At 38.2% G+C, this 57,671-nt stretch carries 54 protein-coding genes, 1 tRNA gene, 2 rRNA genes and 3 pseudogenes; 33 read left to right on the top strand and 27 right to left on the bottom strand.

Annotation, left to right across the window (positions count from 1 at the left end; genetic code table 11):
• Positions 1 to 240 precede the first annotated feature (240 nt).
• From rplM to GG9_RS01885, 4 genes are all read left to right on the top strand, one after another.
• Positions 241 to 669 carry a 50S ribosomal protein L13 gene (gene rplM / locus GG9_RS01870; RefSeq protein WP_005631592.1) on the top strand — a complete coding sequence of 143 codons (429 nt, stop codon included), beginning with the start codon at positions 241 to 243 and terminating at the stop codon, positions 667 to 669.
• Positions 670 to 685: 16 nt separating this feature from the next.
• The gene (gene rpsI, locus GG9_RS01875; RefSeq protein ID WP_005631594.1) at positions 686 to 1,078 is read left to right on the top strand and encodes a 30S ribosomal protein S9; all 393 of its coding nucleotides are present in this window, start codon (positions 686 to 688) and stop codon (positions 1,076 to 1,078) included.
• 173 nt (positions 1,079 to 1,251) lie between these two features.
• The gene (gene sspA, locus GG9_RS01880; RefSeq protein WP_005631597.1) at positions 1,252 to 1,890 is read left to right on the top strand and encodes a stringent starvation protein SspA; all 639 of its coding nucleotides are present in this window, start codon (positions 1,252 to 1,254) and stop codon (positions 1,888 to 1,890) included.
• A complete protein-coding gene (locus GG9_RS01885) occupies positions 1,890 to 2,342 on the top strand; it encodes a ClpXP protease specificity-enhancing factor (protein WP_005631599.1) in 453 nt (150 codons plus the stop codon). Before sspA ends, GG9_RS01885 begins: the two co-directional genes overlap by 1 nt.
• A 35-nt stretch (positions 2,343 to 2,377) precedes the next feature.
• Here the strand turns inward: GG9_RS01885 and dxs are convergent, their stop codons facing one another.
• From dxs to xseB, 3 genes are read right to left on the bottom strand one after another with little or no spacing between them, the layout of a single operon-like run.
• Positions 2,378 to 4,255: a 1-deoxy-D-xylulose-5-phosphate synthase gene (gene dxs / locus GG9_RS01890; RefSeq protein WP_005632304.1), complete on the bottom strand. Its 1,878-nt coding sequence runs from the start codon at positions 4,253 to 4,255 to the stop codon at positions 2,378 to 2,380.
• A gap of 54 nt (positions 4,256 to 4,309) precedes the next feature.
• Positions 4,310 to 5,200, bottom strand: a complete 891-nt coding sequence (gene ispA, locus GG9_RS01895; protein WP_005631604.1) for a (2E,6E)-farnesyl diphosphate synthase — start codon at positions 5,198 to 5,200, stop codon at positions 4,310 to 4,312.
• Positions 5,200 to 5,439, bottom strand: coding sequence for an exodeoxyribonuclease VII small subunit (gene xseB / locus GG9_RS01900; protein WP_005628882.1), 240 nt, complete (start codon positions 5,437 to 5,439; stop codon positions 5,200 to 5,202). The genes ispA and xseB overlap by 1 nt, the downstream gene beginning before the upstream one ends.
• Before the next feature lie 159 nt (positions 5,440 to 5,598).
• Here xseB and thiI point away from each other — a divergent pair, with 159 nt between their 5' ends.
• The 5 genes from thiI to cspD all read left to right on the top strand — a co-directional run bounded on the left by thiI (position 5,599) and on the right by cspD (position 8,617).
• Positions 5,599 to 7,059, top strand: a complete 1,461-nt coding sequence (gene thiI, locus GG9_RS01905) for a tRNA uracil 4-sulfurtransferase ThiI (RefSeq protein ID WP_005631606.1) — start codon at positions 5,599 to 5,601, stop codon at positions 7,057 to 7,059.
• Between the two features lie 10 nt (positions 7,060 to 7,069).
• Positions 7,070 to 7,390, top strand: coding sequence for a YqcC family protein (locus tag GG9_RS01910; protein WP_005631608.1), 321 nt, complete (start codon positions 7,070 to 7,072; stop codon positions 7,388 to 7,390).
• On the top strand, positions 7,384 to 8,103 hold the full coding sequence (gene truC / locus GG9_RS01915) for a tRNA pseudouridine(65) synthase TruC (RefSeq protein ID WP_005631610.1): 720 nt from the start codon (positions 7,384 to 7,386) through the stop codon (positions 8,101 to 8,103). Before GG9_RS01910 ends, truC begins: the two co-directional genes overlap by 7 nt.
• Positions 8,096 to 8,254, top strand: coding sequence for a YoaH family protein (locus tag GG9_RS01920; protein ID WP_005628875.1), 159 nt, complete (start codon positions 8,096 to 8,098; stop codon positions 8,252 to 8,254). Before truC ends, GG9_RS01920 begins: the two co-directional genes overlap by 8 nt.
• 144 nt (positions 8,255 to 8,398) lie before the next feature.
• Entirely contained in the window at positions 8,399 to 8,617 is a 219-nt protein-coding gene (gene cspD, locus GG9_RS01925; protein ID WP_005628872.1) for a cold shock domain-containing protein CspD, read from the top strand.
• Positions 8,618 to 8,684: 67 nt separating this feature from the next.
• On the opposite strand, the gene matP is transcribed toward cspD, so the two are convergent.
• Positions 8,685 to 9,131, bottom strand: coding sequence for a macrodomain Ter protein MatP (gene matP, locus GG9_RS01930; protein WP_005628871.1), 447 nt, complete (start codon positions 9,129 to 9,131; stop codon positions 8,685 to 8,687).
• Between the two features lie 126 nt (positions 9,132 to 9,257).
• Here matP and GG9_RS01935 point away from each other — a divergent pair, with 126 nt between their 5' ends.
• Both GG9_RS01935 and fabA read left to right on the top strand, forming a co-directional pair.
• Positions 9,258 to 11,033, top strand: coding sequence for an AAA family ATPase (locus GG9_RS01935; RefSeq protein ID WP_005631613.1), 1,776 nt, complete (start codon positions 9,258 to 9,260; stop codon positions 11,031 to 11,033).
• Positions 11,034 to 11,202: 169 nt separating this feature from the next.
• Positions 11,203 to 11,736 carry a bifunctional 3-hydroxydecanoyl-ACP dehydratase/trans-2-decenoyl-ACP isomerase gene (gene fabA, locus GG9_RS01940; protein ID WP_005631615.1) on the top strand — a complete coding sequence of 178 codons (534 nt, stop codon included), beginning with the start codon at positions 11,203 to 11,205 and terminating at the stop codon, positions 11,734 to 11,736.
• A gap of 108 nt (positions 11,737 to 11,844) precedes the next feature.
• Here the strand turns inward: fabA and GG9_RS0108905 are convergent, their stop codons facing one another.
• Entirely contained in the window at positions 11,845 to 12,423 is a 579-nt protein-coding gene (locus GG9_RS0108905; protein WP_032825134.1) for a DUF1439 domain-containing protein, read from the bottom strand.
• Between the two features lie 72 nt (positions 12,424 to 12,495).
• On the opposite strand from GG9_RS0108905, the gene GG9_RS01945 reads away from it, so the two are divergent.
• The 6 genes from GG9_RS01945 (at position 12,496) to infB (ending at position 18,255) form a co-directional block, all read left to right on the top strand.
• Positions 12,496 to 13,212: a BUD32 family EKC/KEOPS complex subunit gene (locus tag GG9_RS01945; protein WP_005631619.1), complete on the top strand. Its 717-nt coding sequence runs from the start codon at positions 12,496 to 12,498 to the stop codon at positions 13,210 to 13,212.
• Between the two features lie 2 nt (positions 13,213 to 13,214).
• Positions 13,215 to 13,352: a hypothetical protein gene (locus GG9_RS01950; protein WP_005631621.1), complete on the top strand. Its 138-nt coding sequence runs from the start codon at positions 13,215 to 13,217 to the stop codon at positions 13,350 to 13,352.
• Positions 13,353 to 13,455: 103 nt separating this feature from the next.
• A tRNA-Met gene (locus GG9_RS0108900) sits at positions 13,456 to 13,532 on the top strand.
• A gap of 217 nt (positions 13,533 to 13,749) precedes the next feature.
• The gene (gene rimP, locus GG9_RS01955) at positions 13,750 to 14,205 is read left to right on the top strand and encodes a ribosome maturation factor RimP (protein ID WP_005631623.1); all 456 of its coding nucleotides are present in this window, start codon (positions 13,750 to 13,752) and stop codon (positions 14,203 to 14,205) included.
• Positions 14,206 to 14,221: 16 nt separating this feature from the next.
• The gene (gene nusA / locus GG9_RS01960; protein WP_005631625.1) at positions 14,222 to 15,709 is read left to right on the top strand and encodes a transcription termination factor NusA; all 1,488 of its coding nucleotides are present in this window, start codon (positions 14,222 to 14,224) and stop codon (positions 15,707 to 15,709) included.
• 11 nt (positions 15,710 to 15,720) lie between these two features.
• Positions 15,721 to 18,255: a translation initiation factor IF-2 gene (gene infB, locus GG9_RS01965; RefSeq protein WP_005631627.1), complete on the top strand. Its 2,535-nt coding sequence runs from the start codon at positions 15,721 to 15,723 to the stop codon at positions 18,253 to 18,255.
• A gap of 54 nt (positions 18,256 to 18,309) precedes the next feature.
• Here the strand turns inward: infB and GG9_RS01970 are convergent, their stop codons facing one another.
• On the bottom strand, positions 18,310 to 19,128 hold the full coding sequence (locus tag GG9_RS01970; protein ID WP_237702628.1) for an IS3 family transposase: 819 nt from the start codon (positions 19,126 to 19,128) through the stop codon (positions 18,310 to 18,312).
• A complete protein-coding gene (locus GG9_RS01975) occupies positions 19,116 to 19,469 on the bottom strand; it encodes a helix-turn-helix domain-containing protein (protein ID WP_005631634.1) in 354 nt (117 codons plus the stop codon). The genes GG9_RS01970 and GG9_RS01975 overlap by 13 nt, the downstream gene beginning before the upstream one ends.
• Positions 19,470 to 19,703: 234 nt before the next feature.
• On the opposite strand from GG9_RS01975, the gene rbfA reads away from it, so the two are divergent.
• From rbfA to pntB, 9 genes are all read left to right on the top strand, one after another.
• Positions 19,704 to 20,090: a 30S ribosome-binding factor RbfA gene (rbfA, locus tag GG9_RS01980; protein ID WP_005631636.1), complete on the top strand. Its 387-nt coding sequence runs from the start codon at positions 19,704 to 19,706 to the stop codon at positions 20,088 to 20,090.
• A complete protein-coding gene (gene truB / locus GG9_RS01985) occupies positions 20,090 to 21,010 on the top strand; it encodes a tRNA pseudouridine(55) synthase TruB (RefSeq protein WP_005632298.1) in 921 nt (306 codons plus the stop codon). The genes rbfA and truB overlap by 1 nt, the downstream gene beginning before the upstream one ends.
• A gap of 89 nt (positions 21,011 to 21,099) precedes the next feature.
• Positions 21,100 to 22,224 (top strand): bifunctional chorismate mutase/prephenate dehydrogenase, encoded by a 1,125-nt coding sequence (gene tyrA / locus GG9_RS01990; RefSeq protein ID WP_005631642.1) that lies wholly within the window; start codon positions 21,100 to 21,102, stop codon positions 22,222 to 22,224.
• Between the two features lie 77 nt (positions 22,225 to 22,301).
• Positions 22,302 to 22,655, top strand: coding sequence for a helix-turn-helix domain-containing protein (locus tag GG9_RS01995; protein ID WP_005631644.1), 354 nt, complete (start codon positions 22,302 to 22,304; stop codon positions 22,653 to 22,655).
• Positions 22,640 to 23,461 (top strand): IS3 family transposase, encoded by an 822-nt coding sequence (locus GG9_RS02000; protein ID WP_141561828.1) that lies wholly within the window; start codon positions 22,640 to 22,642, stop codon positions 23,459 to 23,461. Before GG9_RS01995 ends, GG9_RS02000 begins: the two co-directional genes overlap by 16 nt.
• Positions 23,462 to 23,575: 114 nt before the next feature.
• Positions 23,576 to 25,006: a glycogen synthase GlgA gene (gene glgA, locus GG9_RS02005; protein ID WP_005631647.1), complete on the top strand. Its 1,431-nt coding sequence runs from the start codon at positions 23,576 to 23,578 to the stop codon at positions 25,004 to 25,006.
• 227 nt (positions 25,007 to 25,233) lie between these two features.
• On the top strand, positions 25,234 to 27,699 hold the full coding sequence (locus GG9_RS02010) for a glycogen/starch/alpha-glucan phosphorylase (RefSeq protein WP_005632296.1): 2,466 nt from the start codon (positions 25,234 to 25,236) through the stop codon (positions 27,697 to 27,699).
• Between the two features lie 259 nt (positions 27,700 to 27,958).
• Complete coding sequence (pntA, locus tag GG9_RS02015; protein WP_005631652.1) at positions 27,959 to 29,497, top strand: Re/Si-specific NAD(P)(+) transhydrogenase subunit alpha; 1,539 nt, start codon at positions 27,959 to 27,961, stop codon at positions 29,495 to 29,497.
• Between the two features lie 10 nt (positions 29,498 to 29,507).
• On the top strand, positions 29,508 to 30,932 hold the full coding sequence (pntB, locus tag GG9_RS02020) for a Re/Si-specific NAD(P)(+) transhydrogenase subunit beta (RefSeq protein WP_005631654.1): 1,425 nt from the start codon (positions 29,508 to 29,510) through the stop codon (positions 30,930 to 30,932).
• A 59-nt stretch (positions 30,933 to 30,991) separates the two neighbouring features.
• On the opposite strand, the gene GG9_RS02025 is transcribed toward pntB, so the two are convergent.
• Positions 30,992 to 31,909 carry a LysR family transcriptional regulator gene (locus GG9_RS02025; protein ID WP_005631657.1) on the bottom strand — a complete coding sequence of 306 codons (918 nt, stop codon included), beginning with the start codon at positions 31,907 to 31,909 and terminating at the stop codon, positions 30,992 to 30,994.
• Positions 31,910 to 32,004: 95 nt separating this feature from the next.
• Here GG9_RS02025 and topA point away from each other — a divergent pair, with 95 nt between their 5' ends.
• On the top strand, positions 32,005 to 34,611 hold the full coding sequence (gene topA / locus GG9_RS02030; protein WP_005631659.1) for a type I DNA topoisomerase: 2,607 nt from the start codon (positions 32,005 to 32,007) through the stop codon (positions 34,609 to 34,611).
• 75 nt (positions 34,612 to 34,686) lie between these two features.
• Here the strand turns inward: topA and GG9_RS02035 are convergent, their stop codons facing one another.
• The gene (locus tag GG9_RS02035) at positions 34,687 to 35,271 is read right to left on the bottom strand and encodes an FMN-dependent NADH-azoreductase (RefSeq protein WP_005631661.1); all 585 of its coding nucleotides are present in this window, start codon (positions 35,269 to 35,271) and stop codon (positions 34,687 to 34,689) included.
• Between the two features lie 283 nt (positions 35,272 to 35,554).
• On the opposite strand from GG9_RS02035, the pseudogene thrS reads away from it, so the two are divergent.
• Positions 35,555 to 37,488: pseudogene (gene thrS, locus GG9_RS0108895) on the top strand (threonine--tRNA ligase).
• Positions 37,489 to 37,610: 122 nt separating this feature from the next.
• On the opposite strand, the gene GG9_RS02040 reads toward thrS, so the two are convergent.
• Positions 37,611 to 40,391: a M16 family metallopeptidase gene (locus GG9_RS02040; protein WP_005632291.1), complete on the bottom strand. Its 2,781-nt coding sequence runs from the start codon at positions 40,389 to 40,391 to the stop codon at positions 37,611 to 37,613.
• A 103-nt stretch (positions 40,392 to 40,494) separates the two neighbouring features.
• A pseudogene (locus tag GG9_RS02045) lies at positions 40,495 to 42,201 on the bottom strand (TonB-dependent receptor); the annotation flags it as partial.
• On the opposite strand from GG9_RS02045, the pseudogene rpoD reads away from it, so the two are divergent.
• Positions 42,191 to 43,576, top strand: a pseudogene (gene rpoD / locus GG9_RS0108890) (RNA polymerase sigma factor RpoD); the annotation flags it as partial. The pseudogenes GG9_RS02045 and rpoD sit on opposite strands and share 11 nt — an antisense overlap.
• Positions 43,577 to 43,677: 101 nt before the next feature.
• On the opposite strand, the gene rplI reads toward rpoD, so the two are convergent.
• The 5 genes from rplI to infA all read right to left on the bottom strand — a co-directional run bounded on the left by rplI (position 43,678) and on the right by infA (position 45,493).
• On the bottom strand, positions 43,678 to 44,127 hold the full coding sequence (rplI, locus tag GG9_RS02050) for a 50S ribosomal protein L9 (protein ID WP_005627626.1): 450 nt from the start codon (positions 44,125 to 44,127) through the stop codon (positions 43,678 to 43,680).
• Positions 44,128 to 44,143: 16 nt separating this feature from the next.
• Positions 44,144 to 44,371 carry a 30S ribosomal protein S18 gene (rpsR, locus tag GG9_RS02055; RefSeq protein ID WP_005598105.1) on the bottom strand — a complete coding sequence of 76 codons (228 nt, stop codon included), beginning with the start codon at positions 44,369 to 44,371 and terminating at the stop codon, positions 44,144 to 44,146.
• A 12-nt stretch (positions 44,372 to 44,383) separates the two neighbouring features.
• Entirely contained in the window at positions 44,384 to 44,710 is a 327-nt protein-coding gene (gene priB / locus GG9_RS02060) for a primosomal replication protein N (protein WP_005630861.1), read from the bottom strand.
• On the bottom strand, positions 44,697 to 45,074 hold the full coding sequence (gene rpsF / locus GG9_RS02065; RefSeq protein WP_005627620.1) for a 30S ribosomal protein S6: 378 nt from the start codon (positions 45,072 to 45,074) through the stop codon (positions 44,697 to 44,699). Before rpsF ends, priB begins: the two co-directional genes overlap by 14 nt.
• A gap of 200 nt (positions 45,075 to 45,274) precedes the next feature.
• Positions 45,275 to 45,493: a translation initiation factor IF-1 gene (gene infA / locus GG9_RS02070; protein WP_005627617.1), complete on the bottom strand. Its 219-nt coding sequence runs from the start codon at positions 45,491 to 45,493 to the stop codon at positions 45,275 to 45,277.
• A 205-nt stretch (positions 45,494 to 45,698) separates the two neighbouring features.
• Here infA and rsmA point away from each other — a divergent pair, with 205 nt between their 5' ends.
• From rsmA to GG9_RS02090, 4 genes are all read left to right on the top strand, one after another.
• Positions 45,699 to 46,562: a 16S rRNA (adenine(1518)-N(6)/adenine(1519)-N(6))-dimethyltransferase RsmA gene (gene rsmA / locus GG9_RS02075; protein ID WP_005630864.1), complete on the top strand. Its 864-nt coding sequence runs from the start codon at positions 45,699 to 45,701 to the stop codon at positions 46,560 to 46,562.
• Between the two features lie 15 nt (positions 46,563 to 46,577).
• A complete protein-coding gene (gene apaH, locus GG9_RS02080; RefSeq protein WP_005630867.1) occupies positions 46,578 to 47,405 on the top strand; it encodes a bis(5'-nucleosyl)-tetraphosphatase (symmetrical) ApaH in 828 nt (275 codons plus the stop codon).
• A 9-nt stretch (positions 47,406 to 47,414) separates the two neighbouring features.
• The gene (locus tag GG9_RS02085) at positions 47,415 to 48,038 is read left to right on the top strand and encodes a glucose-6-phosphate 1-dehydrogenase family protein (RefSeq protein WP_005630869.1); all 624 of its coding nucleotides are present in this window, start codon (positions 47,415 to 47,417) and stop codon (positions 48,036 to 48,038) included.
• Positions 48,039 to 48,139: 101 nt separating this feature from the next.
• On the top strand, positions 48,140 to 49,474 hold the full coding sequence (locus tag GG9_RS02090; RefSeq protein ID WP_005630872.1) for an NAD(P)/FAD-dependent oxidoreductase: 1,335 nt from the start codon (positions 48,140 to 48,142) through the stop codon (positions 49,472 to 49,474).
• A gap of 40 nt (positions 49,475 to 49,514) precedes the next feature.
• Here the strand turns inward: GG9_RS02090 and rseB are convergent, their stop codons facing one another.
• From rseB to GG9_RS0108875, 11 genes are all read right to left on the bottom strand, one after another.
• Entirely contained in the window at positions 49,515 to 50,462 is a 948-nt protein-coding gene (rseB, locus tag GG9_RS02095; protein ID WP_005630875.1) for a sigma-E factor regulatory protein RseB, read from the bottom strand.
• Between the two features lie 85 nt (positions 50,463 to 50,547).
• Entirely contained in the window at positions 50,548 to 51,135 is a 588-nt protein-coding gene (locus tag GG9_RS02100) for a sigma-E factor negative regulatory protein (RefSeq protein ID WP_005630878.1), read from the bottom strand.
• A 17-nt stretch (positions 51,136 to 51,152) separates the two neighbouring features.
• Complete coding sequence (rpoE, locus tag GG9_RS02105) at positions 51,153 to 51,731, bottom strand: RNA polymerase sigma factor RpoE (RefSeq protein WP_005630881.1); 579 nt, start codon at positions 51,729 to 51,731, stop codon at positions 51,153 to 51,155.
• Positions 51,732 to 51,839: 108 nt separating this feature from the next.
• Positions 51,840 to 52,097 (bottom strand): FAD assembly factor SdhE, encoded by a 258-nt coding sequence (locus GG9_RS0108885; protein ID WP_005643996.1) that lies wholly within the window; start codon positions 52,095 to 52,097, stop codon positions 51,840 to 51,842.
• 94 nt (positions 52,098 to 52,191) lie between these two features.
• Positions 52,192 to 52,578 carry a large-conductance mechanosensitive channel protein MscL gene (gene mscL, locus GG9_RS02110; protein WP_005630888.1) on the bottom strand — a complete coding sequence of 129 codons (387 nt, stop codon included), beginning with the start codon at positions 52,576 to 52,578 and terminating at the stop codon, positions 52,192 to 52,194.
• Between the two features lie 74 nt (positions 52,579 to 52,652).
• Complete coding sequence (gene trkA / locus GG9_RS02115; protein WP_005630890.1) at positions 52,653 to 54,029, bottom strand: Trk system potassium transporter TrkA; 1,377 nt, start codon at positions 54,027 to 54,029, stop codon at positions 52,653 to 52,655.
• Between the two features lie 12 nt (positions 54,030 to 54,041).
• The gene (rsmB, locus tag GG9_RS02120) at positions 54,042 to 55,397 is read right to left on the bottom strand and encodes a 16S rRNA (cytosine(967)-C(5))-methyltransferase RsmB (RefSeq protein WP_005630893.1); all 1,356 of its coding nucleotides are present in this window, start codon (positions 55,395 to 55,397) and stop codon (positions 54,042 to 54,044) included.
• Positions 55,397 to 56,353 carry a methionyl-tRNA formyltransferase gene (gene fmt / locus GG9_RS02125; protein ID WP_005630896.1) on the bottom strand — a complete coding sequence of 319 codons (957 nt, stop codon included), beginning with the start codon at positions 56,351 to 56,353 and terminating at the stop codon, positions 55,397 to 55,399. Before fmt ends, rsmB begins: the two co-directional genes overlap by 1 nt.
• A gap of 93 nt (positions 56,354 to 56,446) precedes the next feature.
• Complete coding sequence (def, locus tag GG9_RS02130) at positions 56,447 to 56,956, bottom strand: peptide deformylase (RefSeq protein WP_005630900.1); 510 nt, start codon at positions 56,954 to 56,956, stop codon at positions 56,447 to 56,449.
• A 225-nt stretch (positions 56,957 to 57,181) separates the two neighbouring features.
• Positions 57,182 to 57,297, bottom strand: a 5S ribosomal RNA gene (rrf, locus tag GG9_RS0108880).
• 140 nt (positions 57,298 to 57,437) lie between these two features.
• Positions 57,438 to 57,671 (bottom strand): 23S ribosomal RNA (locus tag GG9_RS0108875); the annotation flags it as partial.

The following is a 57,671-nucleotide window of genomic DNA, read 5'->3' as shown; positions in this document are numbered from 1 at the left end:
AATAAATTCATTAAAAACATTAATTTAGTTAATGTAAATAGGTTTCAGCAAAAATACTAAAATATTGCATAAAAAATTAGCATTCATGAAATAAATATGTATAATACACCGACCCTGTAAATGTGCGAATTCCCATCGTACATTATTTTATCGAGATCTCACTCGAAGGGGTGGCGATTAAGATCAATGGTTGTGTTCATAAGAACACTGGGTATCAAACTAATTTTTGGTAATTAATTAATGAAAACTTTTGTAGCAAAACCAGAAACGGTTAAACGCGACTGGTACGTAGTAGATGCGACAGGTAAAACTTTAGGTCGTTTAGCGACTGAATTAGCACGTCGTCTTCGTGGTAAACACAAGGCTGAGTACACTCCACACGTAGATACTGGTGATTACATCATCGTTATCAACGCAGAAAAAGTGGCAGTAACTGGTCGTAAAGAAACAGATAAACTTTACTACTGGCACACTGGCTATGTAGGTGGTATTAAACAAGCGACTTTCAAAGAAATGATCGCTCGCCGTCCTGAAGCAGTGATTGAAATTGCGGTTAAAGGTATGTTGCCAAAAGGTCCATTAGGCCGTGCAATGTTCCGTAAATTAAAAGTGTACGCGGGTGCTGAACACCAACACGCTGCACAACAACCACAAGTATTAGATATTTAATCACGAGGTTTAGAAAATGGCAGAGAATCAAAACTACGGCACAGGTCGCCGCAAAAGCTCTTCAGCTCGTGTATTTATCAAACCGGGCAGTGGTAAAATCACTATCAACCAACGTGAATTAGACGTTTACTTCGGCCGTGAAACTGCGCGCATGGTAGTACGTCAGCCATTAGAATTGGTTGAGTTAACTGATAAATTAGACCTATACATCACTGTTAAAGGTGGTGGTATTTCTGGTCAAGCGGGTGCAATCCGTCACGGTATCACTCGTGCATTGATGGAATACGATGAAACATTACGCCCAGCACTTCGTGCAGCTGGTTTCGTTACTCGTGACGCACGTCGCGTTGAACGTAAAAAAGTGGGTTTACACAAAGCACGTCGTCGTCCACAATACTCAAAACGTTAATTTTTATTTTCGTTTCGAAAAAGAAAAGCAGAGAGAAATCTCTGCTTTTTTGTTATCTAACTTATTGATTATAAAACAATAAAAAAGAATTGTTTGGCAAATGACCTATGCTTTGTGATAGAATACACACCCCTTATAAAATATAGAATATTTTTGGATCTTCGGAGGAATAAATGTCCAGCGCATCAAGTAAACGTTCAGTAATGACCCTTTTTTCAAATAAAGATGATATTTACTGTCATCAGGTAAAAATTGTTTTAGCTGAAAAAGGTGTACTTTATGAGAACGAAGAAGTTGATTTGCAAGCATTACCAGAAGATTTAATGGAATTAAATCCGTATGCTACGGTGCCAACGTTAGTTGATCGTGATCTTGTTTTGTTTAGTTCACGAATTATTATGGAATATCTTGACGAGCGTTTTCCGCATCCACCATTAATGCAAGTGTATCCAATTTCTCGAGCAGAAGATCGTCTTTTAATGTTACGAATTGAACAAGATTGGTATCCAACTCTCAAGAAAGCAGAAAATGGTACAGAAAGTGAAAAAGCTGAAGCGCTCAAACAATTAAAAGAAGAACTTTTAGCGATTACACCAGTTTTCCAGCAAACACCTTATTTCATGAATGAAGAGTTTGGCTTAGTGGATTGTTATGTTGCGCCATTGTTATGGAAATTAAAACATTTAGGCGTGGAATTTACAGGTCCAGGTAGTAAACCGATTAAGGGATATATGGATCGTGTATTTAGTCGAGATTCATTCTTGCAGTCTGTAGGTGAGGCTGCACCAAAAAATTTAATGGATGATAAATAATGGAATACAAAGCTTCCCCTAAGCGCCCTTATTTATTACGCGCTTATTATGATTGGCTAGTAGATAACAGTTTTACGCCTTATTTAGTTGTTGATGCGACTTACTTAGGTGTGAATGTTCCTGTCGAATATGTGAAAGATGGGCAGATTATATTGAACTTGTCTGCTAATGCTACGGGCAATTTACAACTGACAAATGATTTCATCCAGTTTAATGCTCGCTTTAAAGGTGTTTCTCGTGAATTGTATATTCCAATGGGCGCAGCGCTTGCGATCTATGCTCGTGAAAATGGTGATGGCGTGATGTTTGAGCCAGAAGAGGTTTACGATGAACTTAATTCTGAGCCAGATACTGAACAACCAACTAGTTTTTATAAGGCTGTAGATAGCCCTAGAAAACAAGAAGAAAAAAAGAAAACAAAATCAGTTTCCCATTTAAGAATTGTTGATTAAGAAAAAACGCGATGAAGTTATCATCGCGTTTATTTTTATAAATTACCTTGTTTTGCAATAAAGTTGAGAATTTTTTCTTCAATGCCTTTTGTATCCAATCTTAAATCTGCCAATGCTTCTTGCTGTGTCGCTTGTGGAATAAAATAATCTGGCAAGCCAAGTTGTAAAAGTGCGGTTGATTTTCCTGATGAATTTAGTACTTCTGCAACAGCAGATCCCGCTCCACCTTGAATTGCATTTTCTTCTAATGTGACTAAATAATCATGACTTTGAGCAAGCACATCAATCATTTCAATATCAATCGGTTTCACAAAACGCATATCGACAACCGTTGCATTGAGTTTTTCTGCTGGCTCTAAAGCGGATGGTAACAGGGTACCAAAGTTTAAAATCGCAATTTTTTGACCTTCTCGAATTAAACGTGATTTACCGATAGGAAGCATTTCTAAAGGTGTTAGTTCAACACCAATGGCATTTCCGCGAGGATAACGCACTGCCGCTGGTTTCCCGCATTGATAACCTGTATAGAGCATTTGACGGCATTCATTTTCATCACTTGGTGTCATGATGATCATATTTGGAATACAACGCATAAAACTGAGATCAAATGCCCCTTGGTGTGTTGGGCCATCAGCACCTACGATACCCGCTCGATCAATCGCAAATAATACAGGCAGATTTTGAATGGCAACATCGTGAATTAATTGATCGTAAGCACGTTGTAGAAATGTCGAGTAAATCGCAACTACGGGTTTATATCCGCCAATAGCAAGTCCAGTAGCAAACGTGACGGCGTGTTGCTCTGCAATCGCTACATCAAAATATTGTTCTGGAAAACGTTGAGAAAACTCCACCATGCCAGAGCCTTCACGCATTGCTGGTGTGATACCAATAATTTTTGAATCTTTTTCTGCCATTTCGCATAACCAATCACCGAAAATTTTCGAATAAGTTGGCTTAGTATTGTGTTTAGGCAATTCACCACTGATTGGATCAAATTTTGGTACGCCGTGGAAACCAATAGGATCTTTTTCTGCGGGCGCGTATCCTTTACCTTTTTTCGTTTTTATATGTAAGAATTGTGGGCCTTTCAGATTACGCATATTCGTAAGTGTTGCCACTAATTCGTCAATGTTATGTCCATCTACCGGGCCAATATAATTAAAACCGAGTTCTTCAAATAATGTACTTTCTGGTGAGAACATCACCCCTTTCATGTGTTCTTCGGTTTTTTTCATAAAGTTTTTTACAGGTGGAACTTTATCGAGAATTTTTTTACTTCCATCTCGTAATGTGGAGTAGATAGAACCAGAGAAAATACGAGCAAGGTGATTATTCAATGCGCCAACATTTTCTGAAATAGACATTTCATTGTCATTTAAAATAACCAACATATCAGTGTGAACAGAACCTGCGTGATTCAGCGCTTCAAAAGCCATTCCAGCAGTAATTGCGCCATCACCGATTACGCATACCGTTTTTCTACCTGCATTTTCTCGTTCTGCGGCGACAGCAATACCCAATCCAGCACTAATAGAAGTAGATGAGTGGCCAACGCTTAATACGTCAAATTCACTTTCTTCACGCCAAGGGAAAGGATGAATACCGTCTTTTTGGCGAATAGTGGACATTTGATCTCGACGACCCGTTAAAATTTTATGTGGATAAGCTTGATGCCCAACATCCCAAATTAACTGATCAAATGGTGTTTTATACACGTAATGAAGTGCAACGGTTAGCTCTACAGTGCCTAAACCTGATGCTAAATGCCCGCTAGTTTGACTAACAGATTCTAAAAGATAACCGCGTAATTCTTGGCAGAGTTGGGGTAGCTGATCTTTATTTAAAAGACGCAAATCTTCTGGTGAATTAATCAAAGATAATAAGGGGTAATTGTTCATATTGTTAGTCATTTTAAAAACGTTATAATTTTTGACCGCACTTTGTGAGCATTGATGCGGTCGGTATTAACTTTTTCTAGTAATAATGAATTCAGCTAATGCACGAAGTGCGGTTGTATCAAAAGGAATCTTTTCTAATTCAGACAAAGCACTTTGATATAAATCTTGTGCTTTTTGTTTTGCGCCACTTAACCCAAGTAATTTGGGATACGTACTTTTATCTAAATCAAGATCCGCACCGACTTGTTTGCCAATTTCTGCACTATCACCTTCAATATCTAAAATATCATCTTGAACTTGAAAGGCTAAGCCAATGGCTTCCGCATATTGTGTTAAGGATTGTTCTAAAGTTTTGTCGGTAAAATGCGGAGAACAAATAAAACCTAATTTTAATGCAGCAATCAGCAATGCGCCCGTTTTGTTACGATGGATTAATTCTAATTCGCTTAAACTAATTTGTTTATGCTCAGAGATAAGATCTAAACTTTGCCCTAAGCACATTCCTTGTACACCCGCGCCTTGCGCTAAAATTTGAACTAAAGCCAGTTTTTGTTCAGAAGAAATATTTGGCGTTTTAGTTAATATTTCAAAAGCGAAACTTTGCAGCGCATCGCCCGCAAGAATAGCCGTAGCTTCATCAAATTGGATATGGCAAGTAGGGTGCCCACGACGTAGACTGTCATCATCCATTGCGGGTAAATCATCGTGAATTAAGGAATAGGCATGAATGGCTTCAATAGCGGCAGCGGCGTAATCTAAGGTTTGTTTCTCTGCGCCAAGCATTTGACCTGTTGCGTAAACTAAAAAAGGCCTAACCCGTTTACCACCAAGTAATAATGCGTATTTCATCGCCTCAAGCAAAGGCGCATTATGACTTTCAATTCCCTCAAATTGAGCTTCTAAAAAGTGGTTAATACGAGTTTGAACCTGTTGTAATTCTTCAGAAAAGTTACCCATTAAGCATTCCCTTCATAATCATTCAGTGGGGCATCTTCTGTTTTTTGCAATAAGATCTGAATACGTTGTTCTGCTTGTTGTAAACGTTCTTGTCCTAATTTAGCCAATTGCACACCTTGTTCAAATTCTTTTAACGCTTCTTCTAATGGTAGATCGCCATTTTCTAAATGTGTAACAATATTTTCTAACTGCGCTAACGTTGTCTCAAAATCTTGTGAAGATGCGGGTTTACGCGCCATGGAATTATCCTTTTTTCACGGTAAAAATTGCTTGTCATTGTACTGTATTTTACTTGAGTTGTTAAAAAATTATTTCAAGCTAGGACCAGTGGACTTTTCACTATCTTTGCGTAAAATACTCGCCACTTTAAATACCCAAGAAATACCTAAGCTATTTATATGAAATTTATCGTTAAACTTTTTCCTGAAATTATGATTAAGAGCGAAACTGTTCGTAAACGTTTCGCAAAAATTTTAACCTCTAATATTCGCAATATTTTACAGAAATATGATGAAGAAACTGCAGTTGTACGTCACTGGGATTACATTGAAGTGCGGTCAAAAAATGAAGAAAATCGTGAAGAATTAATTGCTTTGTTACAACGTATTCCTGGTATTCATCATTTTTTAGAAGTTGAAGAAAAACCGTTTACCGATTTACATCATATTTTTGAATTGACGCTTGCTGATGTCTCGCAACAACTTCAAGGCAAAACTTTTTGTGTTCGAGTAAAACGTAAGGGGAAACATAAATTTAGTTCGATTGAAGCAGAACGTTATATCGGTGGTGGATTAAATCAACATATTGAAAGCGCAAAAGTGCGGTTGAAAAATCCAGATGTGACTGTTCGTATTGATATTGAAGATGACAAAATGATGTTAGTTAAAGCACGTCACGCTGGTATTGGCGGTTATCCGATTGGGACGCAAGAGGATGTGCTTTCTTTGATTTCTGGGGGATTTGATTCAGGCGTATCGAGTTATATGTTGATTCGTCGTGGTTCCCGAGTTCATTATTGTTTCTTTAATCTTGGCGGCGCAGCCCATGAAATTGGCGTTAAACAAATGGCTTATCATATTTGGCAACGCTATAGCGCTTCACATAAAGTACGCTTTATTGCGATTAACTTTGAAGGGGTTGTCGGTGAGATTTTAGAGAACGTCGATAACGGCCAAATGGGCGTTGTATTAAAACGGATGATGGTGCGTGCCGCAAGTAAAGTCGCTCAACGTTTCAATATTGAAGCGATTGTGACAGGGGAGGCATTAGGGCAAGTTTCTAGCCAAACTTTAACCAATTTACGCTTGATTGATGAAGCTGGTGATGCCTTAGTATTACGTCCGTTAATTACCCATGATAAAGAACAAATTATCGCAATGGCGAAAGAAATTGGTACTGACGATATTGCAAAATCTATGCCGGAATTTTGTGGCGTGATTTCAAAAAATCCTACGATCAAAGCTGTTCGAGAAAAGATTCTAGAAGAAGAAGGGCATTTTAATTTTGAGATTCTTGAAAGTGCGGTACAAAATGCGAAATATTTAGATATTCGCCAGATCGCAGAAGAAACAGAAAAAGAAGTCGTGGAAGTAGAGGCAATTTCTGTATTGGGTGAAAATGAAGTGATTTTGGATATTCGTAGCCCAGAAGAAACGGATGAAAATCCATTTGAATCAGATACACATGAAGTCATTCAAATGCCGTTCTACAAACTTTCCTCTCAATTTGGTAGCCTTGATCAAAGTAAAAATTACGTGTTGTATTGTGAACGTGGTGTAATGAGTAAATTACAAGCCTTATATTTGAAAGAAAATGGTTTCTCAAATGTGCGTGTATTTGCAAAAAAATTCATTAATTAGGACATAAAATATGCGTAATCAAACTAAACAGCATCTTGAACAGCTTCAAATTACCATGCAGCAGCTTAATTTATGGCAAACGATGCCCCCTGCTGCAGAGGCGTTTTTAAGTGAAGAACCTTTTTCAATTGATACGATGTCTGCCGAAGAGTGGCTACAGTGGGTATTTATTCCACGTATGCAGGCATTGTTAGAAAGTGGTTCAACCTTGCCAAATAAAATTGCTATTTCTCCTTATATTGAAGAAGCAATGAAGGAATTTAATGAGTTACAACAATTATTAACTCCTTTAGTTGCTTTAGAAGAACTTCTGAACAAGAAAGAATGTTAGAAATTTTATATCAAGATGAGTTTCTCGTTGCGGTGAATAAGCCTGCAGGCATGTTGGTTCATCGTAGTTGGTTAGATCCTCACGAAACTCAATTTGTGATGCAAACTTTGCGAGATCAAATTGGCCAACATGTATTTCCTATTCATCGTTTAGATCGACCGACATCTGGCGTGTTGTTATTTGCATTGAGCAGTGAAATTGCGAACCTAATGTGTGAACAGTTTGAACAAAAGTGCGTTCAGAAATCTTATTTGGCTGTAGTGCGAGGGTATCTACAGGGAAAAGAGCGGATAGATTATCCACTAAAAATTCAATTGGATAAAATCGCAGATAAATTTTCTCAAGAAGATAAAGAGTCTCAAGAAGCCATTACTGATTATGAAGGATTAAAAATAGTCGAAATGCCTTATCCTGCTGGGCGTTATCAAACGGCGCGTTATTCTTTGGTTAAATTAATCCCTCATACAGGCAGAAAACACCAATTACGTCGCCATATGAAACATATTTTTCACCCAATTTTAGGTGATACGCAATATGGTGATTTGCATCAAAATCGTGCGTTAACCTTGCATCTTGGCTGTTCTCGGTTATTTTTACATTCTAATAGTTTGTCTTTTATTCATCCAATAACGAAAGAGCAAATAACAATTACAGCAGGTTTAGATGAACAATGGCATCAATTAATGAATCAATTTGGGTGGGAAAATGTTTGATATTAACTTAACACACGAACAGCAGCAAAAAGCAGTTGAACAAATTCAAGAACTTATGGCAAAAGGGATTAGTAGTGGAGAAGCGATTCAAATAGTGGCGAAAGCACTACGAGAAATTCATAAAAATGATAAAAAAACTCCAGAAAATTAAATTTTTTGTGATCTACTTATCATTTTTGAATATTGCTCATTGCATAACCGATCAAAATATTTGAATATAACGTCCATACGAGGTGATAAGGCGAGAGTCTTATTGATTTATTGTTTTAGTAGGCGAAGCCTAGAGAGGTCTTTTATGGAAATTGGTGTTGTGAAATGGTTCAATAATGCAAAAGGATTTGGTTTCATTTCCGCAGAAGGCGTGGATGCTGATATTTTTGCACATTATTCAGTGATTGAAATGGACGGTTATCGTTCATTAAAAGCAGGTCAAAAGGTGCAGTTTGAAGTTATCCACGGAGACAAAGGATCTCATGCCACGAAAATAATTCCACTTGTGGATAATCAAGAGTAATGCGAATGCTCTAAATTTTTCTCTATTAGTCCTAACTCAAAAAGACAAGAATTGCAGCTTGTCTTTTTTATTTTAATAAATTCTTTAAACTGGTTTTCATTGCTGCCATTTGGTTTTCAAATTGCGCTTTGCTTTCTCTTTCGTCAATCATATACGTAATTGTTTCCGAAAGTGTCATTTTCATTTTTCTAGAATATTTAGAAAGACGTAGCCAAACCGCATATTCTAAATCAATGGATTTTTTCTTGGTATGTTGTTTTTCACCATTAAAAAAGCGTTTACGGCGTGCACGAATGGCCTGATCGAGCTTAATCGGTAAGGCTGGAGAAAGATGATTCTTAATCCATTCTTCAATTTTTTCCGGATAATTTTGGGATTCTAATAATTCTTGGGCTTTAGCTTCTTGTAAACTTCGTTCTTCATAACGCGTGATATTTTCCCCTTCGCGATGTTTACGAATTAGGTAAATCCATTTCCAATTTGCTTCTTGATTTTCGAGTTTTTGATATTTCATTTTTTATCATTGAGTGACGTGGTAACTGCATTAATATACGTGTTTTTATGCTGATTTTCTAGTGGATTTTCACAAGGCCATTAAATATGCGATAATGTGGTCAATTTTTCTAGAAAGAGACCAGCCGTGAGTTCATTATTTTCTCAACAACAAGCTATTGAGCAATCTTTAAATTGGCAGGCATTACAACCTGATTTGGCAATTCAAGATTTTCCTTTAGAACCAGTGGATTTTTGGGCATTACAACCGAATGCCACACAGGCTATCGATTTATTTTTACGCCATCCAACGCGTTCCTTATTGATGATGAAAGTAGGTGAACCGGTTGAATATGCGGAATTATTACAAAATTTTATATCGAAAAACCATCACAAAGAGCGATCAATTTTCGGTGTGAATTATGTGATAGAGCAAGGCGACTCTTTTTCTTTTCCTCATGTTTATACCGAGCCAGTAAAATCTTTAGATGATAATTTTGCCAGTCAAGGTGAGGCGTTAAGCGCATTGTATTGCGATCAATTCCAGCTTTTCGGCAGTTTTCGGATTCATCCAAGTTCACAAGATATTCAATTAGTGCCAGGATTAGTGCATAAAGCTAATGGCGGTGTTTTGATTTTAAGTGCGGCAACATTGTTATCTCAATTTGATTTATGGGGGCGATTAAAACAAATTCTGCAAACCCAAACTTTTGATTGGTATTCAGCCCATCCATTTAAAAATTTACCTTGTGATATACCAAGCTATGCGCTGAACTTAAAAGTGATTGTACTTGGTAATCGTACCGAATTAGCCACTTTGGCTGAGTTAGAAGAAAACCTTTATTCTTTCGCCGATTATGCTGAAATTGAAAGTTATGTTTCTGTGGCTGAAGTTGAGGAACAAAAAACTTGGGCGGGTTATGTACAACAAATAGCTCAAGAGCAAAATATTGCGCTAGATTTTTCGGCGTTAAATAAACTCTATCAATTATTGGTGCGTGAAAGTGAAGATCGCTTTTTAATTAACGCATCACCTCTCAAATTAAAAGAAATATTACAGGATGCTTCAACTTTTGCTGAAAAAACTGCATTAAGTGCGGAGGATTTTGAGGATGTTTTTCAGCAAAAATTGGCACAATATGGTTTCCTAAAAGAACAAACTTATGCCGATATTTTAAATGAGCAAGTTTATGTCGAAACTCAAGGAGAAATTGTTGGGCAAATTAATGGTCTTTCAGTAATTGAATATCCTGGTACGCCCGTATGTTTCGGCGAACCTTCGCGTATTAGTTGTATTGTACAATTCGGCGATGGGGAAGTGATCGACGTTGAAAGAAAAAATGAACTCGCTGGAAATATTCACGGTAAAGGCATGATGATTGCGCAAGCTTGTCTTTCCAATATATTAGATTTGCCATCGCAATTGCCATTTTCTGCCTCATTAGTGTTTGAACAGTCTTATGGAGAAATTGATGGTGATAGTGCATCTTTGGCAATTTTTTGTGTGTTAGCAAGTGCTTTAGCCGATTTGCCTTTGCCTCAACATATCGCAATTACAGGATCGATTGATCAATTTGGACTTGTTCATTCTGTTGGTGGGGTAAATGATAAGATTGAAGGCTTTTTTACTATTTGCCAACGTCGTGGTTTAACTGGAAAACAAGGTGTCATCATCCCAATGACGACTATTCAGCAACTGAGTTTGTCTGATGAAGTGAAAAGTGCGGTAAAAAATGGTGAATTTTTTATTTATCCTGTAGAAGATATTTATCAAGCTTGCGAATTATTATTTAATCGTGATTTGCTAGATGAAAACAAAGATTATACAGAAAAAACTGAGCCTTTATCTCGTCTCATTCAACGTCGAATTGAGGGGAGAGCTGATTCAGAAAGGAAAGGTTTTTGGAATTTCTTCCGTCCTTAATAGATAAAAAGCGAACATTTGTTCGCTTTTATTTCTTCTATAATCTATCAAAGTGACTGCTCCGACAAGTTTTGCGAACAAGTGTTAGCTATTTACACTTTGCTATGTTCTCTTTAGAATGTTTTATATCAGTTTTAAACTGAATTTATCATATATAAAGGAACCTAAAATGCAAAACACTTGTACACCTAATAAAAAAAGTAGCTATTCTTATGATGATTTGCTCGCATCAGGTCGCGGCGAATTATTCGGCAAAGAAGGGCCTCAATTACCTGCTCCAACTATGCTGATGATGGATCGCATTATTGAAATGAATGAGGAAACAGGTGCTTTTAGTAAAGGGTATATTGAAGCCGAACTTGATATTAAGCCTGAATTGCCATTTTTTGGTTGTCATTTCATTGGCGATCCAGTGATGCCTGGTTGTTTAGGATTAGATGCTATGTGGCAGCTTGTTGGGTTTTATTTAGGCTGGATTGGTGGCAAAGGAAAAGGCAGAGCATTAGGCGTTGGTGAAGTAAAATTTACAGGGCAAATTTTGCCAACAGCTAAAAAAGTAGTTTACCGAATCCATATGAAACGAGTTATTAATCGTAAACTGGTTATGGGAATGGCTGATGGTGAAGTTGAAGTTGATGGCCGCGTTATTTATACAGCAACAGATTTAAAAGTTGGGCTATTCCAAGATACCTCTGCATTTTAATTTTTCTTTATTAATTCATACAAAAGGGCGGTGAAAATTTTTCTTAGATTTTCATCGCCCTTTTTATCCTTCTATCAACAAGCAACGTTCAATTACATCATATGAATATCATTGGAACATGCTGGTCTCTAAGGATAGTTGTCCTTTTTCTATACGGATTTCTTTAGCAAATTTTTTTATAAGCACATCACGCATATTGTTTTTATCTAATGTATAAACCGGAATATGTTCCAGTAATTTAGCGACATTCTCATTTAAAAAAGGCATGATTGCTTGCATTTGTTGCATATATTGCTGTGGTTCTCCTGACCAACGTAAAATACGCATTTTCTTTAAATAAACCGCGCCTTCTTCAGGATTATAATAAGGAATTGTATCGAAGGTCAGATTTAATTTTCCAGGCAGTTTTTTATTGCCAAATTGAAATAAACCCTCTAAAGTACCGCTCATTTCTACACGTTTATCATTAGTTTGCCCAATTTTCGTACTCAAATTTCTTATTTGATAATCAAGAAAAAATAATCCGGGTAAGCCAAATTTATCTGCAATAGCTCCTTTCTCTTGTAGATATTGATTAATTTGATATTCAGTTATTGAAAAAGGTGAAGCCGATATATTAGGGGATACCGTTAAAGTTAAAATAGACGTTAACGTAAGAAATAATAATTTAATTTTTTCATATTTAATTTTTAGTTAAGTTAAAAGCAAAATAAAAATAGTGGATAAATATACCACAAATAGCAATGGAGTGATGTAGTAATGAGCCCTGAATTTAAAGAATATGTTAACCAATTAGTTATAGCACATCGTGATGAAAGAATTTATCCTTTTCAATATGAAGGCAAGAAATTTTGGTTGAAGCAACCTGAAAAATTGAAAGGGATTTGGTTATTATTGAAACCGTATCCGAAGCAATCTTTTAAAAATGAACTACAAACTTTGTTAAATCTTGCTGAAAAAAATGCACCTGTTCCAATAGTCTCTTATCATGATGAGGATTTTTTTGTTTTGGAAGATGCGGGAGCCACTGTATCACAATGGCTATGTGATAAGAAGATAGATGATCAGCAAAAATTTTCGATTATTTATGACGCTTGTCTCGCTTTGATTGATTTACATACTAAAAATCTGGTGCATGGTCGTCCTGCTATTCGAGATATTACTTGGGATAAGGGAAAAGTTACTTTTCTTGATTTTGAATCTCGTTCAAGTAGTCAAAATCAAAATTGGTTAATCGTTCGAGATATGCTATTTTTCTTTGATAGTTTATGTCGAGAAGAAGATATTTCAGATGATTTTATTCAAAAAGTAGCATTGTATTATAAAGCACATTGTGAGGTACAAAATTGGCATAATATGATTATGTATTTGCAGCGTTTTCGCTGGATTTACTATCTTTTGTTACCTTTTAAACCTATTGCAAAGACAGACTTAATTGCCGTTTATCGATTATTTGAAATTTTATTAATAAAGTAAAAATGATGAAGAAAACACTTTTTATTATTGTATTATCAAGCATATTAGCTGCTTGTACTGTAGGTGGTGGCGTCAGCACTGGTGGCGGAAGTAACGGCGTTGGATTAGGACTAGGGATTGGCTCTGGTATTCGATTCTAGTGATGATGAAAAGTGCGGTAAGTTTTAGTAAAGTTTTTAAGGAACTTAGTAAAACTTCTTGCATTTTAAATTTTTACCACTATAATGCACCTCATGTTTCGGACGCGGGGTGGAGCAGCTTGGTAGCTCGTCGGGCTCATAACCCGAAGGTCGTTGGTTCAAATCCAGCCCCCGCAACCAATAATAAGTTCAGTAAAAGAACCCCAGTTTTGGGGTTTTTTCTATAAGAAATTTAGTAACTGGGCTTAGGTTCTTATGAACCTAACCCTTTTTTCCTGAGATTTAATAAACTATCTTCTTACTATTACTAAAATAGAGGAGATAAGTATTGTTTAGAATAAGGTTTCATAAGGTTATGATATAGTGCGATGAATTGCACCTTATATAGGAGTAGAAATTGGCTACATTAGAACAAAATTTACAAGAAATGCTACAAGATGCAGTAGAAGATTTAGGCTGTGAATTGTGGGGGATTGAGTGTCAGCGTACGGGACGTTTTATGACAGTGCGTTTATTTATAGATAAAGATGGTGGTGTGACGGTTGATGATTGTGCTGATGTGAGTCGTCAAGTGAGTGCAATTTTAGACGTGGAAGATCCAATTGCGGATAAATATAATCTAGAGGTATCCTCACCAGGTTTAGATCGTCCGCTATTTACCTTGTCGCAATTTGAACGCTATATTGGGCAAGATATCGCAGTGCATTTGCGAATTCCAGTGATGGAACGCCGTAAATGGCAAGGTAAGTTAGAGCGTATTGAAAAGGATATGATTACTTTAATCGTTGATGATCAAGAACAAATTTTAGTCTTTGGAAACATTCAAAAAGCGAATGTTGTTGCAAAATTTTAAAAGGAGAAAAAGAGAAATGAGTAAAGAAATTTTACTGGCGGCAGAAGCGGTATCCAATGAAAAATTATTACCACGTGAGAAAATTTTTGAAGCATTAGAGAGTGCGATTGCGATTTCTACTAAGAAGAAGTTTGAATATGAAACGGATATTCGCGTTTCAATTAATCCAAAAACAGGGGAATTTGATACTTTTCGCCGTTGGTTAGTCGTAGATGAAGTAAAAGTACCAACGAAGGAAATTACTTTAGAAGCGGCACAATTTGATGATCCAAATTTGCAACTTGGAGAGTATGTGGAAGATCAAATTGAATCTATTGCATTTGACCGTATTGCAATGCAAACGGCACGTCAAGTTATTAGCACTAAAATTCGTGAAGCTGAACGTGCAAAAGTGGTTGAACAATTTCGTGAAGAAGAAGGAAAAATTGTAACAGGCACCGTAAAAAAAGTAAGTCGAGACAGTATTATTTTAGACCTTGGCAATAAAGCGGAAGCGATGATTGCACGTGAAGATATGTTACCACGTGAAAACTTCCGTCCGGGAGATCGTGTTCGTGGGGTGCTTTATAAAGTAAATCCTGAAGGCAAAACTGCACAATTATTTGTGACACGTTCTAAACCAGAAATGTTGATCGAATTATTCCGTATTGAAGTGCCTGAAATTGGCGAAGAAATGATTGAAATTCGTGGTGCAGCTCGTGATGCTGGCTCTCGCGCTAAAATTGCAGTGAAATCAAATGATAAGCGAATTGATCCAGTTGGTGCTTGTGTAGGAATGCGTGGTGCGCGTGTTCAGGCAATTACCAATGAACTTGGTGGTGAGCGTGTAGATATCGTGCTTTGGGATGATAATCCAGCACAATTTGTGATCAATGCAATGGCACCTGCGGATGTTTCTTCTATTATCGTTGATGAAGATAATCATTCTATGGATATTGCCGTTGAAGCTGATAACCTTGCTCAAGCCATTGGTCGTAATGGTCAAAACGTGCGTTTAGCAACACAATTAACGGGTTGGACACTAAACGTAATGACGACTGATGAGTTAAATGCAAAACATCAAGCAGAAGATAACAAAGTGTTAAACTTATTTATTAACGCATTAGAACTTGATGAAGAATTTGCTCAAATCCTTGTAGAAGAAGGCTTCACAAGTTTAGAAGAAATTGCTTATGTGCCAATGAATGAATTGACAGCAATTGATGGTTTAGAAGATGAAGATCTTGTTGAAGAACTTCAAACCCGTGCTAAAAATGCGATTACAGCCGCAGCAGTAGCTGAAGAAGAAGCACTGAAAAAAGCGAATGTTGAAGATCGTTTATTGAATTTAGAGGGAATGAATCGTCACGTTGCGATCAAACTAGCAGAAAAACAAATTACCACCCTTGAAGAACTCGCAGAACAAGGCGTTGATGATTTAACTGATATTGAAGAATTAACCGCAGAACAGGCCGCAGATTTAATTATGGCTGCACGTAATATTTGTTGGTTTGGCGAAGAATAAGGAGAGTAGTAATGACTGAAGATGTTAAGGCTGATGCGCCAAAAAAATTAAGCATCCAACGCAGAACAAAAACAACAGTGAGTAGCACCACAACTGGTGGTAAAAGTAAAGAAGTACAAGTAGAAGTACGTAAAAAACGCACAGTAAAAACTGATATTGCTCAACAAGAAGAAGCAAAATTAAAAGCACAGCAAGAAGCGGAAGCGAAAAAAATTGCTGAACAAAAAGCAGCAGAAGAAAAAGCTCGTTTAGAAGCTGAAAAAGCGGCAGCTAAGAAAGACGCTGATGAAAAATCAAAAGCTGAAAAACCGAAAGCAGAAACCGCTAAATCAGCAAAAAGTGCGGTAGATTCTAAAGCTAAATTCGTTGATCCTGAAAAAGAGAAACGTAAAGCAGAAGAAGCGGAACTTCGTCGTAAAGCTGAAGAATTAGCTCGTCAAAAAGCAGAAGAACAAGCTCGTCGTGCAGCAGAAGAAGCTAAACGTTATGCTGAGGCAGATGATTCAGACAATGAATCTTCTTCTGAAGATTATTCTGATTACAACTTAAGTTCAAAATATGCACTTGAAGCAGAAGATGAAGAAGATCGTCGTAATGAAAATCGTGGTCGTGGCAAAAATAAAGTAGCGAAAGCGAAAAAAGGTGGTCGCGACGATGAAAATAGCAAAAATTCGAAAAACGAGCGCGAATCTAATCGTAAAAATCAAAAAGATGCTAAGTTTGGTAAAGGTAAAAACGGCAAAAAAGGTGCCGCACTTCAACAAGCCTTTACTAAACCGGCTCAAGTAGTTAAAGCGGACGTAGTTATTGGAGAAACCATTACTGTCGCTGAATTAGCGAACAAGATGGCTGTAAAAGCAACTGAAATCATCAAAATGATGATGAAGATGGGAGAAATGGTTACTATCAATCAAGTTATCGACCAAGAAACCGCTCAATTAGTAGCAGAAGAACTTGGCCATAAAGTGATTCTTCGCAATGAAAATGAGCTTGAAGAAGCGGTATTAGGCGATCGTGATGTAAACGCAGAAAAAGTAACCCGTGCGCCAGTTGTAACCATCATGGGTCACGTTGATCATGGTAAAACCTCTTTACTTGACTATATTCGTAAAGCGAAAGTTGCTGCAGGCGAAGCGGGTGGTATTACTCAACATATCGGTGCGTATCATGTAGAAATGGATGATGGCAAAATGATTACCTTTTTGGATACTCCGGGACACGCTGCGTTTACTTCTATGCGTGCACGTGGTGCTAAAGCAACAGATATTGTTGTTCTTGTTGTTGCTGCCGATGATGGTGTGATGCCTCAAACTATCGAAGCGATTCAACACGCAAAAGCAGCAGGTGCACCTTTAGTGGTTGCAGTAAATAAAATCGATAAACCAGAAGCAAACCCAGACCGTGTTGAGCAAGAATTATTACAACATGATGTCATTTCTGAAAAATTCGGTGGTGATGTGCAATTCGTTCCAGTATCAGCGAAGAAAGGTACAGGGGTTGATGAGTTATTAGATGCAATCTTACTTCAATCTGAAGTACTTGAATTGACCGCTGTAAAAGACGGCATGGCAAGTGGTGTAGTCATTGAATCTTATTTGGATAAAGGTCGTGGCCCTGTGGCAACTATCTTGGTGCAATCAGGTACACTACGTAAAGGTGACATCGTACTTTGTGGTTTTGAATATGGTCGTGTACGCGCAATGCGTGATGAAAACGGAAAAGAAGTGGATGAAGCAGGCCCTTCAATTCCAGTTGAATTATTAGGTCTTTCGGGCGTGCCGGCAGCGGGTGATGAAGCAACCGTTGTACGTGATGAGAAAAAAGCACGTGAAGTGGCGTTATATCGTCAAGGTAAATTCCGTGAAGTGAAATTAGCTCGTCAGCAAAAAGCGAAACTTGAAAATATGTTTAGCAATATGTCTGAAGGCGATGTGGCTGAATTGAATGTCATTGTGAAAGCGGACGTACAAGGCTCTGTAGAAGCGATTGTTCAAGCGTTAAATGAACTTTCTACCAATGAAGTAAAAGTTAAAGTTGTTGGTTCTGGTGTAGGTGGTATTACTGAAACTGATGCAACTTTAGCAGCTGCATCTAATGCTATCATTGTTGGCTTTAACGTTCGTGCTGATGCATCTGCACGTCGTGTCATTGAAGCGGAAAACATTGATTTACGTTACTACTCAATCATCTATGAATTGTTGAATGAAATTAAAGCAGCAATGAGCGGTATGTTAGAGCCTGAATTTAAACAAGAAATTATTGGCTTAGCTGAAGTTCGTGATGTCTTCCGTCATCCGAAATTTGGTGCAATCGCAGGCTGTATGGTGACCGAGGGTGTAGTGAAACGTAACAACCCAATCCGTGTATTACGTGACAACGTCGTTATCTTTGAAGGGGAATTAGAATCTCTTCGTCGTTTCAAAGATGATGTATCTGAAGTTCGTAACGGTATGGAATGTGGTATCGGCGTGAAAAACTACAACGATGTAAAAGTCGGCGACCAAATCGAGGTGTTTGAAGTGGTTGAAGTTAAACGTTCAATCTAACCTTTAACAAAATAAAGGGCGGTTAAAATGATCTGACCCCAAAAAGTTAGACAGTTATTTAAAGGATTGTTTTCGATATTGTATCGGACTCAGTCCTTTTAATTTTAGTTGAATCCGTCGGTGGTTATAGTAATCCAAATAATCCCTGACGGCATCAACTATCTCCTCTTTTGTTTTAAATTCCCGACCATAAAAACATTCCGTTTTTAACCGCCCAAAGAAACTTTCCATTGCGGCATTGTCCAAGCAATTCCCTTTTCTCGACATACTTTGAATGATGCCATGTTCAGCTAAGATTCGACGATAAGCTACCATTTGATATTGCCAGCCTTGGTCTGAATGTAAAATGACACCATAAGCTTTGTTTAATCCTTTGACGGCTTGCATTAACATGTCCTCTACTTGTGCCCAGTTTGGGGAATAGCTGAGATTATAGGAGACTATCTCATTGTTAAATAAGTCTAAAATAGGGGATAAATAGACTTTACTTCCATCTTTCGCCTTAAACTCGGTGATATCAGTTACCCATTTTTGTTTCGGGGCTGTTGCACTAAAATCGCGTTCAAGATGATTTGGTGCAATCACCCCTATCGTGCTTCGATAGGTGGTAAATTTCTTGCTTTTTCTTGACCGCACTTGAAGCCCAAGTGCCTGCATTAAGCGTTGGACTTTTTTATGATTTACGCCTGGCAAGCAGGCATGAACGCGTCGGTAGCCATAATCAGGATGATTGGCTTTGATGCGTTTAATGGCCTTTTTCAGCGGCTCATCCTTATCTAGTTTAATCTGAAGTTTAGCAAAAAACGTACTACGCGCTAACTGTGCAAAGCCTAAAAGCCATTTTAACGGATAGCGGGTTCTTAACCTTTGGATAATTTCTGTTGCTCGGCTTCGTCCTGAAGTCTGAGCCTTCTCAACTCCTTTAGGTAGGCTACCTCCGCTTCAAGCTGTAAAATTCTCAAACGTAAACGCTCTTCTTCAGTTTTGGGTGGCGGCGACATTCTGGCATATTTGGGTTTCATCGGCGGTCGTCCTGATGGTTTACGGGGAATCAGTCCTTTTATGCCATTTTTTTCAAACCGTTTCAACCATGTCCCGACTAAGGCGTTGGAAGGAATATTATAAAAACGCGCAGCTTCTCTAATACTCATTTTCCCATTCAAAATAGGTTGGAGAACCTGTAATTTAAATTCTATTGTGTAGTGTTTACCCATAAAAAATCTGCACCTCAATTGTTGGTTTGTTTAGTCCAACTTTTGGGGTGCAGATCAAAAATCATAGTGTTTTTAATCGCCCTTTTTCTTATCAACCCTCTTAAATAACCTTATTTTTAGATAAAAGAATATATTTAATTTGTCTAAAAACAGTACCAGGTTGAAAGGGATTTTTGCGTGCTAAATCCTATGATTTCCAGTAGAATGAGGCGCTTTTATAAATAAGGAATAACTATGGCAAGAGAATTTAAACGTAGCGATCGCGTCGCTCAAGAAATACAAAAAGAAATAGCAGTCATTTTACAACGCGAAGTGAAAGATCCCCGTATTGGGATGGTGACGGTTTCTGATGTGGAAGTGTCGAGTGATTTATCTTACGCAAAAATCTTTGTGACTTTTTTATTCGATCACGATGAAACGGCAATTGAGCAAGGCATGAAAGGCTTAGAAAAAGCATCGCCTTATATTCGTTCGTTACTAGGCAAAGCGATGCGTTTACGTATCGTGCCAGAGATTCGCTTTATTTACGATCAATCCTTAGTGGAAGGGATGCGTATGTCAAATCTTGTGACAAATGTTGTGCGTGAAGATGAGAAAAAACACGTTGAGGAAAACAACTAATGTCTAGACCTCGTAAACGCTGGCGTGATGTTGATGGTGTGTTTTTGTTGGATAAACCACAAGGCATGTCATCAAATGACATTATGCAAAAGGTGAAGCGTTTATTTCAAGCGAACAAAGCAGGGCATACTGGCGCGCTCGATCCGTTGGCAACGGGGATGTTGCCGATTTGCTTGGGGGAAGCAACTAAGTTTTCACAATTTTTGCTTGATGCCGATAAACGTTATCTTGTTACGGCAAAATTAGGCGAACGTACCGATACTTCCGATGCGGAAGGGCAAGTCGTGGAAACACGTGAAGTTCATGTTGAAACTCAGCAAATTTTGACCACACTAGAACAATTTCGTGGTGATATTTTGCAAGTACCGACCATGTTTTCTGCATTAAAACATAACGGCAAACCGCTTTATGAATATGCGCGCCAAGGTATTACGGTTGAGCGTGAGGCACGTCCAATTACGATTTTTGAACTCAATTTTATTGAATATCACGCACCTTATTTAACCTTAGAAGTGCATTGTTCAAAAGGCACTTATATTCGCACTTTAGTAGATGATTTGGGTGAAGTGCTAGGTTGTGGCGCACATGTGACAATGTTACGCCGTACAGCAGTAGCGGATTACCCCGTAGCAGAAATGATGCCAATCGATGAGTTACAACTACTTGCTGAAAGTTTTCCATTAAGTGAATTAGATCGTCTATTACTGCCAACAGATACCGCAGTAAGTAAATTGCCCGCTTTTCATTTGAATGTAGAGCAGAGTAAAGCCATTGGTTTTGGTCAGCGAGTGAAATTTGCTAACGACCAGCAATTAAGCGGTCAAGTGCGGTTATTTTCAGAGGAGAATTTATTCTTAGGCGTGGCATTGATCGATGGAAATATTATTCGCCCACAACGGTTAATTACGCAATCCGCATAACTTCATTGCCTTTCTTATAAAATTCTAGTAATCTCATCTGTAATTAATTTTTTACAATATGTGTGAATTAAATTTTACAGGTGAGTTTTATGGAAGCCCTTAAGGATTTACGTTCTGAAATTGATTCGCTTGATCGCGAACTTATCCAACTTTTTGCTAAACGTCTTGAATTGGTTTCTCAAGTCGGTGAAGTTAAACATCAACATGGATTACCTATTTATGCGCCTGAGCGTGAAATAGCAATGCTCCAAGCTCGTCGTTTAGAAGCTGAAAAAGCAGGCATTTCAGCCGATTTGATTGAAGATGTCCTACGCCGTTTTATGCGCGAATCCTATGCCAATGAAAACCAATTTGGCTTTAAAACCATCAATCCTAATATTCACAAAATTGTTATTGTGGGCGGTTATGGTAAATTAGGTGGTTTATTTGCCCGTTATTTACGAGCATCTGGCTATCCAATTTCTATCTTAGATCGCGAAGATTGGGCGGTGGCTGAAAGTATTTTAATGAATGCTGATGTCGTGATCGTTTCCGTTCCTATTAATCTCACCTTAGAAACAATTGAACGCTTAAAACCTTATTTAACGGAAAACATGCTACTTGCAGATTTAACCTCTGTTAAGCGTGAACCGCTAGCGAAAATGCTTGAAATCCATTCTGGTGCTGTTTTAGGTTTACATCCAATGTTTGGGCCAGATATTGCAAGTATGGCAAAACAAGTGGTTGTACGTTGTGATGGACGTTTTCCTGAACGTTACGAATGGTTACTTGAGCAAATTCAAATTTGGGGCGCAAAGATTTATCAAATAGATGCCGCAGAACACGATCACAATATGACTTATATACAAGCTTTGCGCCATTTTTCAACTTTCGCGAATGGTTTACACCTTTCCAAACAGCCCGTTAATCTTGCTAATTTATTGGCGCTTTCTTCTCCTATTTATCGCTTAGAACTTGCGATGATAGGTCGTTTATTTGCGCAAGATGCAGAGCTTTACGCCGATATTATTATGGATAAGCCAGAAAATTTAGCGGTAATCGAAACGCTAAAAAAAACTTACGAAGAAGCTTTAACTTTCTTTGAAAATAATGATCGTCAAGGTTTTATTGATGCTTTCCATAAGGTGCGTGACTGGTTTGGCGATTATTCAGAACAATTCTTGAGAGAAAGCCGTCAGCTATTGCAACAGGCAAATGATTTGAAGCAAGGGTAGGGGAAAGTGCGGTGAAATTTGATCGGCACCCCAAAAGTTGGACTCAACAAACCAACAATTGAGGTGCAGATTTTTTTATGGGTAAACACTACACAATCGAATTTAAATTACAGACTCTCCAACCTATTTTGAATGGGAAAATGAGTATTAGAGAAGCGGCTCGTTTTTACAATATTCCTTCCAACGCCCTAGTCGGGACATGGTTGAAACGGTTTGAAAAAAGTGGCATAAATGGACTGATTCCCCGTAAACCATCAGGACGACCGCCAATGAAACCCAAATATGCAAAAATGCCACCGCCACCCAAAACTGAAGAAGACCGTTTACGTTTGAGAATTTTACAGCTTGAAGCGGAGGTGGCCTACCTAAAGGAGTTGAGAAGGCTCAGACTTCAGGACGAAGCCGAGCAACAGAAATTATCCAAAGCTTAAGAACCCGCTATCCGTTAAAATGGCTTTTAGGCTTTGCACAGTTAGCGCGTAGTACGTTTTTTGCGAAACTTCAGATTAAACGGGATAAGGATGAGTTGTTGAAAAAGACCATTAAACGCATCAAAGCCAATCATCCTGATTATGGCTACCGACGTGTTCATGCCTGCTTGCCAGGCGTGAATCATAAAAAAGTTCAACGTTTAATGCAGACACTTGGACTTCAAGTGCGGTCAAGAAAAAGCAAGAAATTTACGACCTATCGAGGCACGATAGGGGTGATTGCAGCGAATCATCTTGAACGCGATTTTAGTGCAACGGCCCCGAAACAAAAATGGGTAACTGATATCACCGAGTTTAAAGCGAAAGATAGGAGTAAAGTCTATTTATCCCCTATTTTAGACTTATTTAACAATGAGATAGTCTCCTATAACCTCAGCTATTCCCCAAACTGGGCGCAAGTAGAGGACATGTTAATGCAAGCCGTCAAAGGATTAAATAAAACTTGTGGTGTCATTTTACATTCAGACCAGGGATGGCAATATCAAATGGTAGCTTATCGTCGAATCTTGGCTGAACATGGCATCATTCAAAGTATGTCGAGAAAAGGGAATTGCTTGGACAATGCCGCGATGGAAAGTTTCTTTGGACGATTAAAAACAGAATGTTTTTATGGTCGGGAATTTAAAACAAAAGAAGAGATAGTTGATGCTGTCAGGGATTATTTGGATTACTATAATCACCGACGGATTCAATTAAAATTAAAAGGACTGAGTTCGATACAATATCGAAAACAATCCTTTAAATAACAGTCTAACTTTTTGGGGTCAGATCAAAATTAACCGCACTTTCTGAACCTCCTCTTTAGCAAAGAGAGGAGTTGATCGAGCATTATTTACATTTACAGGGAAAACAAACACTCAATGAAAATCTTACACGTTTGCTCGGAACTCTATCCGCTCTTAAAAACAGGCGGGCTTGCCGATGTTTTAGGGGCATTACCCCAAGCACAGAACCAAATAGGGCTAGATGCCCGCGTTTTATTGCCTGCTTATCCTGCAATTACAGCAGGCATTCCGAATACCCAAGTGGTTGCCGAATTTGATAACTTCGCTGGGCACGTGGAGTTGCGTTATGGAGAATATAACGGTGTCGGGATCTATTTGATTGACGCACCGCACTTATATGGTCGCGAGGGCAATCCTTATCACGATGCCTATTACAATGACTACGGCGACAACTACAAACGTTTTGCCTTGCTCGGTTGGGTGGGCGCAGAATTAGCTACAGGTTTAGATAGCTGGTGGCGTGCAGAAATGGTACATGCTCACGACTGGCACGCAGGCTTATGTGCAGCGTATCTATTCAACAAAGGTCGCCCTGCGAAATCGGTGTTCACTATTCATAACTTGGCGTATCAAGGGCGGTTTTCTTATCATCATTTGTACGAAATTGGTTTGCCTGCGGGAATGTTTAATGTGGACGGTTTGGAGTTATTCGGACAAATTTCTTATTTAAAATCAGGCTTGTTCTATTCTGATGCAAGCACGGCGGTAAGCCCAACTTATGCAGAAGAAATCACGACACCTGAATTTGCCTATGGTTTGCAAGGCTTGCTTTCTGGCTTAAAAGCTCAAGGTCGTTTGGTGGGGATATTAAACGGCGTGGACGAAAATATTTGGCATCCGAACGTGGATCAATACATTCCGCACCATTACAAACTGAAATATATGGCAGGCAAAAAGAAAAATAAAGCCGAACTGCAGGCGTATTTCAATTTGCCACAAGATGAAAACGCGTTAGCTTTTGTGATGGTTACCCGTTTAACCGAGCAAAAAGGTGTCGATTTATTAATCGAAAGTGCGGATGAAATTGTTAAACAAGGCGGGCAGTTGATGATTTTAGGTTCAGGTGCACCGCACTTGGAACAAGGTATTCGTGAGCTTGCAGTGCAATATCCTAACAATATTGCGGTAAAAATAGGCTATGATGAAACCCTTTCGCATTTAATGGTGGCAGGTGGCGATGTGATTTTAGTGCCAAGCCGTTTCGAGCCTTGTGGCTTAACCCAACTTTATGGTTTGCAATATGGCACACTTCCACTTGTTCGTAAAACGGGTGGTTTGGCAGATACGGTGGTGGATAGCACTTCAGAAAGTATCAAAGCTCGCACTGCAACAGGTTTTGTGTTTAAACAGGCAACGGCAGATGATTTACGCCGCACCCTTCAGCACGCATTTTCAATTTGGAAGAAACCTAGAGCTTGGTCAATGATACGCACGGACGCAATGGAACAAGACTTCAGCTGGCGTAAAGCTGCAGAGCAATATAGAACGCTTTATGAACGCTTGTAGTTTTATTCATAAACTTTCTTAACAATCACACCGCTTGTGTAAGAATCTTTTGCAAGCGGTGTGATTGTGCTTGTTTTTTACAAAGATAAGCATAAAATTCGAACTACTTTTGTAGGCTGTGTAAACAACATTCATGCATGCAAAGAGCGGTCAAATTTTGATTGATTTTTGCAAATTCACACACTCTACGTTAATCATTTCTTAGCATTCTAATAGAGGTTTTACCTATGATAATGGATAACTTTGATTCTCCATTCCAATATAATCGTCCTGAAATGACCGTTGAAGCGATTAAAAAATCAATCGTTTACAAACTCATTTTCTTAATCGGTCGCTCACCGCGTGAAGCGAGCCAACGCGATTGGCTCAATGCAACACTTCACGCTGTGCGTGATTTGGTTACCGAAGGTTGGATTACCACTGCTCGCCAAACTCGTGCGGAAGATTCTCGCCGTGTTTACTACCTTTCAATGGAATTTTTAATCGGGCGTACGCTATCTAATGCGATGATTGCAGAAGGCATTTATGGATTAGCACAGGAAGCACTTTCTGAATTAAATGTGGATTTAGAAGAGGTTTTAGAAAAAGAAGTTGATCCTGGCTTGGGTAATGGCGGTTTAGGTCGTTTAGCAGCGTGTTTTATGGATTCTATTGCGACCCTTGGTTTACCAGGTATGGGCTACGGTATTCGTTATGAATATGGTATGTTCCGCCAAAAAATTGAAAATGGTCAGCAAGTTGAGCGTCCAGATGCATGGCTTGAAAAAGGTGCACCTTGGGAGTTTATTCGCCCATCTAAACGCTTTACCGTAGAATTTGGTGGAAACATTCATTTCGAAGGCAAAAAATGTATTTGGCAAGATACCGAAAAAGTGACCGCACTTGCTTACGACCAAATGATTCCAGGTTATCAAAATAATTCTGCTGCGACATTACGTTTATGGTCGGCTCACGCAGGCGAAGTGTTTAACCTTGCTGACTTCAACCGTGGCGAACATTTAGCCGCATTGGAAGAACACTCCGCAAATAAAAACTTATCTCGCGTGCTTTACCCTGATGATTCTACGTGGAATGGTCGCGAATTGCGTTTACGTCAAGAGTATTTCTTAGTCTCTGCATCGCTTCAAGATATTTTACGCCGTCACAAACGCACCCACGATAGCCTTGAAAACTTGGCAGATAAAGTGGCGATCCACTTAAATGACACTCACCCAGCGTTAGCGATTCCTGAATTAATGCGTATTTTAGTGGATGATGAAGGTTTTGAATGGAAAAAAGCTTGGGAGATGACGCGTAACATTTTCTCTTATACCTGCCATACTTTAATGTCCGAAGCGTTAGAAACTTGGCCAGTGGAAATGATGGCGAAAATCTTACCACGTCATTTACAGATGATTTTTGAAATCAATGATCATTTCTTAGAGTATGTTCGTTCTTACGTAACTACGGACAACGATTTTATCCGCCGTGTTTCTCTTATCGAAGAAGGCTACCAACGCAAAGTGCGTATGGGCTGGCTATCCGTGGTAGGTTCACACAAAATTAACGGGGTTGCCGAAATCCATTCCGATTTAATGGTAACTTCAACCTTTGCAGATTTTGCTCGCATCTTCCCAGAACGTTTCACCAATGTAACAAATGGTATCACACCGCGTCGTTGGTTAGCCGTGGCGAACCCACAATTAGCCGCATTATTTGATAAATATATCGGTTCAGAATGGCGTTGCGATTTAAGCCAAATCGAAAAACTCAAACCGTTCGCACAAGAAAAAGCATTTAAAGAGGCTGTCGCTGATATTAAATTTGCTAACAAAGTGAAATTAGCGGAGTACGTAAAACGCGAGTTAGGGGTAGAGCTTGATCCGCATGCCTTATTTGACGTACAAGTAAAACGTATTCACGAATACAAACGCCAAATGTTGAACGTGTTGCATATTATCGCTCGCTACAATGAAATGCTTGCTAACCCTGAAAAAGATTGGCAACCGCGTGTATTTATTTTAGCTGGTAAAGCGGCTTCGGCTTATTATGCTGCGAAACAAACCATTCACTTAATCAATGATGTGGCGAATGTAATTAACAACGATGAACGTTTGAAAGGTCGCTTGAAAGTAGTGTTTATTCCAAATTACAGCGTGAGCCTTGCACAGCTTATCATCCCAGCAGCAGATATTTCTGAGCAAATCTCACTTGCAGGTACAGAGGCTTCTGGCACTAGTAATATGAAGTTTGCCTTAAATGGTGCATTGACACTGGGTACACTTGACGGTGCAAACGTGGAAATCTTAGAAAACGTGGGTAAAGATAACATCTTTATTTTTGGTAATACTGTGGAACAAGTGGAACAACTTCGTCGCGACGGTTATCGATCATTTGAATACTATCAAAATGATGCTCAATTACGCACAGTTGTGGATCAAATTATTGAAGGTAAATTCTCACCAGAAGATCCTCAACGTTATCATCAACTATTACAAGGCTTGCAATACCACGATTATTATCAAGCGTTCGCTGATTTCCGTAGTTATGTAGAAACTCAAAAAGCCGTAGATGAAAAATATAAACAACGCGATCAATGGATTGAAAGCACCATTCAAAATATCGTGAATATGGGCTTCTTTTCATCTGACCGCACGATTAAAGAGTACTCAGAGAGAATTTGGAAAGTCGAGCCTGTTCAATTAGGTGATTAATAATAAAATAGAAAACACCACAAGTTTTTGCTTGTGGTGTTTTTTATAGAAAGTGCGGTAAATTTTTGAGATGTTTTTTATATGAGATTTTTCGTGACCCCTATCACAATATCTTGTAAAACCACTTAAAAACGTTACCTATTTTCATTCAATCAATGATACAGTTGTATCCGTTTGACTTTTTGTCATTTTAACGATGAATAGGCGAAGGTTTGTTCATTAATCTCATCAACCCAATCATCAATCAGAGGGAAACAGTATGTTAATTGGTGTACCTAGAGAGCTGCTTGAGAATGAGAGCCGTGTGGCGGCAACGCCGAAAACGGTTCAGCAAATATTGAAATTGGGCTTTGACGTGATCGTGGAACACGATGCAGGTTTTAAAGCTAGTTTTGAAGATCAAGCATTTTTAGAGGCGGGCGCGAAGATCGGTACGTCGGCTGAAATTTGGCAATCGGATATCATCTTCAAAGTAAATGCACCGACAGATGAAGAAATTGCTCAAATGAAGGAAGGGGCAACGCTTGTGAGTTTTATTTGGCGTATGCAAAATCCTGAGTTAATGAAAAAACTCACAGCGAAGAAAATTAATGTGTTAGCAATGGATGCGGTGCCTCGTATTTCTCGTGCGCAAGCATTGGATGCGCTTTCTTCTATGGCGAATATTTCTGGTTATCGCGCTGTTATTGAAGCTGCACATGAATTTGGTAGCTTCTTTACTGGGCAAATTACTGCAGCAGGTAAAGTTCCACCTGCAAAAGTGTTGGTAATTGGTGCGGGCGTGGCTGGTTTGGCGGCAATTGGTGCGGCAAATAGCCTTGGGGCAATTGTTCGTGCTTTTGACTCTCGTCCTGAAGTGAAAGAGCAAGTTCAGAGTATGGGTGCGAGCTTCTTAGAAATTGATTTCAAAGAAGAAGGCGGCAGTGGAGATGGTTATGCGAAAGTGATGTCGGAAGAATTTAACCGTCGTGCGATGGAGCTTTACGCAGAACAAGCTAAAGAAGTCGATATTATTATTACTACGGCAGCCATTCCAGGTAAACCAGCACCTCGTTTGATTACTAAAGAAATGGTGGATTCAATGAAACCAGGTTCGGTAATTGTGGATTTAGCCGCTGCAACTGGTGGTAACTGTGAATATACTCAAGCAGGGAAAGTTGTTACAACTGAAAACCAAGTGAAAGTGATTGGTTATACAGATTTTCCAAGCCGTTTACCAACGCAATCTTCCCAACTGTACGGCACAAACTTAGTCAATTTATTAAAACTTTTGTGCAAAGAGAAAGATGGCAATATCAATATTGATTTTGAAGATGTGGTTCTTCGTGGTGTAACCGTTGTTCGTGATGGAGAAGAAATTCCACCAGCACAAATTCAAGTGTCTGCACAACCAAAACAAGAAACCAAAGCTGCACCAGTGGCAGAGAAAAAAGAATCTAAACCAACAGATCCTCGTGTGAAATACGGTGTGATGGCAGGTGTTGGTGTGTTATTCCTTTGGTTAGCTTCTGTTGCACCAGCGGCATTTTTATCACATTTCACTGTATTTGTTTTAGCTTGCGTGGTGGGGTATTACGTGGTTTGGAATGTTAGCCATGCACTTCACACACCATTAATGGCAGTAACAAATGCAATTTCAGGCATTATTATTGTTGGGGCGTTATTACAAATTCGTCAGCCAACAGGCAATCTATTTATCGATGCCTTAGCTTTTGTGGCGATTTTGGTGGCAAGCATCAATATTTTTGGTGGTTTCCGTGTCACACAACGTATGTTAGCAATGTTTAGAAAAGGTTAAGGGGCGCACAATGTCTGAAGGTTTAGTACAGGCTGCGTATATTTTAGCAGCATTACTTTTCATTATGAGCTTGGCAGGACTTTCTAAACATGAAACTGCTAAAGCAGGTTGTTGGTTCGGTATTGTTGGTATGACAATTGCCCTTATCGCAACAATTTTTGGGCCTCATTCTGAAGGAACATTTTGGATCATTATTGCAATGATCATCGGTGGTGCAATCGGTGTTCAACGTGCATTAAAAGTAGAAATGACTGAAATGCCAGAACTTGTGGCGATTCTTCACAGTTTCGTCGGTTTAGCGGCTGTACTCGTAGGCTTTAATAGCTATGGTTTACACCATGAGACATTAATGCCAGAAGGATTAGATGCAGCAGCACAAGCCGCATTTGTAGCTGAACAAGCGGTATTAACGAATATTCATAATGTCGAAGTATTTTTAGGTATTTTTATCGGTGCAGTAACTTTCACTGGTTCTGTTGTCGCATTTGGTAAATTGAGCGGGAAAATTAATTCAAAAGCATTAATGTTACCGCATCGCCATAAATTAAATTTAGCCGCACTTGTGGTATCTGCATTATTGATGGTTGCATTCTTGAATAATCCAGAAAGCATTTTCCCTGTGTTATTAATGACAGCGATTGCGCTTGCATTTGGATGGCACTTAGTGGCATCAATCGGTGGGGCAGATATGCCAGTTGTGGTATCAATGCTTAACTCTTATTCAGGTTGGGCAGCGGCAGCAGCAGGTTTTATGTTGAATAATGATTTGCTCATCGTTACAGGCGCGCTTGTTGGTTCTTCTGGTGCAATTCTGTCTTACATTATGTGTAAAGCGATGAACCGTTCATTTGTGAGCGTAATTGCGGGTGGTTTTGGTAACGATGTTCAAGTTTCTTCAAGCGAAGAACAAGGCGAACACCGTGAAACTACAGCGGAAGAAGTGGCTGAATTGTTGAAAAATGCAAGTTCTGTAATTATCACGCCGGGATATGGTATGGCTGTGGCACAAGCACAATATCCAGTCGCTGATATTACGGCAAAATTGCGTGAACGTGGTGTGAACGTTCGTTTTGGTATTCATCCTGTTGCAGGACGTTTACCGGGGCATATGAACGTGCTTTTAGCTGAAGCAAAAGTGCCTTACGATGTGGTACTTGAAATGGATGAAATCAACGACGATTTCGCTGATACAGATGTGGTATTGGTTATCGGTGCGAACGATACGGTAAACCCAGCTGCGATGGAAGATCCAAATAGCCCAATCGCAGGAATGCCAGTGTTAGAAGTATGGAAAGCACAAAATGTGATTGTGTTCAAACGTTCAATGGCTGTGGGCTACGCTGGCGTACAAAACCCATTATTCTTTAAAGAGAATACGCAAATGCTCTTTGGTGATGCAAAAGATCGCGTTGAAGATATTTTAAAAGCATTATAAAAACACCTCTAAAAATAACCGCACTTGGGATTGCTAAGTGCGGTATTTTTTTATAGCGTTTAGTGGCTATCTTCAGGATTTTGCAAAATTTCTGAACTCAAGCCTAAGCCAGATAAAAATTCAATAAATGCCCGCACTTTTATTGGCAAATGTCTTCTGTTTGGATAGACCACGTGAATTTCTAATTTTTGTTGTTTATATTCTGGCAATATTTCAATAAGCTCGCCTTTTTCAAAGGCTCTACCTAAAATAAATTTTGGTAAATTAGCAATACCTAGTCCCGCTTTTGCCATATTTAATAAGGCAAAACCGCTATTACTTACTACTTTGGATTGGATTTTGAAACGTTGGGTTTGATTTATACGTGAACCAACCCAATTTACCTGATTCATTGCATTTTTATAAAGTAAGCCATTGTGATGTTCTAAATCATCAGGCGTTTGTGGAATACCATTCGTTTCAAGATAATTAGGCGACGCTGCAAAATGAACAGTAGTAGTTCCTATTTTACGTGAAACCAACGAGCTATCTTCCATATAACCAATACGAAGAGCAAGATCATAGCCTTCGGATAATAAATCGATTTTCTTATCATTAAATTCAACTTCAATATGCAAATGAGGATGCTTAGCCATAAAAGTGGGTAAATTTGGTGCAATAAAAAGTAAACCAAAATCACGAGGAACGGAAATCAGTAAATTTCCTTGTAATGAACTGGTAAGCTGAGTAATGCTGGAATCTGCTTCATCTAAATCAAGCAAAATTCCTTGGCAACGTTGATAATACATCATTCCAGCTTCAGTAGGCATAATTTTTCTGGTGGTACGTTGTAACAATCGTGTTTTTAAATGTTCTTCTAATTGTGAAACTAATTTGCTTGCCATCGCCACAGAAATATTTTGTTGCTTTGCTGCCAAAGTAAAACTTTGGGTTTCAATGACTTTGCAGAAAATAGAAATCGCGTTGAGTTTATCCATTTATAGACCTTTTTTGAAAAAATGCTTGATTTTGCCAACATAACTTTGCACTATACCGCCAATTTTACAAAATTCTAGTAATATTAGGTAATCAAATGAGTAAATCCTTGGTGATTGTGGAGTCGCCAGCAAAAGCAAAAACTATTAATAAGTATTTAGGTAGCCAATATGTCGTGAAATCGAGCGTGGGACATATTCGTGATTTGCCGACGGTTGGTTCTAGTACAGGTGAAAAAGCTAAACCAATTTCAACCAAAGGTATGGATGCCGAAGAAAAGGCAAAAATTAAGGCAGAAAAGGAACGTAACGCCTTAGTTAAACGTATGGGGATTGATCCTTATCACGATTGGAAAGCAAATTATCAGATTCTGCCTGGTAAAGAAAAAGTGGTTTCCGAATTAAAGTCGCTTGCTAAAAAAGCAGATCACATTTATCTCGCAACCGACTTGGATAGAGAAGGGGAAGCGATTGCGTGGCATTTACGTGAAGTGATTGGTGGTAACGATGATCGTTTTAGTCGCGTGGTGTTTAACGAAATCACTAAAAATGCCATTAAACAGGCTTTTGAAAAGCCTGAACAATTAAATATGGATCGTGTTAATGCTCAACAAACTCGTCGTTTTTTAGATAGAGTAGTGGGCTTTATGGTATCTCCGCTACTTTGGAAAAAAGTCGCGCGCGGGCTTTCTGCTGGTCGAGTTCAATCGGTTGCGGTTAAATTACTAGTAGAACGCGAGCGTGAAATTAAAGCGTTCCAGCCTGAAGAATATTGGGAAGTTGCCGTCCTTACGAATAATCAAAATAAACAAGCTATACGCTTGGATATTACGGATTATAAAGGCGAGAAATTTGATCCAAAAAATCAAAAAGAAGCACAAAGTGCGGTAGATTTTCTGAATGTTTCAGATTACGTTGTCACAGATTTGGAAACTAAGCCAACAAGTTCTCGCCCTCGTGCGCCATTTATTACATCAACACTTCAACAAACGGCAAGTACTCGCTTGGGATTTGGCGTTAAAAAAACAATGATGTTAGCCCAACGTTTATATGAAGCGGGTTACATTACTTATATGCGTACGGATTCAACCAATTTGAGTCAAGATGCGCTTAATATGGCGCGTAGCTATATTGAAAATCATTTTGGTGCACAATATTTACCAGAAAAACCAAATTTCTATTCTAGTAAAGAAAATGCGCAAGAGGCGCATGAGGCTATTCGTCCATCAGATATTCGAGCATTGCCTGAATCTTTAGAGGGAATGGAAAAAGACGCAGTACGCCTTTATGATTTAATTTGGTGTCAATTTTTAGCATGTCAAATGCCACCTGCACAATATGATAGTAGCACGCTGACCGTTACCGCTGGCGATTATACCTTGAAAGCAAAGGGCAGAATTTTACGTTTTGATGGTTGGACAAAAGTATTACCACAAATAGGCAAAAATCCTGAAGATCAAGAATTGCCTTCAGTTGCTGTGTCAGAAAAACTTGCTTTAAAAGAAGTGCAACCAACACAACACTTTACTAAACCACCTGCTCGTTTTACTGAAGCGGCTTTAGTAAAAGAATTGGAAAAACGTGGTATTGGCAGACCTTCCACTTATGCGGCAATTATTTCCACTATTCAAGAACGTGGTTATGTTCGTACTGAAAATCGTCGTTTCTATGCAGAAAAGATGGGCGAAATTGTAACTGATCGCCTCAATGAGTCTTTTGGTGAATTAATGAATTACGATTTCACCGCGAATATGGAAGATACTTTAGATAAAATTGCCTCTGGTTCAGTAAATTGGAAAACTGAATTAAATCAATTCTTCAAGGATTTTTCTAGCCAACTTTCTAAAGCTGAATTAGATGAACTTGAAGGCGGTATGCGCCCGAATAGCCTTGTGGAAACAGATATTAAATGCCCAACCTGTGACAGAAATATGGCCATTCGCACGGCAAGTACAGGGGTGTTTTTAGGATGTACAGGTTATGCATTGCCGCCAAAAGAGCGGTGTAAAACGACGATTAATTTAATTCCTGAAGCAGAATTATTGAATGTTTTAGATGAATCTTCAGAAACCAAAGCATTAATGGATCGTAAACGTTGTACAAAATGTGGAACGGCAATGGACAGTTATGTAATCGATGCCCATCGTAAAATCCATATTTGCGGTAATAATCCAAATTGTGATGGATATTTAATTGAAGAAGGTTCATTCAAAATTAAAGGTTATGATGGCCCTGTTGTTGAGTGTGATAAATGCGGTGCAGATATGCATTTAAAACTTGGTCGTTTTGGCAAGTATATGGGATGTACAAATTGCGATAACACGCGCAAAATTTTGAAAAATGGCGAAGTTGCACCACCGAAAGAAGATCCAGTACATTTTCCTGAGCTAAAATGTGAAAAATCTGATGCGTACTTTGTATTGCGTGATGGTGCGAGTGGTGTATTTATGTCAGCGCATAACTTCCCGAAATCCCGTGAAACACGCCCAGTTAAAATCGCAGAACTAGTGCAATATCGCGAGCGTTTACCTGAAAAATTAGCTTATTTAGCCGATGCACCACAAAAAGACCCAGAAGGGAATGAAGCGATTGTTCGTTTTAGTCGTAAAGAGAAGAAACAATATGTGACTTCTGAAAAAGATGGAAAAGCAACGAAATGGATGGTTGATTTCATCAATGGAAAATGGGTTGAACGAAAGAAATAAGAAGAAAAGTGCGGTAAATTACCGCACTTTTTTGTTTGTAATACATTTTCTTATATTTTTTAGATTATCTGAGAATTAAAGGCTTGCGATAAGTTCATTAATTTTATTTTTCGCAGATGATTGTGCTTTTTCAATGGCTTCAGCACCCAATCCAATGCCTTGTGCATAAACAAATTGCACATCTGTGATACCGATAAAACCTAGAATTGATTTCATATATTGTGTTACTAAATTTTCTTCATCATACAACCCGCCAAATGCACATAACACAATGGCTTTTTTGCCTTTTAATAAACCCTCAGGGTCGTTTGCTGTATATTGGAAAGTAACGCGAGGACGTGCGATAAAATCAAAATAGCTTTTTAATTGTGTTGGTATGTTTAAATTATACATTGGTGCACCAATTATTAATGTCTGTGCGTTTTTTAATTCTTCGATTAATTCATCAGACAACGCGAGAAGTTGTTTTTCTTCTGTTGTTTTTGGTTCTCCACGCACAGCAATTGCAGCTGCGGTATCAAAATATGGAAGAGGTTGTTGGGCTAGATCGCGTACGACAATGTGATTACCTTGTAATTTTTTGATAGCATAATCAGCTAATTGATTAGTTTGCGAGTTATTTCCTGAAATGCTAGATTTTAATACTAATACGTTGTTCATTTTTATTCCTTGCTACCTAGTTAAAAGTGCGGTTATTCTAGCCTTTATTTTGAAGACATAAATCCTTTAGTCAGAAAAACATTATTTCCTTTTTGTAAAATATGGACATTTATTTAACAATACTTCAAGAAAGTGATAGAATTTGCCACGCATTTTTTGCCTAATTTTGCTCGTTCAATGGTAGGAATGAAGCCAAGTAGGGCTAAAGTGCGGTTAATTTTTATAGAATTTTAAACGAACACGTCACCTTTCGTATGGGTGACCACTGTATAAGGAAAAAACAATGCCAATTATTACTTTACCTGACGGTTCCCAACGTCAATTCGATCATCCTGTTTCTGTTCTTGAAGTCGCACAAGATATTGGTGCGGGTCTTGCTAAAGCCACTATTGCAGGCCGTGTAAACGGAAAACGTCGCGATGCGTGCGATGTTATCGAGCAAGATGCAACGTTAGAAATTATTACTGCAAAAGATGAAGACGGTTTAGAGATTATCCGCCATTCTTGCGCTCACTTGCTTGGACACGCTATTAAACAATTATTCCCAGATGTAAAAATGGCAATTGGCCCAACCATTGAAAATGGCTTCTATTATGATGTAGATTTAGATCGCTCTTTAACCCAAGAAGATATTGATGCAATCGAAAAACGTATGTTGGAATTGGCAAAAACCAATTATGACGTCGTGAAAAAACGTGTTACTTGGCAAGAAGCGCGTGATACCTTTGAAAAACGCGGCGAGCCATACAAAATGGCAATTTTAGATGAAAACATTGAACGTACTGCAACGCCTGCGTTATATCATCACTTAGAATATATTGATATGTGCCGTGGGCCACACGTGCCAAATATGCGTTTCTGTCAGCATTTCAAATTACAAAAAGTCGCTGGTGCGTACTGGCGTGGCGACAGTAAAAACAAAATGTTACAACGTATCTATGGTACGGCTTGGGCGGATAAAAAACAGCTTGCTGAATACTTAACACGCTTAGAAGAAGCGGCAAAACGTGACCACCGTAAAATTGGTAAAGCATTAGATTTATATCATATGCAAGAAGAAGCACCAGGTATGGTGTTCTGGCATAACGATGGTTGGACAATTTTCCGTGAGCTTGAAACGTTCGTGCGTACTAAATTAAAACAATACGATTATCAAGAAGTAAAAGGCCCATTTATGATGGATCGAGTGTTGTGGGAAAAAACAGGTCACTGGCAAAATTACGCAGATTTAATGTTCACAACCCAATCTGAAAACCGTGAATACGCAATTAAACCGATGAACTGCCCAGGACACGTTCAGATTTTTATAATCAAGGTTTAAAATCTTACCGTGATTTACCAATCCGTATGGCGGAATTTGGTTCTTGCCATCGTAATGAACCATCAGGTTCTTTACACGGTTTAATGCGTGTGCGTGGCTTTACTCAAGATGATGCGCATATTTTCTGTACTGAAGATCAAATTGAGAGCGAAGTAACTAGCTGTATCAAAATGGTGTATGACATTTATAGCACCTTTGGTTTCACTAATATTGCAGTAAAACTTTCTACTCGCCCTGAAAATCGTATCGGTTCAGATGAAATGTGGGATCGTGCGGAAGCAGGTCTTGCAGCTGCATTAGCACATAACGGCTTGGAATATGAAATCCAAGAAGGCGAAGGCGCATTCTATGGCCCAAAAATTGAGTTTGCACTACGCGATTGTTTAGGTCGTGAGTGGCAATGTGGTACAGTGCAATTAGACTTCGCGTTACCAGGTCGTTTAGATGCAACTTATGTGGCAGAAGACAATAGCCGTAAAACCCCAGTAATGATTCATCGTGCGATTTTAGGCTCAATTGAGCGTTTTATTGGTATTATTACCGAAGAATATGCAGGTTTCTTCCCTGCGTGGTTAGCCCCAACTCAAGTAGTTGTAATGAATATCACTGATAGCCAATCCGACTATGTACAACAAGTCGTTAAAACCTTATCTGATGCAGGTTTACGTGTTAAAGCAGACCTCCGAAATGAAAAAGTGGGCTTCAAAATCCGTGAACATACTTTACGTCGCGTGCCTTATATGCTCGTTTGTGGCGATAAAGAAATCGCAGAAGGTAAAGTGGCAGTACGTACCCGTAAAGGTGCAGATTTAGGCTCATTTACAGTGGAAGAATTTGCGGAAATCTTGAAAAATCAAGTAAGAAGCCGTGAATTAAAGTTATTGAATGAAGAGTAATACTTTTCGAAAATAACCAATATAATTTATTGTTTCAACAGTGATTTTAATTTAACGGTGATCGTTTAAACGATCACCGTTATTTTTATCTGTTTCAGATCTATTGAGATTTCATTTATTTTCTAATAAGTAGCTGCTTTTAATACGCTGACAAATCTGCCTGATTTTTTTAGGGCTTTTTGCGCCAACGCATCTATTGTGGCTTTTGTCGCTAACTGATCTAAATGTTGATAGGTATAAATAGCATCTGGATTATCTTGTTGCCAGTAACTTTCTTCAATAATCGAAGCAACTGAAACTAAAGAATCAAATTCACGTCGAATCTGAGTATGTTGTTCCGCTAGTTTTTTACGTAATAAGTTTTCATCAATGCCATTTTTTACAATATCATCTAGTACCTGATTTGTAAGATGCGTAAGTTCCTCTACGCGCTTAGGGTCGCAACTAAATTCAATTTTTCCCTCAATTTGTGGTGTATGAACATCTTGCATAAACCAACTATTTACAGAATAAATACCAGAAACTTTTTCACGTAGAATTAAGCGTAATTTTTCTTGCACAATATCCGCAAGAATATTGAATAAATATTTTTGTTCCGCTCGCCAAGTATTATCTGCGGTAAGGTATATTTCTACATCAGCTCTCGGTTCTTTCAAACCATTCATAATAAATGATTGAGTTGGTGTATGAATAATAGTCGGGACAAAATGGCGGATCTGAGTTTTTGATTCAATAGAAGCTAAATAACGTTCCGCCAATTTCTTTACTTGATTAAGTTCAATGTCGCCAATAATAAAATAGGTAAAATCTGTTTTATTTAAAATATAACGTTGATAAGCGTTACTTAATTGGTTTTTATCAAATGCGAATTGCTGTGCTTGTTTTTGAGTATAGACAGTTTCAATATTTGGAAAGCGTAGTTTTGAAACGGCTTGCATAAATTGTGTTTCTAAATCAATCTGTTTGAAATAATCACGGGTTTCACGTCGATATTTTTCTAAGGCAAGATCGGATATAGGGGATGAACGTAATTTTAAGCGGAACAATGTCAGTAAATTTTCCAAATCCTTAGGTTTAGATACACCAGTAAAACCTTGTTTATCATCATCAATCACAGTTGCAATTACCAATGGATCACGCGAAAAAATTTGATTAACCGCAGAAAGAGAAAGTTCTCCAACACCTGTTTCATCAACTACACTAACGGCAGCACGTAATAAGTGATAGTCCTTATCTGGGATAGAACGTAAACCACCTTGAGTAACAGCACGAAAATGTACTTGATTTGGAGTTTTGTCACTATAGTGGTAGATCAATTTACTTCCATTACTTAAACGAAATTCATAAATATCGCCACGATCCCAGTATTTTTCTTGAGAAAGTGAGCCTGTGTTAAATGTTAAGTGCGGTAATTTTTCGAGTTGTTTTTTTTCATCCCATTGATGTTGTTGCATTTTCATTGCATTGTTCCAACGAGTTTCTATTTCTGCTACATCAAAAGGCAAGGCTTTTTGTGGCAAGGGTTGAGTGATTAATAATAATTTTGCTTTTAATGTTAAGGTTTGATTTAACGTGCGTTGTAAATCAGCTAATGTAATTTGAGATAAAAAACGTTTATTGAGTTCATAACGATCATTCACGCTCAATACCACTTGCTTATTTGCCACAGAAGTAATGAGATCATCAGCAATTTTTAAACTACCAGAACGAATATTTAATTGTTTTTCATTGAGTTGAGTTAAGCGTTTAATCTCTCCGTTTAATTCATTTTGAGTAAAACCTTGTTGTTTTATACTGGCAATAAAGGCAAATAATTTATCTATCGTTTTTGAATATTGTGTATCTATAAGCTGGAGAGAAAAAATGCTTTGTAGGGTTTCTTTACCTAAATGAGTACGATAAAAATTTGCAGAATCTACGCCATTTTCTGTCTCTTTTTCCCATTGCTGTAAACGTAAATTAAGCAATCGAGTGGTAATTTGCTGAATTAATTCTTGTTTATAACTCGCTAATGTATTGGTTTCAATTGTATTTTCAAAAAAACTTAATTCAATACTCGGAATTGTTGTGCCTTGTTCAGAAATAGAATCTAATCGCCATTTGTTGATAAGAGGAATATTAAAATCAATTTTTTCCAATGTTGTTTTAGTTATTGGGTTTTCTTGGGATAGGTTTTGTTTTAATAGTTTTACTACTTGTTTTGTATCAATATCGCCTACAATAATTACTGACATATTATCTGGTCGATACCATTTGTGGTAAAAATCAGCGACGCGTTTAGCTGAAATTGTTTTAATAATATCCATATCTCCAATAGGATCACGCAATACATAACGAGAACCAGCCATTTCAATAGCACTTTTCTTATTGCCAATACGTAGCATTGGGCTTAAACGTCTCCGCCATTCTTCTTGTACTACACCACGTTCGCCATCCACATCTTTAGGCAAAAAAGTAATATTATTCATCCATTCATTGATAACATCAAAAGCCAATTCTAATTTTTGCTGATTATTGCTATCTAAATTTAAAGTATAGACTGTATTTTCAAAATCGGTAAAAGCATTAATATCTCGTGCAAATTTCATTCCAAGTTTTTCTAACGCATTAATAATTTGATTTTCTGGATATTTCTTTGAGCCATTAAATGCCATATGTTCAACTAAATGGGCAATGCCTTTTTGATCATCATCTTCGTGCATTGAGCCTGCATTAATTACTAATCGAATATAAACGCGTTCTTTGGGTTCAGTATTTTTTAATACAAAGTATTGCAAACCATTTGATAGTTTACCGTGCTGAATATTTGGATCAAAAGGTAAATCACTATTGGGCGATAGTTCCAAGGATTGACAAGCAATTAGTGAAAAGATAAGTAAAAAAAGTGCGGTTATTTTTTTCATTATTTTTACCTAGAAAAAAGAAAACTCTACGCTAAGTAAAACTAGCGTAGAGTAGGGCTGGTGGACATTTCAAAAACCCATAAGCCCTATACATTGAAGATAATTAGAATTGATAGCCAACTTCTAGCCAAAATTCACGTCCAGGCGTATAAACACCATATTCATCGCTGGTAGAGATAGCAGTAGCGACTTTATTTTTACGTGTTTTATTGAGAACATTTAAAATATCTACTTGCATATAAACGCTATGCTTACCTCTAATGGTTGGTTGCCAACGAATGCTGCTATCCCATTGTGTATGTCTGCCATAGTGATAGCTACGATAGCGTGGAGTGTCATCATCGTTATCGCTGTCAATCAAATCATAACGACGAATTGGTGCTTTCATATACACTTTATTTGACCAAGTAATATCGTAATCTGGTATCGTCATATCAATACCTAAACGAGCAATCCAATCTTCAGTGTTACTATTAACTTGTCGTAACATTTCACGATAAGTCATTAATTTACCATCTAAAGAAACAAGTTTATTCAGATCAAATTCTTCGCCATCAGCTCGTTTTGTATTTAACCAATCAAAACCAAGTGACGTAGTCCAATAAGTTTTACCTAATTTCCAAGGTTCTATATTGTTAAGTTGGAAAGTATAAATATCAACACCAAACGGACGCCCATTAATATAACTATTTTTCTTTATTCCCCCTACAATCTTTCCTCGTTTCAATATGATACGATTTTTATTATCACGATGAATATAACCAAGTTTGAGTGCCAAATTACCCATATTCTGATCAAAGCTTAAGCTTAATTCATCTGCATAAGGGCTTTTTAGGGATGAAAAGTTTTGATGCTGACGTGTTGGATTATTATTAAGCTTTAAAATACCATTCGCTAATTTTAACGAAGCAAAAGAACGACCGTAATAACGATTTAAACCCAATGTAAATCCTGTATTATCCCAAAGTCGGTAACGTGCAACAAAACGCGGGGCGATATTATTATTTTTTAAATAATCATCACGTTCAATGCGAATGCCTGGTCGAAATTCAAATTTACGCCATTTAATTAAATCTTCAGCATAAATAGCGATATTTTGATAGCTGGTTTTAACACGACCTTTTGATGTTGTACTTTCTATAGGATCTGAACTATCCATAGTCCCATCACTTTGTAAAGTAGATAATATTATTTTTGAATGAACATCCTGTGGGCGATAGAATTGATATTTGGTTGCCTGATAAATTCCACCAATAGAAATAGAATGCTCCGTAGAAGCTAAATAAAAAGGATCCATTACATATTCAGTAGAAAAATGTAAATTATCTTGGGTTAAACGGCTATTACCATGCCCGCCTTTTTCGAAATTATAAAGTTGCTCATAATCTTCATTTGACACCGATGTTGTTTCAACATTATTCGAGGATGATTTACGCTTATCCTTAAAACGATCGTATGCTAAGGTATTTGTCCAAACGCCAGAGTTGAATGAATGCACCCAAGCTAGTGTTGTCCCCAATGCTTGATGATAATCGCTTACGTTGTTATTTATATTTTCCTTGAAATATTTCAATTCTTTATAATTTGAATAACGTAAACCGAGTTCAATACGTTCTTTTTCTTGCGGTGTCCAATTGAAATTTAATAAAAGATTATCAGAAAGTCGTTGATGATTTTGTTTGTCTAACTGTGCTTTGTTATTGGCATTTTGATCAAAGCCAATTAAACGATTTTGTTCAATAGATGATGTTCTACGGCTATAGCCAAAAACCATTCCTAAATTATCATTTAGCCTTTTTTCTGACTTAATTACAGGTTTTGTCGATCCAAATGCCGAAATAGAAGAACATAATGTCATTGACGAAAACTTTTCTGAAGACGGAGAAGAATCAGAAAGTGCAGATGTTGAAGACAATGAAGATGAAGACGAAAGCGAATCAGAATCTACATCAGATTCAAGCGAATCTGATAATAGCATCGATCCAGAGGTCGCGAGAGAAAAATTCCAACAGCTAAAAGAGCAACACAGCAAAACGCTTGCTGTTATTGAAAAACATGGTCGCTCAGGAAAACGTGCCCAGGATCAAATTGCACTGCTTGGTGAAATATTTAAACAATTCCGCTTAGTACCAAAACAATTCGATTTACTCGTTTTATCAATGAAAGAAATGATGAAACGTGTGCGCTACGAAGAACGTCAATTACAAAAAATATTAGTTGATATTGCAGGAATACCAAAAGATGATTTTGAAAAACTCATTACGACTAATGGCAGCAATACTGAATGGGTACAAAAAGCCTTAAAATCAAGCAAACCATGGGCAAAACGCTTACCAAAATATGAAGAACGTATTCTTGAGGCATTAAACAACTTAGCTAACATTGAAGAAAATACGAAACTTACCATTACCCAAATGCGTGATATTTGTGATGCGGTAGCTAGAGGTGAACAAAAAGCTCGTCGCGCTAAAAAAGAAATGGTAGAAGCTAACTTACGTTTAGTAATTTCCATCGCGAAAAAATATACGAACCGCGGTTTACAATTCCTAGACTTAATTCAAGAAGGGAATATTGGTTTAATGAAAGCGGTAGATAAATTTGAGTATCGCCGTGGTTATAAATTCTCTACATATGCTACTTGGTGGATTCGCCAAGCCATTACGCGCTCTATTGCGGATCAAGCTCGCACAATCCGTATTCCGGTACATATGATTGAAACAATCAATAAACTTAACCGCATTTCTCGCCAGTTATTACAAGAAATGGGACGTGAAGCAACGCCAGAAGAATTAGCTGAACGTATGGGAATGCCGGAAGATAAAATCCGTAAAGTATTGAAAATTGCAAAAGAGCCAATTTCTATGGAAACGCCTATCGGTGATGACGATGACTCACATTTAGGTGATTTTATTGAAGATTCAACCTTAGAACTTCCTTTAGATTCAGCAACAGCACAAAGTTTAAGAGTCGCGACCCATGAAGTTCTTGAAGGCCTAACACCACGAGAAGCAAAAGTATTGCGCATGCGTTTTGGTATAGATATGAATACCGACCATACGCTTGAAGAAGTGGGTAAACAATTCGATGTCACACGTGAACGTATTCGTCAAATTGAAGCAAAAGCGTTACGTAAATTACGTCATCCGAGCCGATCAGAAACATTAAGAAGTTTCCTTGACGACTAAACGTTACAAATAAAAAGGAGCTATAGCTCCTTTTTTATTACGTTAAACTAATAATAAAAAACCCGATCTAAGACCGGGTTTTATTTTGCCTATCTGACAAATTATTCTGCAACAACGATTACATCTAATGTTGCAAATACTTCACCGTGAAGTTGGAAACGAACATCGTGGTCACCAAGAGTACGGATTGGACCGTTTGGTAAACGAACTTCACTTTTCGCAATTTTAACGCCTGCTGCAGTTACTGCTTCTGCCACATCACGAGTAGTGATTGCGCCGAATAAACGACCTTCATCACCTGCTTTAGATGCAATAGTCACAGAACCTAATGCAGTAACTTCTGCTGCACGAGCTTGAGCTGCTGCAAGATTTGCTGCTGCTGCGGCTTCTAATTCTGCACGACGTGCTTCAAAGTGTTCAATGTTAGCTTTAGTTGCCATAACTGCTTTACCTTGTGGGATTAAGAAGTTACGTGCAAAACCTGATTTAACATTTACTTGATCGCCCACTTGACCTAAGTGAACAATTTTATCTAAAAGAATTACTTGCATTACCGTATCTCCTTAATTACTGATGATTGTCAGTGTATGGAAGTAACGCTAAATAGCGAGCGCGTTTGATTGCACGAGCTAATTGACGTTGGTACTTCGCACGAGTACCGGTAATACGGCTAGGTACAATTTTGCCGCTTTCTGAAATATAGTTCTTTAATGTAGCGATATCTTTGTAATCGATTTCAACAACATTTTCCGCTGTGAAACGGCAGAACTTACGACGACGGAAATAACGTGCCATTTGGCTAGTCTCCTAATCTATAAATTCGATTTGCTCGGCATGTAAAACTAATTGGCATAACCCACTTTGGGTTTTATGTGATGTAATAAATCCCACCACCAAAATTTTACTACCGACCGTAATGCTTTGAGTTTTTTCTATCAATTGATTACCACTAATTTGAACTGGCATCTTTAACCAAGCTTGACGTGTGAAACCACCTTCAATCTGATCAGAACGATGTTCTAACAAAAACTTGCAATGCTCAATTCCACTAGGGCTCTTTAATCGCTTTGGCAACTGAGAAACGACTCCCATAACCGAAAAACGATTATCAATTTTCAAATTACTCTTCAGCATCCTCAAAATCGTTGTTTTCAACTTCAGCTAAAGGTTTACGTTCTTCTTTAGCCGCTTTCATTGGGGACGCTTCTGTTACGGCGTGCTTAGTATGGATAACAAGACTGCGTAATACAGCATCGTTATAACGGAAAGTCGTTTCTAGCTCGTCGATGACTTGTTGAGGCGCTTCTACATTCATAAGCACATAATGTGCTTTGTGTAATTTATTAATTGGGTACGCTAATTGACGACGACCCCAATCTTCTAGGCGATGAACTTGACCACCAGCTTCTTTTACAGAACCGGTGTAACGTTCGATCATACCTGGTACTTGCTCGCTTTGGTCCGGATGAACCATAAACACGATTTCGTAGTGACGCATTACTGCTCCTTACGGGTTAATCAGCCTTTGACGTAGATCAGCCACCAATCTGCAAAGGCAAGGAACGAAAAATTCAATGTGGCTAAGGTTTGCGGATTATACCGATTTTTTTACGTTCCGCAACCCGTTTGAGTTCTTTTTAACCAAAAAAAAGAAGGCCGATATTGTAATAATATCGGCCTATCTCAAATCTTCTGTAATTAACGACTGCGGAAAATAATACGACCTTTACTTAAATCATAAGGGGTCATTTCTACAGTCACTTTATCCCCAGTCAAAATACGGATATAGTTTTTACGCATTTTTCCAGAAATATGCGCAGTAACCACGTGACCGTTTTCCAACTCCACGCGGAACATAGTATTCGGTAAAGTCTCTAAAATTGTGCCTTGCATCTCAATGCAATCTTCTTTCGCCATTGTATCCTCTAAAAATAATCGATTTTTTATCCGCACTTTAGGCGGAAAAGTTAAGAAAAACGGGCGGATTATAGCCGTTTTTAGCTTTCTACGAAAGAAAAAATAATATTGTTCATAAAAAACTCAAATTAGCATAAGTTAACAATGATTTACAAAGCCAAAACAAGCCCTATAATAACCGCACTTTTATAAAAAAAGATAGTATATGAATTCAAAAAAACACTTAGGTCATACGGCGCGTAAACGCTTTGGTCAAAACTTTTTACATGATACTTCTGTAATTCAAGGTATCGTGGCAGCGATTTACCCACAACCTAATCAATTCTTAGTGGAAATTGGTCCGGGACTTGGTGCATTAACAGAGCCTGTTGGTGAACTTGTCGATCATCTAACTGTGGTAGAGCTTGACCGAGACTTAGCGGAACGTTTACGTCATCATCCATTTTTACATCAGAAACTGACTGTTATTGAAACGGATGCCATGCAATTTGATTTTGGTGAGCTTTATACAAAAGAGAATTTAGCAGAAAAAGGTCAAAAATTACGTGTGTTTGGTAACTTGCCTTACAACATTTCCACCCCATTGATGTTCCACTTATTTAAGTATCATGATGTGATTCAAGATATGCACTTTATGCTGCAAAAAGAAGTGGTAAAACGCTTATGCGCAGGACCAAATAGCAAAGCTTATGGTCGTTTAACCATTATGGCGCAATATTTCTGCCAAGTGATGCCAGTACTTGAAGTGCCACCTTCTGCCTTCAAACCAGCACCGAAAGTGGATTCAGCGGTTGTGCGTTTAATTCCGCATAAGGAATTGCCGCACCCTGTAAAAGATTTATATTGGTTGAACCGTGTTTGCTCCCAAGCGTTCAATCAACGCCGTAAAACGCTGCGTAATGCACTCTCAACATTATTTTCACCTGAAAATCTGACCGCACTTGGTATTGATTTAAATGCACGTGCAGAAAATCTGGCTATCGCAGATTATGCGCGTTTAGCAAACTGGTTGGCGGATAATCCACCCGCTGATATTAATAAAGATGAAATCTTAGATTCAGAAGAGTAAAAAGAGCGGTCAAAAATGGCAACCTATTTCGTCGGTGATTTGCAAGGCTGTTATGACGAATTACAGCTTTTATTAGAACGTGTAGATTTCAATCCTACGCAAGATAAACTTTATCTTGTGGGGGATCTTGTAGCGCGTGGGGATAAATCACTTGAATGTCTTCGTTTCGTAAAATCACTTGGTAATACAGCACAAACCGTACTAGGTAATCACGATTTACATTTAATTGCGACTGCACTGGGTATTAAAAAAATAAAACCTCGTGATCGTGTTGATGCCATTTTTAATGCACCGGATTTTGATGATCTGATTCATTGGTTACGCCATCAGTCATTACTTGTCCATAATGGAGAATTAAACTTCCTGATGGCACACGCAGGTATTTCGCCTGATTGGGATTTAGAAACGGCGAAAGCTTGTGCGGCTGAAGTTGAACAGATTTTACAGCACGGCGATTTTCATTATCTTATTGAAAATATGTATTCTGAACAGCCTGATCGCTGGTCGCCAGATTTACAGGGCTTAGCACGTCATCGCTACATTATTAATGCTTTCACTCGAATGCGTTTTTGCTATTTGGATCATCGCTTTGATTTTGCTTGTAAATCTCCTTTAAAAGATGCGCCAGCGGAGCTCACACCTTGGTTTAATTTAGATAATCCACTTTATAAACAAATTCCCATTGTATTCGGACATTGGGCAAGTTTAGTGGATGAGCCGACGCCACAAGATATTTATGCGTTGGATACGGGATGCGTGTGGAATAATCGTATGACCATGTTACGTTGGGAAGATAAACAAATTTTCACGCAAAGTGCGGTCAAAAATTACAGTGATTTTTAAGGAAATGCTATGCTCTCGCTTACTGCCGAATCTTGTGAACTGTTCAATATTCCTTTCTACCAATTCGCCCAAATGAAAAAATTCTGCTCGGAAGATATTCCGGCGATTAAAGCTGATTACAAATTACATTGGGATAACTGGAAAGCGATAATTCAATCTGTTTCAGCACAACTCGGTACGCCTTTTGCAAAACCGCATATTGAAAGCTGGACCAATGGTTGGCAGGTTCGAGCACATTTCTTCGCTTATTTTAAATACGAGTTTAACCAAAATTCTGCAGCAATCTTTTCTGTGCTCTTAAATCGTCGCCGACTAAGAGTGTGCTTAGATTGGCATTGCTATCGTGCTGATCGCTCACAAATTAATGTGCAACAATATAATCAGTGGCTTGATCAATTTGATTTCAAACAATTTGCTGGTTTTGATATTTGGCGAGAAGATGAAAGTGAATATGATGATTTTCGCCAAGTAAAACAAATAACTAAAAACGATCTCATTTTACGCTCAGAAGAAGATTTTTGGTGCATAGGAAAAAGCATTGAAAAATCGGAACTCAGTCAAATAAATCCCGTATCTTTTATCACTCAAACTATTCAAGCATTAAAACCAATCTACGAATATTGCCATCAATAAAAGTGCGGTTATTTTCATGAAAGTTTTTCGCCCTGTTTAGTTGTTATGTTATCATTACATTAATTTAACATTTTTAACAATTTAAACTTTTAGGAGAGCTTATGAAAAACGTCGTGATCGTTGGCGGGGGCGCTGGCGGCATTGAATTAGCGACATTCTTAGGTGATAAATTAGGTCGAAAAAGACAAGCTAAGGTGACACTTGTGGATCGTAATGCCACTCATTTATGGAAACCCTTATTACATGAAATTGCAACGGGTGTAATGGATGATGGCACGGACTCTCTTAGCTATCGCGCACATGGTAAAAACCACCATTTTAGTTTTGAGCAAGGCTCAATCACGCGTATTAATCGTGAACAAAAATATGTTGAACTCGCCCCCGTTTATGGGCAAGAAGGCGATATGCTCGTCGTTGCTCGCCGAATTCCTTACGATTATTTAGTGGTTGCAATTGGTAGCAAATCAAATGATTTCAACACAAAGGGTGTAGCTGATAACTGTATTTTCTTAGACAGCTCAGATCAAGCGTTGCGCTTTCAGCAAAAAATGTTGGAATTATTTCTTAAATTCTCTGAAAACCGTGCTTTAGATGATATTGGTGAAGAAGAATTTAAACAGAAATTAGTCGATGAAAGCAAAGTAAATATTGCGATTGTTGGTGGTGGCGCAACCGGCGTGGAATTAACAGCTGAGCTTTATCATGCCACGGAAGATTTATCTTCTTACGGCTATGGCAAGATTGATAACTCATGTTTACAAGTCACTCTCGTTGAAGCGGGACCTCGCTTACTGCCAGCACTACCCGAAGATTTATCTGCTGCGGTATTAGACGAGTTGCAAGAAATGGGCACGAACGTAAAATTAAATACAATGATCACCGAAGCTCAACCAAATACCCTTATCACCAAAGATGGAGAAGAAATTAAGGCAGATCTCATTGTTTGGGCCGCAGGCGTTCGCACTTCAACAGTGACACAACAATTTGATGGATTAGAACTCAATCGAATCAATCAATTAGTGGTAAAAGACACGCTTCAAACAACCGTTGATGACAGTATTTTTGCCATTGGCGACTGTGCAGCATTAACACAGCCAAACGGTACATTAGTCCCGCCAAGAGCTCAAGCCGCACATCAAATGGCAAAAGCTTGTGCAAAAAATATCTTTGCACTTTTTGAGCAAAAACCATTAAAAACATTTAAATATAATGATAAAGGTACCTTGGTTTCTCTTTCGAGCTTTACTGCATTAGGCAGTATTTCGAATAAATTTGGAAAAAGTCCCCTTACCGTTCAAGGTAAATTTGCACAATTTGCCTATGTATCCTTATATAGAATGCATCAACATGCTTTACATGGTTGCATTAAAATTGGATTGATTATTCTGGTTGATAAACTTAATCGTTATTTAAAACCAAGATTAAAATTACACTAGTCGTAAAAGACAAAAGTGCGGTGAAAAATCACCGCACTTCTTATCGAAATTTAACTTCTTGTACAATTCGCTTAGCTGCAGCTATGGGCAATTGCCCGATAAAAGTAATTTCTTTTCCGCCATTCACTTCACTATAAATCGTATATGCCCCTTGTTTCCAACTATTTTCTGGCAAAACATTAGAGCCTGCATTAGAAACAAATAGTGTAAAAGTAAATAAACCATCGCTATATAGCGCACTATCTACAACTTCATTTTCTAATGTTTCTTGAGTATATCGAATTAAAGAAAAACCTTGTGGCAACCAACCTGCAGACCAAGTTATATCTGAACTTTGTTCATTTTTACTTTCTTTCAACAAAGGGGGCGTTGAGACTTTGTTAATATACTCCGTCAACCCTCTTAGTCTATCATCAATATAAAGTGTTACGACTCTGAACTGATCAAGTAATTTACCTTCACGATCAAGCATATCGCCGCGTAATAATAAACCATTTTCTTCATCTATAAACACCAAATACTGATATCGGAAATCATCTTTAGGGATAATACGAATCGTGTCAGCAAAACGACCAGCCACTCGATCTTTGCCTAGTTTTATAAAATCATAAACTAGAGAAAGCTTATCAAAATTTGCACGCACAACCGCTGGCATCGCATCAACTATATTGCCACTATTAAGCGTAAATGCTTGTGCATTTGGCTGAAAATAACTGACTAAATTATCACGTTGAATAATTTCTTGTTGACGCCCATCAAGCGTCACTAATTGCGCATAAGTTTTATTATCTTTCTTAATATGACGATAGCGAAAGGAATCCATATTTGATGGCGTTGTTTGAACAAAGGCAATTTCATAATTGAGATTATCCAATGCTTGTGTCATTTTATCTAAAGACTGCTTTGCAGAAAGATCTTCAGCAGAAGCAATGCTACTTAGTAGTAAAGAAAGAGAAAGTGCGGTGAATTTTAACGCGATTTTTTTCATAAAAATAAATTTAAAGGATAAAAATTCACCACGCTAAATAACATATTAGGTGGTGAATTAACATAAACTAACTGAACTAATCGTATTATTTCTGACTATTACTACTTACATTTAATGCATCGGCATGCATACGACGTTGTAATTCATAGTTCTGTAACATCGCACCAATACGGCGACTTTTTTGTTCAAGCTGATCTGATGTCAATGTATCTTTACTCGGCGCATTATAGCTAACCTCTTGAACCGAGTTATTAAATGGCAAGGTTTGCAACACTGGAGTCTCAGGTAAATTAGACGCATCGTTTTTATTATTGAAAGATTGAACACCAAGTACCGCCACTAAACATACACCAGCAGCAACAGCAACTTGCGTCATTGGCGCAAAGAACGCTTTTAATTTTTGCATAAATGCAGAATTATGTGCGTCTTCTAGTTCAGGTTGAGACACCGCAATGACATCGACTTTCTTCACTTCTTCAGGTTCAATTAAACCTGCCATTTTAGCGGTAAAATCAGCCCCTAGAAACAAGGAGCTTTCTTTACGCATCACTGCTCGCACAGCATGGAATGCCTGCCAAGATTCTTGTAATTCTTCGTCTTTCAATAAAGCATCTGTCAAGCCAGCCTCGACTTGTTCGCCATCCATATAGGCTGAAAGTTGCTCTTTTTGCATAGTAAACTCCGACATTTTTATTCGCGTTGCATCAGTAGCTGAATTTTATTCTCAATAATTTCCCTTGCGCGGAAAATACGAGAACGAACAGTACCAACAGGGCAATCCATAATTTCTGCAATCTCTTCATAGCTCAAACCTTCTAGCTCTCGCAAGGTGATTGCTGTTTTTAAATCTTCTGGCAAACTGTGAATCGTACTAAACACGATTCGTTCAAGTTCACTAGATAACATTTCATTTTCGGGTGTATCTACATCCCGCAAGTGCGTACCCACATCATAATTTTCAGCATCCTCAGCTAAAATATCTTCATTAGGTGGGCGGCGCCCTTGAGCCGTTAAATAATTTTTTGCCGTATTGACGGCAATTCGATAAAGCCATGTATAGAAAGCACTTTCGCCACGAAAAGATTCAATTGAGCGATAAGCCTTTATAAAGGATTCTTGCACCACATCAGGAATATCGTTACGTGATACATAGCGAGTCAAAAGTCCCGCCACTTTATTCTGATAACGAGAAACCAACAAATTGAAGGCTTTCTTATCCCCTTGCTGCACTCTTTCTACCAAAGCCTGATCTGTTAGCTGTTCAGCCATATTTCTCCTATGCCAATATCTAACACGCCTTAATATTCAAGACAGCAAGCTCTTATTGCAATCTCAGACACAAGTGTGTGAAAAAAGTTCATACGTATCTTAATAATTTTAATTAGTTGTGATTTTTTGTACGTTTTGGATATACTCCACCATAGATTGAATTTCTGAATCCGATGATTGACCACGATTAAAAAACCAAGAAAACAGCTGCAGATCTGTACTTGCTAATAAACGAATAAATATATCTTTTTTGTCATCTGTTAATTCATCAAAATGCTTCAAATAAAAAGGCATAATGATTTTATCCAACTCCAACATTCCTCGGCGGCAATCCCATTCAATACGGAGTTTATTATATTTTTCCATTTTTAATTCCTTAAATTTTAGGGGGCGATTATAGCCTAAAAAATAACAATAAAAAAAGGTTGGCATATTTACCAACCTTTATTTTTCAATTTCATTATTTATTCTTTAATAAGTCACGAATTTCTGTGAGCAAATCTTCCGATGTAGGACCTGCTTTTTTCTCTTCTGGTTTTCTCACTTTATTAAGTGCCTTAATCATCATAAAGATTGCAAAAGCAATAATAATGAAATCAATCACATTCTGAATAAACACACCGTAGTTTAAAGTAACAGCTGGAACATCGCCCTGTGCTTGAGCTAATACAAATTTCATATCTTTGAAATCAATGCCACCCGTTAAAATACCAAGAACAGGCATAAAAATATCACTAACAAGTGAACTTACGATCTTACCAAACGCACCACCGATAATCACACCGACAGCCATATCTACAACATTACCGCGCATTGCAAATTCGCGAAATTCTTTAATAAAACTCATAATAATTTTTCCTTTAGAGATTGAATAAAAAGAGCGACGATTATAATGAGCCGCTCTTAAAAGTAAATAAATCGTTAAATGAAGAATGCACTTGGCTGGAACAATTTTTCAATTTCAGGCACATTCTTCTTATCACTCAAATAAATCACCACATGATCGCCTTCTTCAATCACAACTTGGCGTCGTGCAACAATTACATCATTACCGCGCAATAAGGCACCAATAATAGTCCCCATAGGCAAACGCAGCTCACCAATTTTGCGCCCGACCACATTGGAGGTGCTTTCATCACCATGCGCGACAATTTCAATAGCCTCAGCAATACCATGTCGTAATGTAGCCACATTTTTCACATCCCCTTTACGAACATGACCAAGCAAAGCAGAAATTGTTGCTTGCTGCGGTGAAACCACAATATCAATACTTCCACCTTGAATCAGGTTTATATAAGCAATACGTTGAATCAGCACCATTGCTTTCTTGGCGCCCAAACGTTTTGCCAATAAAGCGGACATAATATTCGCTTCATCATCACTACTCAATGAAAGGAACACATCGACATTTTCAATATGCTCTTCAAACAATAAATTTTGATCAGACGCATCACCATAAAAAACCAAGGTTTTTGAAAGTTTTTCAGCTAGCAAATTAGCCCTTTCCTCATCACGCTCAATTAATTTTACAGTACAGACATTTTCTAAACATTTCGCTACGCCAGCGGCAACATTTCCGCCCCCAACAATCATTACACGTTTATAAGGTTTTTCTAAACGTTGAAGTTCACTCATTACTGCTTTTATGTGCTCAGTTGCGCAAATAAAAGTAATTTCATCACCGGCTTCAACAATAGTAGAACCCTGCGGACGAATCGGTTTGCCGTTACGCAAAATAGACATAATACGACAATCAATATGTGGCATATGTTCACGAAATGCGGAAAGCGCATATCCAACCAAAGGACCACCATAATAAGCTCTTACCACAACCATACTAATACGATTATTAGCAAAATGGGCAACTTGTAATGCCCCTGGATAAGCAATTAAGCGTGTAATTTCATCTGTTACAAGATTTTCAGGCGAAATTAAATGATCAATAGGTATATTTTCATTGTTGAACAACTTGTCTTTTTCACGTAAATATTCTGAATTACGGATACGTGCAATTCGCGTTGGCGTATTAAATAATGTATAGCCCATTTGGCAAGCGACCATATTGATTTCATCGGAGGCTGTCACGGCAACCATTAAATCGGCATCGGCCGCACCTGCATCACGAAGCACTTTTGGTGATGATGGCGAGCCTTGCACCACACGCAAATCATGCTTTTCTTGTAAAGCTTGTAACTGTGGAGACTCGTTATCAACGAGTGTGATATCGTTATCTTCACTAACCAAATTTTCGGCAAGCGTTGTTCCTACCTGACCTGCACCCAAAATGATGATTTTCATTATCGCCCTCCCTTATGATGCTCGTTTAAGCAATTTCGCATAATAGAACCCATCACCACTATTTGGTTGCGGAATGAATTGAAAACCCACCGCACTTTTATCATCACTAAAAGGTAATGACAATAACTCCGCATCTGCGTGAGCATTTAAAAATGCTTGGATTTGTTCGCAATTTTCTTCTGGCAATACAGAACAAGTAGCATAAAGCAAAACACCATTTGGCTTCAATTTTTCCCAAAGCGCACTCAGAATTTTCTTCTGTAATTCAACAAGCTGAGCGATATCGGTTTCTTTACGTAACCATTTTATATCGGGGTGGCGTCGAATCACCCCTGTTGCAGAACAAGGCGCATCAAGTAAAATTCGGTCAAATTTCACCGCACTTTTACCGATTTCAGCTAACCATTCGTCAGGTTTACTCGCATCACCACACACCACTATCGCTTGCTGATTTAAACGTGCAAGATTTTCTTCTACTCGTTTTAAGCGATGAGATTCTACATCTAATGCAATCACATTAGCTTGAGGTGCCAGTTCTAAAATATGAGTCGTTTTACCGCCCGGTGCCGCGCAAGCATCGAGGATCCATTCCTCATTTTTTGGCTCAAGCAACGTTGCAGCCCACTGTGCACTCAAATCTTGTACCGTAACCGCCCCTTCTTCAAAGTGCGGTAATTTTTGCACAGCAATCGGTATATCTAAACATAGCGCATTAGGATGGTGACTTGTTTTTGCAGAAATACCTTGTTCTTCAAGTAAAGTGCGGTAAGTTTCGAGGGAGTTTTTTTGTGAATTCACACGTAGCCACATTGGTGGTTTCTGATTGTTCTCCTCAATGATCTCTCTCCAATTCGGATAAGCTTTTTTTAATTTATTCACGAACCATTCAGAGTGAAGCGTTTGCCAATTTTTATCGATAATTGCCAAAATTTCATCTTGCTCACGTAAAAATCTACGCAGAACCGCATTCACTAATCCTCTAAAACTATCAGATTTTAATGATTTTGTTGCGTTCACAACTTCATCAACTGCCGCATGAGCAGGCACTCGCATATAAAGCAATTGGTATAACCCTACAAGTAACAGGCAATGAACAATGCGAGTTTTACCTTTAAGCGGTTTATCCACAAGACGTTTGATAATTTGCTCTAAGCGAGGCAACACTCGACACACGCCAAAACAAATTTCTTGTAGTAAGGGCAAATCTTGAGCTTTTACAGAAAGTTGCACTTCTGGGATTAACGCCGACAAGGATTTGCCTTCATCCAATACTTGCAAAATTAAGTTTGCTGCAATAGCCCTGGTCGAAAGTGCGGTCATTTTTACTGAATTTCTTACTTTGATAGTTTTAGAAGAAAATTTTTTCATTATACAAGCGCCTTACCAATAGTAAACCATTCTGCACGGCCATTTAATAAATCTTGTGCAGACATAGGCTTTTTACCTGCAGGTTGTAATTGCAATAAGTTTAAGACGCCATCGACAGTCGCAATTTGAATGCCATTTTTATCCGCACTTAAAATAGTTCCCGCAGGTTTATCTTGATGAGGCAACACTTCCGCTTGATACACTTTTAAAGTTTGTGCATTGCCATCCTTGTCTTCTGTTGAAAAATAGGCAATTGGCCAAGGATTAAAAGCGCGGATATTACGCTCAAGTTGCACTGCAGGAAGTGACCAATCTAATTGTGCCTCTTCTTTGGAAAGTTTTTCTGCATAATTACTTTGGCTGCCATCTTGTTTTTCCGCTATAAATTTACTGTTTTCAAGATTATCTAAAACATCGATTAATACTGATGGAGCAAGCTCTGCCAGTTTGTTATAAAGACTCGTTGAAGTTTCAGTCGGTAAAATATCACAATAGACTTTATGTAACATATCGCCTGTATCTAAACCTTCATCCATTTGCATAATGGTTACACCCGTTTGTACATCGCCAGCCCAAATTGAACGCTGAATTGGTGCTGCACCTCGCCAACGTGGAAGAATAGAACCATGCACATTCAAACAACCTAAACGAGGGGCATCTAATACAGCTTTCGGTAAAATTAATCCATAAGCGACAACAACCATTACATCTGCATTTAACGCTTTTAATTCGGACTGAGCCTCTTCTTTACGTAAGGATTTAGGTTGATAAACGGGAATGTTATTTTGCTCAGCAAGTTGCTTTACAGGACTTGCTTGCAATTTCTTACCGCGACCAGCTGGTTTATCAGATTGCGTATAAACAGCGATCACATTATGTTGAGAATTTAGAATGGCTTGTAAATGCTGTGCAGCAAAATCTGGCGTACCAGCAAAAATAATATTAAGTGATTTCATAATGTTCTACGTTATGGTAATTGATAGGAAGTAGGGTGGGCTTAAGCCCACCGTTTTTTGAAATGATTGGTGGGCTAAAGCCCACCCTACGTTTTAGCTTTTCGCAATCTGCTTCTTGTATTTAATCAACTTTTCTTTAATGCGCTGGCGTTTAAGTGGAGAAAGATAATCAACAAATAAAATTCCATTAAGATGATCGATCTCGTGTTGAATACAGATCGCAAGCAAACCATCAGCATCTAAAGTAAATTCTTTACCATCACGATCTAACGCTCTCACTGTCACTTTTTCTTTACGAGGAACCAACGCACGGAACCCTGGAATGGATAAACACCCCTCTTCAATTCCCGTTTCGCCTTCAGAAGCCAAAATTTCAGGGTTAATCAAAACAAACTGATTCTGTTTATCGCCTTCAACATCAATAGTAATAATACGTTGCAAAATATCTACTTGAGGTGCAGCTAAACCAATACCTTTCTCTTGATACATCGTATCAAACATATCATCAACAATTTTACGAATTGCATCATTAACTTCAGTAACAGGCTCACAGACAACCTTTAAGTGATCATCAGGATAAATTAATACATTAAGTGCGGTCATAATTTCTCTTGTTTTTAAGGGTAGAATTTTAGCGGGATTATAGCACAGCTAATAAAACATTTATAGGAATGTGACTTCATATGAGTTGAAAAATCACTTACTTATTGAAAATTAAAATTAGACTCTTATTTGATTAAATAATGAGTAAATTCCCAAAAGCTAAAACCCCATATCTTTCGACACGGGGTTCTTCTGTTTTTATTTAACTTAGATAAGCATTTGGTAACCTGGCGGTGCCCTACTCTCACATGGGGAAACCCCACACTACCATCGGCATTACAGCGTTTCACTTCTGAGTTCGGTATGGTGTCAGGTGGGTCCACCGCACTATCGCCGCCAGGATAATTCGTTGATAACTTGTCTTTATCTTTCGCTACTCAGCTCTTCCTCTACCTTTCACTCGTTCTTATTGGGCACAAGCTGAACGTTTAGTTAATTTCTTTTTCTTTTACTCTGTTTTCCAAAAACACTTGAGCGTTGTATAGTTAAGCCTCTCGGGCAATTAGTACAGGTTAGCTCAATGACTCACATCACTTACACACCCTGCCTATCTACGTCTTAGTCTTAAACAACCCTTACACACTTGATGTGTGGGAGAACTCATCTCTTGGCAAGTTTCGTGCTTAGATGCTTTCAGCACTTATCTCTTCCGCACTTAGCTACCCGGCAATGCGTCTGGCGACACAACCGGAACACCAGTGGTGCGTCCACTCCG

It is taken from the genome of Haemophilus haemolyticus M19501 (assembly GCF_000222025.1).
GTDB classification, from domain to species: domain Bacteria; phylum Pseudomonadota; class Gammaproteobacteria; order Enterobacterales; family Pasteurellaceae; genus Haemophilus; species Haemophilus haemolyticus_G.
This window is presented reverse-complemented; position numbering and strand designations above follow the sequence as displayed.

What these genes read in the sequence shown, in the direction of transcription:
- rplM (WP_005631592.1), top strand. Translation starts at nt 241, where the DNA reads ATGAAAACTTTTGTAGCAAAACCAGAAACGGTTAAACGCGACTGGTAC.
- rpsI (WP_005631594.1), top strand. Translation starts at nt 686, where the DNA reads ATGGCAGAGAATCAAAACTACGGCACAGGTCGCCGCAAAAGCTCTTCA.
- sspA (WP_005631597.1), top strand. Translation starts at nt 1,252, where the DNA reads ATGTCCAGCGCATCAAGTAAACGTTCAGTAATGACCCTTTTTTCAAAT.
- GG9_RS01885 (WP_005631599.1), top strand. Translation starts at nt 1,890, where the DNA reads ATGGAATACAAAGCTTCCCCTAAGCGCCCTTATTTATTACGCGCTTAT.
- dxs (WP_005632304.1), bottom strand. Translation starts at nt 4,255, where the DNA reads ATGACTAACAATATGAACAATTACCCCTTATTATCTTTGATTAATTCA.
- ispA (WP_005631604.1), bottom strand. Translation starts at nt 5,200, where the DNA reads ATGGGTAACTTTTCTGAAGAATTACAACAGGTTCAAACTCGTATTAAC.
- xseB (WP_005628882.1), bottom strand. Translation starts at nt 5,439, where the DNA reads ATGGCGCGTAAACCCGCATCTTCACAAGATTTTGAGACAACGTTAGCG.
- thiI (WP_005631606.1), top strand. Translation starts at nt 5,599, where the DNA reads ATGAAATTTATCGTTAAACTTTTTCCTGAAATTATGATTAAGAGCGAA.
- GG9_RS01910 (WP_005631608.1), top strand. Translation starts at nt 7,070, where the DNA reads ATGCGTAATCAAACTAAACAGCATCTTGAACAGCTTCAAATTACCATG.
- truC (WP_005631610.1), top strand. Translation starts at nt 7,384, where the DNA reads ATGTTAGAAATTTTATATCAAGATGAGTTTCTCGTTGCGGTGAATAAG.
- GG9_RS01920 (WP_005628875.1), top strand. Translation starts at nt 8,096, where the DNA reads ATGTTTGATATTAACTTAACACACGAACAGCAGCAAAAAGCAGTTGAA.
- cspD (WP_005628872.1), top strand. Translation starts at nt 8,399, where the DNA reads ATGGAAATTGGTGTTGTGAAATGGTTCAATAATGCAAAAGGATTTGGT.
- matP (WP_005628871.1), bottom strand. Translation starts at nt 9,131, where the DNA reads ATGAAATATCAAAAACTCGAAAATCAAGAAGCAAATTGGAAATGGATT.
- fabA (WP_005631615.1), top strand. Translation starts at nt 11,203, where the DNA reads ATGCAAAACACTTGTACACCTAATAAAAAAAGTAGCTATTCTTATGAT.
- GG9_RS01945 (WP_005631619.1), top strand. Translation starts at nt 12,496, where the DNA reads ATGAGCCCTGAATTTAAAGAATATGTTAACCAATTAGTTATAGCACAT.
- GG9_RS01950 (WP_005631621.1), top strand. Translation starts at nt 13,215, where the DNA reads ATGATGAAGAAAACACTTTTTATTATTGTATTATCAAGCATATTAGCT.
- nusA (WP_005631625.1), top strand. Translation starts at nt 14,222, where the DNA reads ATGAGTAAAGAAATTTTACTGGCGGCAGAAGCGGTATCCAATGAAAAA.
- infB (WP_005631627.1), top strand. Translation starts at nt 15,721, where the DNA reads ATGACTGAAGATGTTAAGGCTGATGCGCCAAAAAAATTAAGCATCCAA.
- GG9_RS01975 (WP_005631634.1), bottom strand. Translation starts at nt 19,469, where the DNA reads ATGGGTAAACACTACACAATAGAATTTAAATTACAGGTTCTCCAACCT.
- rbfA (WP_005631636.1), top strand. Translation starts at nt 19,704, where the DNA reads ATGGCAAGAGAATTTAAACGTAGCGATCGCGTCGCTCAAGAAATACAA.
- truB (WP_005632298.1), top strand. Translation starts at nt 20,090, where the DNA reads ATGTCTAGACCTCGTAAACGCTGGCGTGATGTTGATGGTGTGTTTTTG.
- tyrA (WP_005631642.1), top strand. Translation starts at nt 21,100, where the DNA reads ATGGAAGCCCTTAAGGATTTACGTTCTGAAATTGATTCGCTTGATCGC.
- GG9_RS01995 (WP_005631644.1), top strand. Translation starts at nt 22,302, where the DNA reads ATGGGTAAACACTACACAATCGAATTTAAATTACAGACTCTCCAACCT.
- glgA (WP_005631647.1), top strand. Translation starts at nt 23,576, where the DNA reads ATGAAAATCTTACACGTTTGCTCGGAACTCTATCCGCTCTTAAAAACA.
- GG9_RS02010 (WP_005632296.1), top strand. Translation starts at nt 25,234, where the DNA reads ATGATAATGGATAACTTTGATTCTCCATTCCAATATAATCGTCCTGAA.
- pntA (WP_005631652.1), top strand. Translation starts at nt 27,959, where the DNA reads ATGTTAATTGGTGTACCTAGAGAGCTGCTTGAGAATGAGAGCCGTGTG.
- pntB (WP_005631654.1), top strand. Translation starts at nt 29,508, where the DNA reads ATGTCTGAAGGTTTAGTACAGGCTGCGTATATTTTAGCAGCATTACTT.
- GG9_RS02025 (WP_005631657.1), bottom strand. Translation starts at nt 31,909, where the DNA reads ATGGATAAACTCAACGCGATTTCTATTTTCTGCAAAGTCATTGAAACC.
- topA (WP_005631659.1), top strand. Translation starts at nt 32,005, where the DNA reads ATGAGTAAATCCTTGGTGATTGTGGAGTCGCCAGCAAAAGCAAAAACT.
- GG9_RS02035 (WP_005631661.1), bottom strand. Translation starts at nt 35,271, where the DNA reads ATGAACAACGTATTAGTATTAAAATCTAGCATTTCAGGAAATAACTCG.
- GG9_RS02040 (WP_005632291.1), bottom strand. Translation starts at nt 40,391, where the DNA reads ATGAAAAAAATAACCGCACTTTTTTTACTTATCTTTTCACTAATTGCT.
- rplI (WP_005627626.1), bottom strand. Translation starts at nt 44,127, where the DNA reads ATGCAAGTAATTCTTTTAGATAAAATTGTTCACTTAGGTCAAGTGGGC.
- rpsR (WP_005598105.1), bottom strand. Translation starts at nt 44,371, where the DNA reads ATGGCACGTTATTTCCGTCGTCGTAAGTTCTGCCGTTTCACAGCGGAA.
- priB (WP_005630861.1), bottom strand. Translation starts at nt 44,710, where the DNA reads ATGCTGAAGAGTAATTTGAAAATTGATAATCGTTTTTCGGTTATGGGA.
- rpsF (WP_005627620.1), bottom strand. Translation starts at nt 45,074, where the DNA reads ATGCGTCACTACGAAATCGTGTTTATGGTTCATCCGGACCAAAGCGAG.
- infA (WP_005627617.1), bottom strand. Translation starts at nt 45,493, where the DNA reads ATGGCGAAAGAAGATTGCATTGAGATGCAAGGCACAATTTTAGAGACT.
- rsmA (WP_005630864.1), top strand. Translation starts at nt 45,699, where the DNA reads ATGAATTCAAAAAAACACTTAGGTCATACGGCGCGTAAACGCTTTGGT.
- apaH (WP_005630867.1), top strand. Translation starts at nt 46,578, where the DNA reads ATGGCAACCTATTTCGTCGGTGATTTGCAAGGCTGTTATGACGAATTA.
- GG9_RS02085 (WP_005630869.1), top strand. Translation starts at nt 47,415, where the DNA reads ATGCTCTCGCTTACTGCCGAATCTTGTGAACTGTTCAATATTCCTTTC.
- GG9_RS02090 (WP_005630872.1), top strand. Translation starts at nt 48,140, where the DNA reads ATGAAAAACGTCGTGATCGTTGGCGGGGGCGCTGGCGGCATTGAATTA.
- rseB (WP_005630875.1), bottom strand. Translation starts at nt 50,462, where the DNA reads ATGAAAAAAATCGCGTTAAAATTCACCGCACTTTCTCTTTCTTTACTA.
- GG9_RS02100 (WP_005630878.1), bottom strand. Translation starts at nt 51,135, where the DNA reads ATGCAAAAAGAGCAACTTTCAGCCTATATGGATGGCGAACAAGTCGAG.
- rpoE (WP_005630881.1), bottom strand. Translation starts at nt 51,731, where the DNA reads ATGGCTGAACAGCTAACAGATCAGGCTTTGGTAGAAAGAGTGCAGCAA.
- GG9_RS0108885 (WP_005643996.1), bottom strand. Translation starts at nt 52,097, where the DNA reads ATGGAAAAATATAATAAACTCCGTATTGAATGGGATTGCCGCCGAGGA.
- mscL (WP_005630888.1), bottom strand. Translation starts at nt 52,578, where the DNA reads ATGAGTTTTATTAAAGAATTTCGCGAATTTGCAATGCGCGGTAATGTT.
- trkA (WP_005630890.1), bottom strand. Translation starts at nt 54,029, where the DNA reads ATGAAAATCATCATTTTGGGTGCAGGTCAGGTAGGAACAACGCTTGCC.
- rsmB (WP_005630893.1), bottom strand. Translation starts at nt 55,397, where the DNA reads ATGAAAAAATTTTCTTCTAAAACTATCAAAGTAAGAAATTCAGTAAAA.
- fmt (WP_005630896.1), bottom strand. Translation starts at nt 56,353, where the DNA reads ATGAAATCACTTAATATTATTTTTGCTGGTACGCCAGATTTTGCTGCA.
- def (WP_005630900.1), bottom strand. Translation starts at nt 56,956, where the DNA reads ATGACCGCACTTAATGTATTAATTTATCCTGATGATCACTTAAAGGTT.